Source organism: Streptomyces sp. NPDC127038, assembly GCF_042725875.1.
Classification (GTDB): domain Bacteria; phylum Actinomycetota; class Actinomycetes; order Streptomycetales; family Streptomycetaceae; genus Streptomyces.
Genome location: NZ_JBHXDQ010000004.1, coordinates 1 through 45,226, shown reverse-complemented (window position 1 = coordinate 45,226; position 45,226 = coordinate 1). Strand labels below are relative to the sequence as shown.

At 72.8% G+C, this 45,226-nt stretch carries 39 protein-coding genes; 18 read left to right on the top strand and 21 right to left on the bottom strand.

All coding sequences use genetic code 11. The features are described from left to right. Positions 1–109 precede the first annotated feature (109 nt). Positions 110–1,612 carry an MFS transporter gene (locus ACFWI4_RS04250; protein WP_387190817.1) on the bottom strand — a complete coding sequence of 501 codons (1,503 nt, stop codon included), beginning with the start codon at positions 1,610–1,612 and terminating at the stop codon, positions 110–112. A 231-nt stretch (positions 1,613–1,843) separates the two neighbouring features. Here ACFWI4_RS04250 and ACFWI4_RS04245 point away from each other — a divergent pair, with 231 nt between their 5' ends. Beyond that, complete coding sequence (locus ACFWI4_RS04245; protein WP_387190815.1) at positions 1,844–2,380, top strand: SRPBCC family protein; 537 nt, start codon at positions 1,844–1,846, stop codon at positions 2,378–2,380. A gap of 3 nt (positions 2,381–2,383) precedes the next feature. Here ACFWI4_RS04245 and ACFWI4_RS04240 read toward each other — a convergent pair whose 3' ends face one another. The 4 genes from ACFWI4_RS04240 to ACFWI4_RS04225 all read right to left on the bottom strand — a co-directional run bounded on the left by ACFWI4_RS04240 (position 2,384) and on the right by ACFWI4_RS04225 (position 8,554). Further along, complete coding sequence (locus ACFWI4_RS04240; RefSeq protein WP_387190813.1) at positions 2,384–5,212, bottom strand: NHLP bacteriocin export ABC transporter permease/ATPase subunit; 2,829 nt, start codon at positions 5,210–5,212, stop codon at positions 2,384–2,386. A gap of 1 nt (position 5,213) precedes the next feature. Beyond that, positions 5,214–7,439, bottom strand: coding sequence for an NHLP family bacteriocin export ABC transporter peptidase/permease/ATPase subunit (locus ACFWI4_RS04235; RefSeq protein WP_387190811.1), 2,226 nt, complete (start codon positions 7,437–7,439; stop codon positions 5,214–5,216). Further along, the gene (locus ACFWI4_RS04230; RefSeq protein ID WP_387190809.1) at positions 7,436–8,245 is read right to left on the bottom strand and encodes an HlyD family efflux transporter periplasmic adaptor subunit; all 810 of its coding nucleotides are present in this window, start codon (positions 8,243–8,245) and stop codon (positions 7,436–7,438) included. Before ACFWI4_RS04230 ends, ACFWI4_RS04235 begins: the two co-directional genes overlap by 4 nt. Before the next feature lie 93 nt (positions 8,246–8,338). Next, positions 8,339–8,554, bottom strand: a complete 216-nt coding sequence (locus ACFWI4_RS04225) for a type A2 lantipeptide (RefSeq protein ID WP_151467086.1) — start codon at positions 8,552–8,554, stop codon at positions 8,339–8,341. Between the two features lie 664 nt (positions 8,555–9,218). On the opposite strand from ACFWI4_RS04225, the gene ACFWI4_RS04220 reads away from it, so the two are divergent. Then, entirely contained in the window at positions 9,219–10,610 is a 1,392-nt protein-coding gene (locus ACFWI4_RS04220; protein WP_387190806.1) for a S1 family peptidase, read from the top strand. Positions 10,611–10,715: 105 nt separating this feature from the next. Here ACFWI4_RS04220 and ACFWI4_RS04215 read toward each other — a convergent pair whose 3' ends face one another. Continuing rightward, on the bottom strand, positions 10,716–12,884 hold the full coding sequence (locus tag ACFWI4_RS04215; protein ID WP_387190804.1) for a SpoIIE family protein phosphatase: 2,169 nt from the start codon (positions 12,882–12,884) through the stop codon (positions 10,716–10,718). A gap of 337 nt (positions 12,885–13,221) precedes the next feature. Between ACFWI4_RS04215 and ACFWI4_RS04210 the strand changes: the two genes are divergently transcribed. Both ACFWI4_RS04210 and ACFWI4_RS04205 read left to right on the top strand, forming a co-directional pair. After that, positions 13,222–15,657, top strand: a complete 2,436-nt coding sequence (locus ACFWI4_RS04210; RefSeq protein WP_387190802.1) for a SpoIIE family protein phosphatase — start codon at positions 13,222–13,224, stop codon at positions 15,655–15,657. 12 nt (positions 15,658–15,669) lie between these two features. After that, entirely contained in the window at positions 15,670–16,179 is a 510-nt protein-coding gene (locus ACFWI4_RS04205; RefSeq protein WP_387190800.1) for a metallophosphoesterase family protein, read from the top strand. A gap of 43 nt (positions 16,180–16,222) precedes the next feature. On the opposite strand, the gene ACFWI4_RS04200 is transcribed toward ACFWI4_RS04205, so the two are convergent. After that, positions 16,223–17,569 (bottom strand): XdhC family protein, encoded by a 1,347-nt coding sequence (locus ACFWI4_RS04200; RefSeq protein WP_387190798.1) that lies wholly within the window; start codon positions 17,567–17,569, stop codon positions 16,223–16,225. 197 nt (positions 17,570–17,766) lie between these two features. On the opposite strand from ACFWI4_RS04200, the gene ACFWI4_RS04195 reads away from it, so the two are divergent. Continuing rightward, positions 17,767–19,635, top strand: a complete 1,869-nt coding sequence (locus ACFWI4_RS04195) for a cellulase family glycosylhydrolase (RefSeq protein WP_387190796.1) — start codon at positions 17,767–17,769, stop codon at positions 19,633–19,635. A gap of 7 nt (positions 19,636–19,642) precedes the next feature. On the opposite strand, the gene ACFWI4_RS04190 is transcribed toward ACFWI4_RS04195, so the two are convergent. After that, positions 19,643–20,902, bottom strand: a complete 1,260-nt coding sequence (locus ACFWI4_RS04190) for a YncE family protein (RefSeq protein ID WP_385407799.1) — start codon at positions 20,900–20,902, stop codon at positions 19,643–19,645. A 219-nt stretch (positions 20,903–21,121) separates the two neighbouring features. Here ACFWI4_RS04190 and ACFWI4_RS04185 point away from each other — a divergent pair, with 219 nt between their 5' ends. Then, positions 21,122–21,793: a TetR/AcrR family transcriptional regulator gene (locus ACFWI4_RS04185; protein WP_387190794.1), complete on the top strand. Its 672-nt coding sequence runs from the start codon at positions 21,122–21,124 to the stop codon at positions 21,791–21,793. 160 nt (positions 21,794–21,953) lie between these two features. Here the strand turns inward: ACFWI4_RS04185 and ACFWI4_RS04180 are convergent, their stop codons facing one another. Further along, complete coding sequence (locus tag ACFWI4_RS04180; protein ID WP_387191181.1) at positions 21,954–23,198, bottom strand: glycosyltransferase; 1,245 nt, start codon at positions 23,196–23,198, stop codon at positions 21,954–21,956. Positions 23,199–23,388: 190 nt separating this feature from the next. Between ACFWI4_RS04180 and ACFWI4_RS04175 the strand changes: the two genes are divergently transcribed. Beyond that, on the top strand, positions 23,389–24,381 hold the full coding sequence (locus ACFWI4_RS04175) for a polyprenyl synthetase family protein (protein ID WP_387190791.1): 993 nt from the start codon (positions 23,389–23,391) through the stop codon (positions 24,379–24,381). Between the two features lie 382 nt (positions 24,382–24,763). Here the strand turns inward: ACFWI4_RS04175 and ACFWI4_RS04170 are convergent, their stop codons facing one another. Further along, entirely contained in the window at positions 24,764–25,129 is a 366-nt protein-coding gene (locus ACFWI4_RS04170; protein WP_387190789.1) for a nuclear transport factor 2 family protein, read from the bottom strand. Between the two features lie 188 nt (positions 25,130–25,317). Here ACFWI4_RS04170 and ACFWI4_RS04165 point away from each other — a divergent pair, with 188 nt between their 5' ends. Next, positions 25,318–25,614 carry a hypothetical protein gene (locus ACFWI4_RS04165; protein WP_385407788.1) on the top strand — a complete coding sequence of 99 codons (297 nt, stop codon included), beginning with the start codon at positions 25,318–25,320 and terminating at the stop codon, positions 25,612–25,614. A gap of 39 nt (positions 25,615–25,653) precedes the next feature. Here ACFWI4_RS04165 and ACFWI4_RS04160 read toward each other — a convergent pair whose 3' ends face one another. The 3 genes from ACFWI4_RS04160 to ACFWI4_RS04150 all read right to left on the bottom strand — a co-directional run bounded on the left by ACFWI4_RS04160 (position 25,654) and on the right by ACFWI4_RS04150 (position 29,136). Then, positions 25,654–26,538 carry a helix-turn-helix transcriptional regulator gene (locus ACFWI4_RS04160; protein WP_387190786.1) on the bottom strand — a complete coding sequence of 295 codons (885 nt, stop codon included), beginning with the start codon at positions 26,536–26,538 and terminating at the stop codon, positions 25,654–25,656. A gap of 182 nt (positions 26,539–26,720) precedes the next feature. After that, positions 26,721–28,475, bottom strand: coding sequence for an ABC transporter ATP-binding protein (locus ACFWI4_RS04155; protein WP_387190783.1), 1,755 nt, complete (start codon positions 28,473–28,475; stop codon positions 26,721–26,723). Between the two features lie 88 nt (positions 28,476–28,563). Further along, entirely contained in the window at positions 28,564–29,136 is a 573-nt protein-coding gene (locus ACFWI4_RS04150) for a rhodanese-like domain-containing protein (protein WP_387190781.1), read from the bottom strand. An 81-nt stretch (positions 29,137–29,217) separates the two neighbouring features. Here ACFWI4_RS04150 and ACFWI4_RS04145 point away from each other — a divergent pair, with 81 nt between their 5' ends. Beyond that, entirely contained in the window at positions 29,218–29,505 is a 288-nt protein-coding gene (locus ACFWI4_RS04145; RefSeq protein ID WP_387191179.1) for a metal-sensitive transcriptional regulator, read from the top strand. 3 nt (positions 29,506–29,508) lie between these two features. On the opposite strand, the gene ACFWI4_RS04140 is transcribed toward ACFWI4_RS04145, so the two are convergent. Both ACFWI4_RS04140 and ACFWI4_RS04135 read right to left on the bottom strand, forming a co-directional pair. Further along, positions 29,509–30,255: a sulfite exporter TauE/SafE family protein gene (locus ACFWI4_RS04140; protein WP_387190779.1), complete on the bottom strand. Its 747-nt coding sequence runs from the start codon at positions 30,253–30,255 to the stop codon at positions 29,509–29,511. After that, entirely contained in the window at positions 30,252–31,652 is a 1,401-nt protein-coding gene (locus tag ACFWI4_RS04135; RefSeq protein WP_387190776.1) for a rhodanese-like domain-containing protein, read from the bottom strand. Before ACFWI4_RS04135 ends, ACFWI4_RS04140 begins: the two co-directional genes overlap by 4 nt. 223 nt (positions 31,653–31,875) lie before the next feature. On the opposite strand from ACFWI4_RS04135, the gene ACFWI4_RS04130 reads away from it, so the two are divergent. The 5 genes from ACFWI4_RS04130 to ACFWI4_RS04110 all read left to right on the top strand — a co-directional run bounded on the left by ACFWI4_RS04130 (position 31,876) and on the right by ACFWI4_RS04110 (position 35,948). Next, a complete protein-coding gene (locus ACFWI4_RS04130) occupies positions 31,876–32,961 on the top strand; it encodes an S-(hydroxymethyl)mycothiol dehydrogenase (protein WP_387190774.1) in 1,086 nt (361 codons plus the stop codon). After that, a complete protein-coding gene (locus ACFWI4_RS04125; RefSeq protein WP_387190772.1) occupies positions 32,961–33,590 on the top strand; it encodes an MBL fold metallo-hydrolase in 630 nt (209 codons plus the stop codon). The genes ACFWI4_RS04130 and ACFWI4_RS04125 overlap by 1 nt, the downstream gene beginning before the upstream one ends. Before the next feature lie 158 nt (positions 33,591–33,748). Beyond that, entirely contained in the window at positions 33,749–34,675 is a 927-nt protein-coding gene (locus ACFWI4_RS04120; protein ID WP_387190769.1) for an SDR family oxidoreductase, read from the top strand. Between the two features lie 61 nt (positions 34,676–34,736). Beyond that, entirely contained in the window at positions 34,737–35,537 is an 801-nt protein-coding gene (locus ACFWI4_RS04115; RefSeq protein WP_387190767.1) for an SDR family NAD(P)-dependent oxidoreductase, read from the top strand. A gap of 57 nt (positions 35,538–35,594) precedes the next feature. Beyond that, positions 35,595–35,948 (top strand): VOC family protein, encoded by a 354-nt coding sequence (locus ACFWI4_RS04110; protein WP_387190765.1) that lies wholly within the window; start codon positions 35,595–35,597, stop codon positions 35,946–35,948. A 21-nt stretch (positions 35,949–35,969) separates the two neighbouring features. On the opposite strand, the gene ACFWI4_RS04105 is transcribed toward ACFWI4_RS04110, so the two are convergent. Next, positions 35,970–37,373, bottom strand: coding sequence for a pyridoxal phosphate-dependent decarboxylase family protein (locus tag ACFWI4_RS04105; protein WP_387190763.1), 1,404 nt, complete (start codon positions 37,371–37,373; stop codon positions 35,970–35,972). A 149-nt stretch (positions 37,374–37,522) separates the two neighbouring features. On the opposite strand from ACFWI4_RS04105, the gene ACFWI4_RS04100 reads away from it, so the two are divergent. Next, positions 37,523–38,218, top strand: a complete 696-nt coding sequence (locus ACFWI4_RS04100; RefSeq protein ID WP_387190761.1) for a L,D-transpeptidase family protein — start codon at positions 37,523–37,525, stop codon at positions 38,216–38,218. Positions 38,219–38,293: 75 nt separating this feature from the next. Next, on the top strand, positions 38,294–38,485 hold the full coding sequence (locus ACFWI4_RS04095) for a hypothetical protein (RefSeq protein ID WP_365488181.1): 192 nt from the start codon (positions 38,294–38,296) through the stop codon (positions 38,483–38,485). Positions 38,486–38,668: 183 nt separating this feature from the next. Here ACFWI4_RS04095 and ACFWI4_RS04090 read toward each other — a convergent pair whose 3' ends face one another. After that, positions 38,669–40,057, bottom strand: a complete 1,389-nt coding sequence (locus ACFWI4_RS04090; RefSeq protein ID WP_387190759.1) for a S1 family peptidase — start codon at positions 40,055–40,057, stop codon at positions 38,669–38,671. Positions 40,058–40,241: 184 nt separating this feature from the next. After that, positions 40,242–41,594, bottom strand: coding sequence for an NAD(P)/FAD-dependent oxidoreductase (locus tag ACFWI4_RS04085; RefSeq protein WP_387190756.1), 1,353 nt, complete (start codon positions 41,592–41,594; stop codon positions 40,242–40,244). Positions 41,595–41,852: 258 nt separating this feature from the next. Here ACFWI4_RS04085 and ACFWI4_RS04080 point away from each other — a divergent pair, with 258 nt between their 5' ends. Further along, positions 41,853–42,497 carry an HAD family acid phosphatase gene (locus tag ACFWI4_RS04080; protein ID WP_387190754.1) on the top strand — a complete coding sequence of 215 codons (645 nt, stop codon included), beginning with the start codon at positions 41,853–41,855 and terminating at the stop codon, positions 42,495–42,497. A gap of 64 nt (positions 42,498–42,561) precedes the next feature. After that, positions 42,562–42,945, top strand: coding sequence for a PPOX class F420-dependent oxidoreductase (locus ACFWI4_RS04075; protein WP_387190751.1), 384 nt, complete (start codon positions 42,562–42,564; stop codon positions 42,943–42,945). Positions 42,946–42,954: 9 nt separating this feature from the next. On the opposite strand, the gene ACFWI4_RS04070 is transcribed toward ACFWI4_RS04075, so the two are convergent. The 3 genes from ACFWI4_RS04070 to ACFWI4_RS04060 form a co-directional block, all read right to left on the bottom strand. Beyond that, entirely contained in the window at positions 42,955–43,398 is a 444-nt protein-coding gene (locus tag ACFWI4_RS04070) for a Zn-ribbon domain-containing OB-fold protein (RefSeq protein ID WP_385407749.1), read from the bottom strand. Between the two features lie 162 nt (positions 43,399–43,560). Beyond that, on the bottom strand, positions 43,561–44,229 hold the full coding sequence (locus tag ACFWI4_RS04065; RefSeq protein ID WP_387191177.1) for a TetR family transcriptional regulator: 669 nt from the start codon (positions 44,227–44,229) through the stop codon (positions 43,561–43,563). Positions 44,230–44,717: 488 nt separating this feature from the next. Beyond that, positions 44,718–45,077, bottom strand: a complete 360-nt coding sequence (locus tag ACFWI4_RS04060) for a luciferase family protein (RefSeq protein ID WP_387190747.1) — start codon at positions 45,075–45,077, stop codon at positions 44,718–44,720. Positions 45,078–45,226: the final 149 nt, after the last annotated feature.

The following is a 45,226-nucleotide window of genomic DNA, read 5'->3' as shown; positions in this document are numbered from 1 at the left end:
CCGGGCCCGCCGCGGTCCCGTGGTGTCGTTAGGGGCCGCCTAATCCAGGAGGTCGGCGGCCCCTCGGCCGGTCGGGCGGCGGCCGGGCCGGGTCCGGCCCGGCGCCCGGTCACATGTGGACGACGGGAGCGGCGTCCGGGTCCTGGGCCTGGCGGCCCGGACGGTAGAGCACCAGGGCGATGAGCGCTCCCGCGGCGAAGAAGCCCGCCGACCACCAGAAGGCGGTGGTGTAGCTCTCGATCGTCGACTGCGCCCGGACCAGCGGGTTCGTCGCGTCCTTGCCCGCGAGGTAGCTGGTCGCGGCGCTCGCGGCAAGCGTGTTCAGCAGCGCGGTGCCGATCGAACCGCCCACCTGCTGCATGGTGTTGACGGTCGCGGAGGCGACGCCCGCGTCCTCGGCGGCGATCCCGTTGGTGGCCAGCGACATGGCGGGCGGCATCACCATGCCGAGCCCGGCGCCGATCAGCAGCAGCGGCGGCAGCACGTCGGTGGAGAAGGACGAGCCGACGCCGATGCCGGTCAGCCAGGCCATGCCGAGCGCGGCGACCGCGAAGCCCGCGGGGATGACGGCCTTGGGGCCGATCCGGGGCACCAGGATCGTGGTGGAGACCTGCGCCATGACCATCAGCGTCGCCATCATCGGCAGGAACGCCACACCGGTCTTGGTGGGGCTGAAGCCGAGGTTCAGCTGAAGGTAATAGGTGAGGAAGAGGAAGACGCCGAACATGCCCGCGCCGGTGATCAGGACCGTGAGGAACGAGGCGGCGCGGTCGCGGTCGAGCAGGACGCGCATCGGCAGCAGCGGGTGCGCCGCGCGGGTCTGCCACCAGGCGAAGGCGGCCAGCAGGATGCCGCCCGCGGCGAGGAAGCCCCAGGTCGCCGGCGAACTCCAGTGATGCGTCTCGGCGTTGGAGAAGCCGTAGACCAGCGAGAAGAGACCGCTGGAGACCAGCAGGGTGCCCGGCAGGTCGAGCTTGGAGCCGGCCGCGTCACGGTGACCGCTCAGCAGGACCCAGCCGCCCGCGAAGGCGACGACGGCGAAGACGAGGTTGACGAACAGGGTCCAGCGCCAGTCGAGGGCGTCGGTGAGCAGGCCGCCGAGCAGCAGGCCGACCGCGCCGCCCGCGCCGGCGATGGCGCCGTACACGCTGAACGCCTTGGCGCGCTCCTTGGCGTCGGTGAACGTCGTGTTCAGCAGCGAGAGGGCCGCCGGTGCGAGGAGGGCGCCGAACACCCCCTGGAGGGCGCGCGCGGTGACCAGCATCCCGAACCCGGTCGAGGCGCCGCCCAGGACGGAGGCGCCGGCGAATCCGGCGACACCGACGAGGAAGGCGGGCTTGCGGCCGAAGAGGTCGGCGATGCGCCCGCCGAGTAGCAGCAGGGAGGCGAAGGCGAGGGAGTACGCGGTGACGATCCACTGCCGGTTGCCGTCGGAGAAACCGAGGTCCGCCTGTGCGGAGGGCAGCGCGATGTTCACGATGGTGGCGTCGAGGACCACCATCAGCTGGGCGATGCCGATGATGGAGAGGATCCACCACCGGCCCTTCGACGCGGCCGCGGACGCAGGGTCCGCGGCACCGGCGCCGGTGCCTTTGGTCAGGGTCTGGGACATGGGAGAGGCGCTCCAGGGAAGTCGCTCGTTACGTGCACGTAAACGAAACGGTTTCGTACACATCGACATTCCGACCTTAGGCCCCGTCGAGCGAAACGGCAACGTTTCGCTAGGCGTCGGGGTGTGACGTGCGTCCCACGGGCGTTCCCGGCGTGCGAGGTGAGAGCCTGGAGGCGGCCGAACGGCCCGGCACCCCGACCGGAGGCACCCTCACCGAAGGACCGAACCGCCATGTCCGACGTAGTCACCGCAGGCACCGGAACGTTTCTCACGCTGGACGACGGGCGCCCGGCCGTCCGCTTCGGCCGGGTGTACGGCCACCCCGCCGACCGCGTCTGGCGGTTCGTGACCGACCCCGGCGAACTCGCCGCGTGGTTCCCCTCCCGCGCCGAGATCGACCTCCGCCCCGGCGGGGCCATCAGGTTCAGCGGCGATCCGAACATGCCGGAGTCCACCGGGCGCGTCCTCGCCGTCGACCCGCCCCGCCGCCTCTCCTTCGAGTGGGGCGGAGACGAGCTGCGCTTCGACCTCGACGCCCTCGACGGCGGCGGCACCCGCTTCACGCTCACCGACGTGCTCGCAGCCCGGGACACCGCCGCCCGCAACGGCGCCGGCTGGGAGGTGTGCCTGGCCGCCCTCGACCTGGCGGTCGGCGGCGGCCGCTCCGAGGGCCCGCACTCCGGGGGGATCACGGCCTGGAAGGAGATCTACGACGTCTACGTCGAGGCGGGCTTCCCCTCCGGCGCCCCGGTCCCGGGGACGGACTGACGCTCAGGTCAGCTGCCGCCGCACCAGCTCGTGCAGCCGCCCGCCCGTGTCCGCCAACAGCTCCGCGGGCGGGCCCTGTTGAGCGACCCGGCCGTTCTCCATCACGATGACGCGGTCCGCGTCCAGCACCGTCGACAGGCGGTGCGCGATCACCACGCGGGTGGCGTTCAGCGCCTTGGTGCTCTCGATCACCGTGCGCTGCGTCGCGTTGTCCAGCGCGCTGGTCGCCTCGTCGAAGTAGAGGATGCGCGGCCTTCGTATCAACGCCTGGGCGATCATGAGGCGTTGACGCTGGCCGCCGGAGATCGCGCCGCTGCCCGCGACGAGCGTGTGCAGCCCCATCGGCATCCGCCGGATGTCCTCGGCCAGACCCGCCATCTCGGCCGCCTCCATCGCCTCCTCCGGCGTGTACGCCTCGGTGCCGCAGATGCAGTCGAGGACCGAGCCCGTGAACGGCTGCGCGTGCTGGAGCACCACACCGCACTGCCGCCGTACCGCGGACTGGTCGAGGGCGGCCAGATCCTGCCCGTCGTAGAGCACACTGCCCGACACCGGCCGGTCGAAGCCGATCAGCAGCCGCAGCAGGGTGGACTTGCCGCAGCCGCTCGGGCCCACGATCGCCACGAACTCGCCCGGCCGCACGGCGAACGACACGTCGTCGAGGACCAGGGGACCGTCGTCGGCGTACCGGAACGACAGTCGCCGCGCCTCGATCCCGCCCGACAGCACCCCGGGACGCGTGCTCGCCCCGCGCACCTCGGGCGTCGCGTCGAGCACCGGCCTGATCTCCTCGAACATCGGCAGCGCGGCCGCCGCGGACACGAGCGCCCCGGTGATCTGGGTGACCGACGTCAGCAGCATCGTCACCGACGTGTTGAAGGTGAGGAAGTCCGCCGCGGACAGCGAGCCGCGCGCCGGACCCGCCAGGAGCATGAACATCAGCAGGGAGCACAGCGGCAGATACACCGAACCCAGCACCGTCGTCAGGTTCTTGACCCGGCCGACCTGCCGCTGGAGCTCACGGCTGCGGGCGAACCCGCCCGCCCAGGCCGCGTACGCGTAGTTCTCGGCCGCCGCGACCCGCAGCTTGGGCAGCCCGCGCAGCGTCTGGAACGCCTGGTTGTTCAGCTTGTTGCCCAGCACCACCAGCCGGCGCTGCCCGCGCACCTGCCAAAGGCCGAGTCCGAGGAAGACGGCCGCGACGACGACGAGCATGCCGATCGCGGCCAGCGCCATGGGCGCGCTGTACCAGAACAGCAGACCCAGGTTCATCGCGCCGACCGTGCCCGCCTGCGCGAGGGTGGGGCCGACCCCGGCCAGCAGTCTGCGGATCGCGCTCACCCCCATCGCCGCGCTCGCCAGCTCACCGGTCGAACGGGCCGCGAAGAACGAGGTGGGCAGCCTCAGCAGCCGGTCCCACACCGCCGGCTGGAGGCTCGCCTCGATCCGGCCCTCCATCCGCAGCAGGGTGAGGTTCTGGAGCAGCATGAACGCCGCCGACACAACGCTCGTGACCAGGAGCGCCAGACAGACCTGCACGATCAGCCCGCGCTCGGCCCGCGGCACGTAACTGCCGAGCACCCGGCCGGTGGCGACCGGCACCAGCGCGCCGATCGCCACGGTCACCAGGGAACCGACCGCGAGACTGCGCAGATCCCCGCCGCTGCCCGCGAGACAGAACCGCAGCAGCCCGAGCGGGCCCAGCCTGCGCTCGGGCAGCGGACGGTAGAACATCACGGCCCGCGGTTCGAACTCCGGCGCGTTGGCCTTCTCCACCGGCGTCTCCCGCCCGGACGACGGCTGTACGGCGACATAGCCGCCCCGCCGCCACAGCAGCGCCACCGGCGCGCCGGACACCGCCCGGCTGCCCACCAGCGGACCGATGTCGTCACGCCACCAGCGTCCGTCGAGCCGCACCGCGCGGGTGCGCAGGCGGGAGGCGATCGCGATCCGTTCGACGGGGTCGAGCCGGTCGCTCTCCGTGCCGCCGCCCGCCCGCTCCGCGAGCGTGATCCCAGCCGCGCGGGCGACCAGCTCGCAGGCCGCGTACGTGGCGTCCGTGTCCGCCGCGGTCGGGCGCTTCGACCGTGTCCTGCCGATCGAGGCGAGCAGCGTGCGGTCGGCCTGGGCGCGTACCGCCTCGCCCGCCTCGATGCCCGCCGCCGCACGGTCCTCGTGTCCCGCCTCCAGCTCCTCGATCCAGCGGTCGAGCATGGACAGCAGCCGGTACTGCTGGTCGACCATGCCCTGCCAGACACCGGAGTCCATCAGCAGGTCGGCCGCCGCCTCGGCCCCGTACAGCGAGCCGTACCGCACGCTCCCGGGCGGGACCTGCATCCAGAACACGTCGTCGTCGGTGGGCGCGGCCGCGTTCTCCGTGGCCGTGGGCGCCTGGAAGAGGACGGACAGGCCGCGGCCGACGCCGAGCGCGAGGGCGTGCTCCAGCGGGCTCGACACCGGCGGCACGAACTGCGGGTTGCCGTACGCGTCGTACGACCAGGTCGCCGTGTCGGCCTGCTGGTGGAGTTCGCGCAGTCCGATCCGGCGCAGCTCGCAGTCATGCAACGGCCGCCCCACCAGCGTGTGCTGAGGACCCGTCACCGGACCGAGCAGCAGCGAACCGGCTTCGAGCCGCCCGAGGTGGTGCCAGTGGCCCTGCAGGGCCGCGTCGACCGCGAACAGGTCCATGGCGCCCGCGACCACCAGCCACAGGACCTGCGGGCCCTCCAGATCGAGGCGGCTCAGCCCCGCGCCGCCGACCGGGGTGCCGAGGCCCCCGAGCGCGCCGAGCACCATGTCCTGTCCGTGGACGCCTTCGTCGACCGTGCTCATCTCAACGCTCCCTGACCAGAACGGCGTACGGACCGCCGGCCGCCACCAGTGCCTCGTGCCGCCCGCGTTCCACGACCGCGCCGTGTTCGAGCACGACGATCTCGTCGCTGTCCCGCACCGTGCTGAGCCGGTGGGCGATCACCACGCAGGCGCAGCCGCGCCGGCGCAGGTTGTCCATGACGGTCTGCTCCGTCTCCGCGTCCAGGGCGCTGGTGACCTCGTCGAGCACCAGGATGCTGGGCCGGCGCACCAACGCCCGAGCGATCTCCAGGCGTTGCCGCTGGCCGCCGGAGAAGTTCCGTCCGTCCTGCTCGACCCGGCTGTGGATGCCGCCGGGACGGCGCGCGACGACCTCGTACAGCGCCGCGTCCTGGAGCGCGGCGGTCACCGCCTCGTCGGGGATCGACGGATCCCACAGCGCCACGTTGTCGCGGACCGTCCCCTCGAAGAGGAACACGTCCTGGTCCACGAAGGACACGGACGAGGCGAGCGCTCCGCGCGGGATGTCCTCCAGAAGGCGGCCGTCGATACGGATCGTGCCCTCCCACGGCGCGTACAGGCCCGAGATGAGCCGGGACACCGTCGACTTGCCGCTGCCCGAACCGCCGACGAGGGCCACTTGCTGACCCGGGCCGACCGTCAGCGAGAACCCGGAGAGCAGCGGCTCGTCGAGGGGGCTGTAGCCGAACGTGACGTTCTCCAGCTCGACCTCGCCCCGCAGTCGCCGGGTCGACTCACCCGTGCCTGAGCGGGCGTAGAGCGGATCGGCGCGGAAGTTCTCCACGTCCTTGAGCCGCGCCACGTCGGCCGCGAAGTCCTGGATCCGGCCGGCCACACCGTTGAGCCGGGTGACCGGGGCGGTGAAGCGGGTGACCAGTGCCTGGAAGGCGACCAGCAGTCCCACGGACACCTGTCCCTCGACCGCCCGCAGACCGCCGATCCACAGGATGAGCGCGCTGTTGACCATCGCCAGGGTCGGGGCGACCACGCCCAGCCACGCGCTCGGCACACCGAGGCGCTGCTGCTCCTCCAGCGTGGTGGCGTGCTGGCCGGCCCACTTGCGGAAGTAGCCGTCCTCACCGCCGGTGGCCTTCATCGTCTCGATCAACTGGAGCCCGGTGTAAGCGGTGTTGGTCAGCCGGGCGGTGTCGGCGCGGAGCTTGGCGGTACGGGTGGCGCGCAGCCGGATCACCACGCGCATCGCCACCACGTTGAGCAGCGCGACCCCGATGCCGACGGCCGTCAGCTGGGGGTCGTAGGTGTAGAGCAGCACGGCGTACAGGACGACGACGACCGCGTCCACGCCCGCGGCGGCCAGGTCGCGGGCCAGGGTCTCGGCCACCGCGTCGTTCGACTGGAGCCGCTGCACGAGGTCGGCCGGGCTGCGCTGGGAGAAGAACGTGACCGGCAGCCGCAGCAGATGCCGCAGGAACCGGGCGCTGGAGAGGGTCGAGGAGATGATGCGGCCGCGCAGCAGGTTGGCCTGCTGGAGCCAGGTCAGCAGCGCCGTCAGCAGTACGGAGGCGCCCATCGACGCGAACAGCACGCCGAGCAGCGAGGTCTGACCGCCGATCAGATACTGGTCGATGAACGTGCGGCTCAGCGCGGGCACGGCCGCGCCGACCGCGACCAGCAGCAGGCTCGCCAGCACGGCGACGGGCATGGTGCCTGAAGTGCCTCGCAGCCGGGCCGGCATGGCGCCCAGCACCCCGGGTCTGCGGCCTCCCTTGCGGAACCCCGGGCCGGGCTCCATGACGAGGACGACTCCGGTGAAGCTGGTGTCGAAGTCCTCCATCGGCACGAACCGGCGGCCCTTGCCAGGGTCGTTGATGAACACGCCCCGGCGACCGAAGCGGCGTCCCATGCCGTCGTACACGACGTAGTGGTTGAACTCCCAGAACAGGATCGCGGGCCCTCGCACCTCGGCGAGCGCGGCGGTGTCCATCTGCATGCCCTTGGCGGTCAGGCCGTAACCACGGGCCGCCTTCAGCAGGTTGCTCGCGCGCGAGCCGTCCCGCGAGACACCGCACGCGATGCGCAGTTCCTCCAGCGGGACATGGCGGCCGTGGTGGCCGAGCACCATGGCGAGGGAGGCGGCCCCGCACTCCACGGCCTCCATCTGGAGAACGGTGGGGGTGCGCACGGTCCTGACCCGGGTCCTGGGCACGCTGCGCCGCGCGGGTGCGGCGGCGCGCCGGCGGCCGCGGGTCTGTGTCGCGGGGCTCACGGCAGGAGCCAGTCGACGGGGCGCTGTCCGGCCAGGCGGACCGAGGCCGTGGCCAGGGTCATGGAGTCGGGGGCGTAGGGGGGACCGTCGGCGGACGACCACTTCAGTCCGCTGGGGGTGGCGGAGGACCGGTCGAGCCGGACGAGGACGGCGACCGGTCTGCCGTTCCGGCTGAACTGCTCGCCCAGTTGGGCGTCACCGAGGTAGGCGGCTATCCGCTGCCGGGTCTGCACACCGCGGCCCACCGACTGCACATGGCCGCGCAGCACTCCGTAGCGCTGGGCGGGCACCGACTGGACGGTGAGGTCGACGGCGGCGCCCGCGGGGATGACCGCGGCGCTCGCGGCGGGGACGTAGACGGTCGCGTACAGGGGGTCGTCGGGGTGGGCGACCTTCTCCACGGCGGCCACGTCGGCGCCGGTCGAGATGATCGCGCCGATGGCCGCGGCCAGGGCGGTGACACGGCCCGCGGCGACCGTGCGGACGACGGCCGTCTCCCCTTGCGCCGTACGCACCTTCAGCACGGGCGCGTTCGCGGGGAGCCGTTCGCCCTCGCGCGCGAGGACGGCGGTGACCTGTCCGGCGACCGGGCTCTGGAGGATGTAGCTGCCCTCGGCGTGGGTGAGGACGGCGGGCGCGCCGACGGTGGAGGCGACGGTGCCGGTCACGGCCCAGACGGAGGCGGCGGCCATGGCGAGCACGGTCACCGCCAGGACGAGCCGGCCCTGCGGGCGGGCGAAGCGGACCGGGAGGTCGAGTTCTTCGGGCGACCGCAGTCGGGCGAGGGCCTGCTGGCGGAACTGCACGGGATGCTTGTCACCTGTTCGTGAGGCTCACGGCACCGGAGAGTCCCGGAACCTGTGGGGCGGTTCCGGGACTCTCGGCGGCGTGAAACGCGATCAGAGACCGGCGACCAGGCCGGTGACCGGGGCGGTGTTCAGGCCGGTCACACCCTCGACGGTGCCGATGGCCGTGCCCACGACGCCGGAGACCGGGGCAACGCCGTCCACCAGGCCGGTGACGGTGCCGACGGCGTTCAGCGAGAGGCCACCGGAGACGTTGTCGAGGTCGGCGTCGGAGATCTCGGCGGTCTCGACACGGGGGGTGGAGTTCATGATGGAACTTCCCTTCATATGGATATTCACAAGGGGGGAGAGCGGCCCCCTCTGGGGGACAGACGACGGCCGCCACCGCGAGGCGCGGCTCCCGTTCCCGGGAACGGTGCCGCGACCTGTGCGGTGCCACGGATCAAAGCACGGCCGTGCGCGGCCTCTCCACTCAACCAGGGCTCCCACCTGCGGATTTGTGTTCCCTGAGCGAGGAAGCGTGCAGGGGCGCACACGCATGGGGGGCCACTTCTTCACATGCTGCGCGGCATCGGTTCAGCCGGACCCTTGCCACTTCCGTGCCGAAGGGGGCCGTACGGGCCCATCGGCGTGCGGGGGGCGTGCGACTGTGCAGATCCCCGGTCCGAGGTGACCCCGGTGGGCACGGGCTGTGCAGATTCCCTGAATCCGGGATTCCGCCGCCACTTCTCGACGGAGCGTCGCCGCCCGGTCGCACTGTGTGCCCGTCCGGCCGTCCCCGTGCCCGGCGTTCCCGTTCCGCGTGCGGAATGACCCGGTTGTCCCCGTAATCGAGGTCTTTGGCGAACTCAACTCCCGCGATTTGCAATGGCAGTTGAACACCCCGCGAGGCACACGCGTATCAACGGGCAAGCAGGCGCCCCCCAGTCAGCTGCCGGACGCGGCACCCACCCCGTCCCCAGGAGGTCCAGAGTTGAGTCACAAACGGATACCCAAGCGCAAGGCCGCCATCGCGGTCGGCGGCGTCGCGGCACTCGGAGCGGCGGCTCTGCTGCTGCCCAGCGCCAACGCGTCGCAGACGAACGGGGACGCCGCCACTCCCAGAACCTTCAAGGCGAACGACATCTCGAACGTCGCCTCCATGCTGGCCACCCAGCTGGGCGACACCTTCGCCGGCTCGTACTACGACGCCCAGCAGAAGCAGCTCGTCGTCAACGTCGTCGGTAACGACAGCAACGCGGTCGCCCAGATCGAGAAGGCCGGCGCGGTGGCCCACCAGGTGCAGAACAGCACCGCCGCGCTGGAGGCCGCGGCCAAGACGCTCAAGGCCGACGCGACGGTCCCGGGCACGTCCTGGTCCGTGGACCCCAAGACCAACGAGATCCGCGTGACCGCGGACTCCACGGTCACGGGCGACAAGTGGAACACCGTGCAGTCGACCGTGAAGAACCTCGGTTCGGGCGTGGCGACCCTCGCGAAGTCCGCGGGAACCCTGAAGCCCTTCGTCGACGGCGGCGACGCCATCTTCGGCGGCAACGTGCGCTGTTCGCTCGGCTTCAACGTCACCGCGAGCGACGGCACCCCGGCCTTCCTCACCGCGGGCCACTGCGGCGTCGCCGCGGCCAAGTGGTCGGACTCGCAGACCGGCGCCTCGATCGCCACCGTCGACCAGGCCACCTTCCCCGGCGCCGGTGACTTCTCCCTCGTCAAGTACGACGACCCGGCCACGCAGACCAACAGTGCCGTCAACGTGGGCAACGGGCAGAGCGTCCAGATCAACCAGGCCGTGGAAGCCGCCGTGGGCCAGCAGGTCTTCCGGATGGGCAGCACCACGGGTCTGCACAACGGCAACGTGACCGGTCTCAACGCCACCGTGAACTATCCGGAGGGCACCGTCACGGGCCTCATCCAGACCGATGTGTGCGCCGAGGCGGGCGACAGCGGCGGTTCGCTGTTCACCCAGGACGGCGGCGCGGTCGGCCTGACCTCCGGCGGCAGCGGCGACTGCACCGCCGGCGGCGAGACCTTCTTCCAGCCCGTCACCACCGCGCTGGCCGCGGTCGGCGCGACGCTGGGCGCCGGGGACGCGGGCGCTGCGGGCGCGGGCGGCGCGGCCGACCCGAGCGCCGGCGCGGCGGACCCGGGCGCGGTGGACCCGAGCGCGAGCGCGGCGGACCCGGGCGCGGCCGACCCGGGCGCGGGCGCCGCGGCGGACCCGAGCGCGAGCGCCACCGACGCGGCGGGCGCGGGCACCGGAGCCACCGGGACGAACCACCGGCACAGGAAGCACCACAAGTCCGGCGCGGCCGCCCAGCAGTCGGCCGCCGCATCGGGTGACGGCTCGGGCCTCGTGTCCACGCCGTGAAGCCGGTGAACCCGGCGATCAAGAACCACTGACCGGCCAACGGAACAGGGAATTCCGGCCGACGGTGGACAGGTCCGGCCCTCCGGCGGGAGGGTCGGACCGCCTTCATGCGGTCCCGGTCCCGCGGTCCGGCCGGACGCGGAGCAGCAGCAGCGCGACGTCGTCGGGCCGCTCCCACACCTCCTCGTCGCCCCGCTGGAGCAGGGTGTCGGCCAGCTCGTCCAGCGGCTGCCGCCCGTTCGCGGCCAGCCGCCGCGCGAGACCGGCGAGCGTGACCTCGATGTCCACGCCGGGCGTCTCGATCAGACCGTCCGTGTAGAGGGCGAGCACGGACCCGGGGACGAGCGGCACCTCGGTCGTCGGATAGACGGCGTGCGCGTCGATCCCCAGCAGCGGACCACCGGCCAGGTCGAGCGCCTTCACCTTGCCGTCCGGCCGCAGCAGCAGCGGCGGCGGATGCCCCGCCCGGGCCATCACGGCGACATGGCGCGCCGGATCCAGCCGCAGATACAGACAGCTGGCGAACAGCTCGGTGCCCAGGTCGATGAGCAGCCGGTTGGTGCTGCCCATCACCTCCGCCGGCGCCTGGCCGACCGCCGTGTACGCGCGGACCGCGGTTCGGATCTGCCCCATCAGCCCCGCCGCCGTCACGTTGTGCCCCTGCACGTCCCCGATCACCGCCGCCGCCCGGCCGTCGGAGGACACCAGGTCGTAGAAGTCCCCGCCGATCTCCATGCCCTGGGTCGCCGGCAGATAGCGTGCCGCCGCCTCGATCGAGGCCAGCGGCGGCAGCGAGGCCGGCAGCAGCGCCGCCTGGAGGCCCTGCGCGAGCTGGAGCTTGGCGTCGTAGAGCAGGGCGCGCTCCAGGGCCTGGGCGATCAGCCCGCTCAGACTGGTCAGCACCGCCCGCTCGTCGGCCGCGAAATGGTGGGACCGTGCGTACCCGAGGACGCACGTGCCCACCGGACGGCCGGAGGCGACCAGCGGCAGATACGCCCACGCCCCCATGCCGTCCGGTGTCGCGTTCCGCGACGGGTACAGCCGCTCCAGCTGCTCGCGCGAGTCGAAGAACGCGGGCACACCCGTGTTCAGGGCCTGGGTGCCCGGGGTCGGCTCGCTCAACGGCAGCCCGTTGAAGCGCTCCACGACATGCGCGTCGGGATAGCCGCGGTGCCCCAGCACGTGCATGCGCCCCGCCCGGCTGGCGAGCACCACCAGGGACTGGCTCCCGACGGCGGGCGAGATCTCGTCCGCCACCAGCTGCACCACGTCCTGCACGCCCGCCGCCTCCGTCAGCGCGCTCGCCAGGCTCAGCACATGGGAGATCGTCACCAGGCGGGGGCTGCCGTCGCGCGACTGCGGTCCCGCCCGGGTCATCTCGGACACCGGCCTGGCCCGCGAGATCCGCACGCTCAGCCCGTTCGTGCTCGGGTACAGCCGGAACGACAGCCAGTCGCCCGGCGGGCGCAGCGCCACGAAGCTGGTCACGTGCTGGCTGATCAGCGCCGCCCGGTAGCGGTCCTCGTAGACGGGGTCGTTCAGCCACGGCACCGCCGCCCACAGCTGGGTGCCCAGGAGGTGGCTCACCGGCACGCCGAGCAGCTCGGCCGTCGCCGCGTTGGCGAAGACCACCCGCCCGTGCAGATCCAGCGAGCACAGCCCGTACGGCAGTCGCCCCACCATCCGCGTGGCCTCCACCGTGCCGAGCGTGCCGCCGGGCTCCGACGCGGACGGCGTGAGCAGATCGGGCTCGGGGTGCAGCGGGCGGTTCTCCGCGGCGGCCCGCTCCAGGCGCAGCGCGAGCCGGTCGCAGGCCGCGGTGAGCCGTTCGCGTTCCCGGTCGGACAGGTCCGGCGGGTGCGAGCCGGGCCAGGTGACGTAGGCGGCGCCGTACACGGTGGCCGCCGTGGCCACCGGAAGCGCCGCCAGGGCGAAGGGATAGGGGAGCACCACCGCGATCCGGGGATACCTGCGGGCCATCTCGTGCTCGCCGCCCACCCAGACCAGCCGCCGCTCCCGTACCGCCTCGGCGACCGGGATCGGCGCGTTGAGCCCCACCCGTTCCCACGGAGCGGCGAAGGCGCGCGGCAGGCCTGCGGAGACCGCCATCTCCAGTACGGGCTCGCGGGCGGCCAGCAGATAGACGGCTCCCGAGTGCGCGTCCACGTCGTCCAGCATCGAGGCCAGCGTCAGCGACAGCAGCGGACGTCCCACGGGTGCCGGCCGGCCCGCCGGCGCCTGCGCGGCCTCCTGCCCGTCGGACACGGCGACCACCTCCTCGCGGGGCCGTCCACGACCTCCGCACCTCCAGGGGACAAGGCTCCTCCCTGGAGGCCGATCGCGCACGGCGAACCGGGCCGCTCCGGCGGGCCCGCGGACCCGCGCGGCGGCGGGCCGGCACCCGAGCCGTCACCCCCGCAGAGAGAGCGCCGCGAGAACCGTCGTGAGACCCGCCGTGGGAGCGCCGTGAGAACACGGTCCGGAACCCTCGCGTCACAACGGATTCGATTTCGTTCGATCGGCCGCCCCGCACGGGCTGCACCCCAGGCCCGACGCGTTCGGAACGGTCACAGGGGCTGCGCCCGAGCCTGGGAAGCGCTGTAATGACGGCGTGGTCAGTGAGGGTGCTGCGGAACGCGGATCGAGATCGTCGCGTGCCGAACTTGCCCTGAAGACACTCACCGCGGATCTCGACCCGCGCGAACGGCTGCACCGCCTGCTGGAACAGGCACTCGTCTTCACCGGTGCGACCGTCGCCGCCGTGTACTCACCGAGCCCGAGCGGCGGTGAACTGCACCTGGCCGAGTCCGCGGGGGTGCCCAGGACGCTGTACGGGCTCCGCGACAGCTACCCCCTGCCCGGCGGCTCCCCGGCGGCCGAGGCCCTGCGCACCGGACAGCCCTGCTGGCTCGGACCCGAGGAGCTCGCCCACTGCGCCGACGCCCGGCGGCTGTCCTCCCAGGACTTCACCCTGGCCGTGCTGCCCCTGCGGGAAGGGAACGGCTGCCTGGTCGCCGTCAGTGAGAGCCCCGACGGATTCGGCGCCGAGGACCGCGTCTGCCTCGGGATGCTCGCCGAGGCCGTCGTCTGCCCGCCCGCGCCCCCGCCCGACGACACCGCGGCACTGCCCGCCAGCTCGTTCAGCCTCGCCATGGACACCGGACACGTCGAGGTCGACCACGAGGTGCTCGAACTCTTCGGACTGTCCCCCACCGCCTTCGACGGCAAGGTCGAGACCCTGCTGTCCATGGCCGTCCCGGAGGACCTCCCGGCCCTGATGTCCGCCGTGGAACCGGACCACATGTCCGTCGGGGACCGCGAACTGGAGTTCCGCATCCTCCAGCCGTCCGGCGGACACCTGTGGCTCCGGCTGCGCGCCCGTCTGCTGCCCGCCGCCGAGGGCCGCCCCGCGCGGCTCGTGGGAACCGTCTTCGACGCCTCCAAGCTGCGCTCCGGGGTCAGCGACGTGGGCCGCGTCCAGCGGCTCGCCGCCTCCCTCGCCACCGCCGGCACCGTCCGCGACGTCGGCCAGGCCGTCGTCGCCGCCCTGCGCAAACCCCTCCAGGCCGACCGGATCGCCGTCGCCGAGCTGGAGGGCGACCGCCTCGTCGTCACTCTCCTGGACCCGCCGCAGCCGGAGTTCTGGCCGGAACTGTGGCGCAGCGAATGGCGCTCGGAGTGGCCCGACGCCCCCGTCCGGTCCATGCCCACGCTGGCGGCCGCCCTGAGCGAGGGCAGGCCCGCCATCTGGCCCGCGGGCGCTGACCTGGAACCCGCGCTCTCCGAGGTCGGCCCCGGTGGCCTCGCCGTCCTGCCGCTGCCGGCGGGCGGCCGTATGGCGGGCGCCTGTCTGATCGGCTGGGACACCCCGCACGAGTTCGCCCCCGAGGAGCGGGCCCTGCTCACCGCCTCGGCCGGCCTCGCCGGACAGGCCCTGGTGCGTGCCCACGCCTTCGACGCCGAGCACGAACTGATCGGCATGCTCCAGCGGACCCTGCTCCCGCGCAGACTGCCCCGGCTGCCCGGAGCGGTCGCCGTCGCCCGCTATCTGCCCACCACGTCCGGCCTGGACGTCGGCGGCGACTGGTACGACGTGATCCCGCTGCCCGACAACCACGTGGCCCTCGTCATCGGCGACGTCCAGGGGCACAACGCCTCGGCAGCCACCGTCATGGGCCAGATGCGCACCGCCCTGCGCGCCTACGCCGTCGAGGGCCACCCGCCCGACGTGGTCGTCTCGCACGCCAACCGGCTCCTGCTCGATCTGGAGACCGACCTCTTCGCCACCTGCTGCTATGTCGACATCGACATGGAGGAGGGGGCCGCCTGGTATGTGCGCGCCGGACACATCCCGCCCGTGCTGCGCCACCCCGACGGCCGAACCGAGGTCCCCGAGTCGGAGACCGGGCCGCCCCTCGGCGTCATCCGGCAGACCGAATTCCCCATGAGCCCGCTGCGGCTCCAGCCCGGCACCATCGTCGCGCTGACCACCGACGGCCTGGTCGAGTCCGTCGAGCTCGACATCGAGGACGGCCTGCGACGCCTCGCCGAGGGCCTGGCAGGATCCGACCCCGCCGAGCTCGGGCTCGTCGCCGACGAACTGCTCACCAGCGCCAACCGCAGCGACGACGTGGCCCTGCTTCTGATGCGCTACGACGGCATGGAGGTCCTGCCGCTGCGCGAGAGCTGGACCGTCTGGCGGGTCCCCGAGGCCGTCCGCCACGCCCGCCGCTACACCCGGCGCGCCCTGCGCAGCTGGGGCGTCACCGAGTACACGGACGCCGCCCTGCTGATCGTCTCCGAACTCGTCACCAACGCCCTGGTGCACACCGACGGCCAGGTCAGGCTCGACCTCACCCTCGTCAACCACCGCCTGCGCATCGCGGTCGCCGACAACTCGCCCCGCACGCCGATCAAGCCCACCAGCATCGGCTGGGAGGCCACCGGCGGCCGTGGCGTACTGCTCGTCGAGGCGATGTCGGCGACCTGGGGCACGGTGCCGGTGAGCGGCGGGAAGCAGGTCTGGAGCGAGATCGCGCTCGACTGACGAGGTGAAGCGTTGCGTCTGCTGATCATGTCCGACACCCATCTGCCCGCCCGGGCCAGGGAACTCCCCGCCCCGCTGCTGGCCGAGCTGCCCTCGGCCGACGTCGTCGTCCACGCGGGGGACTGGGTGGACACCGCCACCCTCGACCTCCTGGAGGCCCGCTCCCGACGGCTCCTCGGCGTGTACGGCAACAACGACGGCCCCGGTCTGCGGGCCCGGCTCCCCGAGACCGCCCGCGCCGAACTCGGCGGGCTGCGCTTCGGCGTCGTCCACGAGACCGGCGGCGCGCAGGGCCGTGAACAGCGCTGCGCCCGGCGCTTCCCCGACCTCGACGTCCTGGTCTTCGGACACAGCCACATCCCCTGGGACAGCACGGCGCCCGGCGGTCTGCGGCTGCTCAACCCCGGCTCGCCGACGGACCGCCGCCGCGAGCCGTACTGCACGTACATGACGGCGACGGTGACCGGGGACGGCGGGCTCGCCGAGGTGACCTTGCACCGGCTGCCCCCGCGCACGGGCTGACCCGGCGGTCCTGCCGCCGGCCCAAGGGCTCGTGTCCGGCGGGTCACCGGGGATGGATCGCCCCGCCGCGCGAGGTCAGGGGCACTCCGCTGCCGCCCCGCCGCACCGCGACGATCTCCGCCGCGACGGACACGGCCACCTCCTCGGGCGTACGGGCTCCGAGGTCGAGGCCGACGGGGGAGCGCAGCCGGGACAGCGCGCTCCGCGGCACGCCGGCCGCGCGCAGCCGCTCCAGACGGTCCTCGTGGGTACGGCGGCTGCCCATCGCCCCGATGTACGCCGCCGGGCGGCGCAGCGCCTCCACCAGCAGGGGCACGTCGAACTTGGGGTCGTGGGTCAGGACGCAGACCACCGTGTGCTCGTCGGTCGTCGTGCCGCTCAGATAGCGGTGCGGCCAGTCGACCACGACCTCCACGTCCTCGGGGAACCGTCTCGGAGTGGCGAAGGCGGGGCGGGCGTCGCACACCGTGACCCGGTAGCCGAGGAAGCCGCCGACGCGGGCCACGGCGGCCGCGTGGTCGATCGCGCCGAAGACCAGCATGCGGGGCGGCGGCGCGAAGGAGTGCAGGAACACGGTGACGCCGTCCGCCCCGTAGTGACGGATCCCCGTGAAGCCCCGCCCGGCCCCGCCGCGCACGTCCGCCACGACGTCCCGGTCCAGCCCGCCCACCCCGAGCGAACCGACCGAACCGGGCCACGCGTCGCCCGGACCCCCGGGGCCGACAGGGCGGGGAGGACCGGGCACGGCGTCGCCCGCTTCCGCGTCTCCCGCCGGTCCTGCCGGTCCTCCGTGTCCTGCCGGTCCTGCCGGTCCTCCGTGTCCTGCCGGTCCTGCTGGTCCTCCGTGCCCTGCCGGTCCTGCTGGTCCTGCTGGTCCTGCCGGTCCCGCCGGGCGCGGCGAGCCCGGAGGCGTGTCGCCCGGGTCGGGCGGAGGGTGTACCCGGTCGTTCCCGGGGCCCGGAGCCGGCAGCACGGCCAGCGTCGCTCCCCGTGGCGCCGGGCCGTCGAGCACCGTCGCCAGGGTCACCGGGAGGTCCGCCGCCACCGACCCGGCCACCGCCGGGAACACCGGGTCGTCGGCCGCCGACACCCGGCGGACCAGCACCGTGATCTCTCCTCCGCAGGTCAGCCCCGCGGCGAAGGCGCCGTCGTCGTCCCCGAACGTCTCCAGACGGGCCCCGCCCGAGACGATCACCTCGCGGGCCAGTTCGAGGACCGCTCCCTCGACGCAGCCGCCCGACACACTGCCCACGACCTCGTCGTCCGGACCCACCGCCATGGCCGCGCCCGGGTCGCGGGGCGCGCTGCCGCCGACCGCCACCACCGTGGCCAGCCCGAAGGGCGATCCGGCCGCGTACCACCGGGACAGCGCGGGGAGGATGTCGCGCATCGTCCGCTCCTCTCGCCGCGGGTCCCGCCACCCGGTGACCCGGCCGTCCTGGAGGGCCGGATCCCGGTCACCTCCAAGGATCCGCCCCGCGCGGAGATTCCGTCGGGCGCACCCGTGGGCGAGGGCGGTGAAACGAGAAACTTACTCATGAGTCAGAGGTGTTGACGCCTCCCGGTACCGGCAGGACTGTTGTGTACATGACGAAGTTGCGTGCGCGTCTGCTCGGCGTCCTCGTACTCCTCACCGGTTTCCTCACGGCGGCCGGCACCCGGCCCGCCGCCGCGGACGGACTCCCCGACTCCCTCTGGTTCGACCAGCCCGCGGCCGCCGCCCTCACGGTCGCGAACGGCCGGCTCACCGACGGCCTCGGCCGTGAGGTCGTCCTGCGCGGCTACAACGTCTCCGGCGAGACCAAGCTGGAGGAGAACGGCGGACTGCCCTTCGCCACGGTCGCCGACGCGGCGAAGTCCGCGACGGCGCTCCGCGCCCTGGGCGGCGGCAACTCCGTGCGCTTCCTGCTCTCCTGGGCCCACGCCGAGCCGGTCCGCGGCCAGGTCGACACCGCCTATCTCGCCGCGGTCACCGACCAGATGCGGGCGTTCCTCGACGCGGGGATCCGTGTCCTCCCCGACTTCCACCAGGACCTCTACTCCCGGTACCTGTTCAACACGGGCAGCTGGTACTCCGGCGACGGTGCCCCCAAGTGGGCCGTGACCGCGGGCGGTTACCCCCAGGAGTCGTGCGGCATCTGCCTCTTCTGGGGCCAGAACATCACCCAGAACAACGCCGTGAAGGCCGCGCAGTACGACTTCTGGCACAACTCCTACGGGCTCCAGGACGCCTTCCTGGTTACGGCCGGGACCGCCATGACCTACCTCGCCCAGCACCTCACCACCGCCGAGTTCGCGGGCCTCGCCGGCTTCGACCCGTACAACGAGCCCTACGCGGGCAGTTACGACACGGGCCAGACCAGCCGCACCTGGGAACGCGACCTGCTCTGGCCCTTCTACGGGAGGTTCCGGGCCCGGATGGACGCGGCCGGCTGGCAGGACAAGCCCGCCTTCGTGGAGCCCAACCTCTTCTGGAACGCGAACATCAGCTCCCAGAAGCAGGAGGGCGGACTGCTCGACGCGGGCACGCTCGGCCCGCGCTACGTCCTCAACACCCACTTCTACGACCAGAAGGCCATCTCGGGCGTCCTCATGTGGGGCAAGGCGGGAGACGGCCAGTACTCCGGCGACTTCGGCGCGGTGCGGGACCGGGCCGCCGCGGCCGGGACGGCGGCCGTCGTCTCCGAGTTCGGCCACCCGCTCTCCGGCACGGTCTCGGACAAGGCGCCCACCGTCGACAAGGCCATGTACCAGGCCCTCGACTCCCGTCTCTCCGGCGCCGCTTGGTGGTCCTCGGCGGCCTCGTCCGGACCGGTCCTCTCGGGCACCCAGTGGCAGTGGGACCTCTACAGCGGCCGCCACCACGAGCTGATGAACGACAACCCGGGGAAAGTCCTGACCTCGGGCGACGCCTGGAACGACGAGGACATGTCCGCCGTGCGCCTCGACGACTCGGGCACGCCCGTGCTGCGCCAGGACGCCAGGCTCCTCGACCGCCTCTATCCCTCGGCCACCGCGGGCTCCACCCTCGCCTTCACCTACGAGGACCGCTCCCGCGACGGCTCCACCACGCTGACCTGGAACCCGGTCCCCTCGACCCTGCCGCAGGTCTCCCAGCTGGTGGGTACGGGGCAGTACGGGCTGCTCGTCTGGCGCTCCGACGGCGGCACCGCCCCGACGGACCTCCATCTCCCGGCCTCCTTCCCGACGGCGGCCACGACGGTGGTGTCCGACCTCGGGGCGACGGTCTCCCCGCCCGCCTACACCCCGGCCACGCCCGTCGCCGTGGCTCCCGAGCCGGGCGGCACCGGAAGCCGCCGCCTCCTGCTCACCGCGTCCGGCCCGGGAACCGTGCACTTCGCGCTGGTCACGAACGGGGCGAGCGCCCCGTCCGCCGCCCTGCTGAGCGGGGCCCGGACGGAACTCGCCGCCTGGGCCGCCGCGCGCTTCGGCTGAGAGGACGTCAGCCGCCGCTGGTGCCGGTCCAGTTCGCCTCCACATGGCCGAGCCGGACCCGCTGGGGGTGGTCGCCGACCGGCACCGACACCGTCTTCAGTCCCGTCTCGAAGTCGATCGCGGTGACCTGGTCGGCGCCGCTCTCGGAGACGACGCAGTCCTTGCCGTCCCCGCTCACGGTGGCCCAGTACGGCTTGGAGGCGGGGACCAGCGGTCCCTCCTGGAGGGTCGCGCGGTCGACGACCGTGGCGTAGTCGTCCATCGTCCCGGCGACACACAGCTTGGTGCCCGAGGGGTTCATCGAAATGCCGTGGTGGCGCGAGTCGTTGACCCAGGTCGTGCGGTCGCTGCTGGTGGCGGGGTTCTTCGGGAGGGTCTTGACCCGGGTGATCCTGTCTGTGGCCACGTCGTACTCCAGGAATCCGTTGAAGAACGACACCTGGAAGTACAGCTTGGACTCGTCGGGGGAGAAGACGGCCGGACGGACGGCGTCGGAGAAGTCCCTGAGACCGATCGCGTCGAGGCGCTGGCGCATGTCGATCACCTTGACCTGCTTGAAGGTGGCCGCGTCGACGACCGTGATCTTCCGGTCGCCCTTCGTCCAGTCCAGCCAGGGGTCGTCGAGGGCGGTGGTGACGTCGCCGATGGCCATGTTCCAGATGTACTTGCCGTCGCGGGTGAAGATGTTCTCGTGCGGCTTGTCGCCGGTGGCGAACGACCCGAGCTGCGCGCCGGTCGCGATGTCGAGCACGTGGACGGTGTTCGCGGTGGACGCCGACACCGCGACCCGGGTGCCGTCGGGCGACACGGCCATGTGGTCGGAACGGTAACCCGCCACGGGGAAACGCCAGTTGATCCGGCCGGTGGCGAGGTCGATCGAGACGACGTCGGCGAAGCTCGGGCGCGAGACCACCACCGACCTGCCGTCCGGGGTGGAGTACATGTCGTCGACGAACTGGTCGTGTCCCTCGCCGACACCGTTGCGGATGCCCATGAAGTACGCCCACTTGATCGGATCGGCGTTGATCGCGGCGAGCCGCTCGGCCTTGTCCGGGATGACGTCGATCCGGCCGACCTTCGCGAAGTCGCCGGAGGACCTGATGACGTCCGCGGTGCCGTCCCAGTTGTTGCCGACGAACATCACCTCCCGCAGATCGGTGGCCGGGGCCCGCTCGCCGACGGCGGAGGCGGCGGTCGCCGTCCCGCCGAGGGTGAGCGTGAGGGCGGCGGCGAGCGTGCACACGTGTCTGGCTCCGAGGACGGACATGGGGGGTCCTTGTCGTAGAGGCGATTGATGGCGAGCGAGCGCGTCGATGTCGAGGTGGTGATGTCAAAGGCATGACAAGTAGAAATCTGAACACGCCCGCTTTCAAAGTGCACTTACTGGAAAGTAAGGACTCGGGGAGCCTCTTCACAAGAGGCGGTGCACGAGAAAATCGCCGGACGGGCGAACACCGGTTCGCGCCGGCGTCGAGCGGAGGTGCGCGTGGCGGGCAGACTCAGACAGCCCACCGGGCGGTACGGCGGCAGGACGGCCGAGGAACGGCAGGCGGAGCGCCGCCGCCGCTTCCTCGACGCCGGGCTCCAGCTGTTCGGCGCCGGACCCGGGTACCGCTCGACGACGGTCGCGGCCCTCAGCGAGACGGCGGGACTGTCCACGCGCCAGTTCTACGAGGCCTTCCGCGGCCTGGAGGACGTACTGGCGGCCCTCCACCTCCAGGTGAACGACTGGGCGGAGCAGGCCGCTCTGGACGCGCTCGCCGGGGCCCGCGACCTCCCGCTCGCCGAGCGGGCCACCGCCCTCTTCCGCGCCTACGCCGCGAACGTGACGAGTGATCCGCGCCGTATCCGCATCACCTTCGTCGAGATCATCGGCGTGAGCCCCCGACTCGAGGAGCAGCGGCTCGCGCGACGGGCCCGCTGGGTGGAGTTCATCTGCGCCGAGGCGGCGGCCGCCGTCGCCCGCGGGGAGGCGGAGCCGCGCGACCACCGGCTGGCCGCCACCGCCTTCATCGGCAGCGTGAACGGCCTGCTCCACGACTGGAACGCCGGGTGGGTGGACGCGACCCTGGACGAGGTGGTGGAGGAACTGGTCCGCCAGCTCCTCGCCATTCTGCGCCCGGTCGGCCGGGGCACCGACGGGACCACGGGCCCGTAGGCCCGCGGGACCGGGACCGGGACCGGGACCGGGAGCCTGCGAGCCCGGCAGAAGGTCGGTCCCACCGGAACGGGTCGCCTTCGCCGGAGCCGGGTCCCCGGGGGCGGCCCGGGTGCCGGAGCCCGGTGCTCGGGGGCTCCCGGGTGTGGGCGCCGGGTTGTCAGGGGCGCCCCCGGTGCCCGAGCCGGGCCAGTGCCCCGGCGACGGGCGTCACGCCGTCCTCCGCGCGCAGGCGGTCCGCCAGCCCTCCGGCGGCGCGCCGGAACGAGGGATCCGTGGTCGCCCGGACCAGGGCCGGCGCCAGCCGTTCGGCCCGCAGACCCCGGAGGGACAGGCTGCCGGGCGCGACCCCGAGCGCCACGAGCCGCGCCGCCCAGAAGCCCTCGTCGAACTGGACCGGCACGGGCACGGCGGGGACCCCGGCCCGCAGCCCCGCCGCCGTCGTACCGGCCCCGGCGTGGTGCACGACCGCCGCCATCCGGGGGAACAGGACGGAGTGCGGCACCTCGCCGACCGTGAACATGTCGTCGCCGGTCGCGCGCAGCTCGCCCCAGCCCCGCTGGATCACCCCGCGCAGCCCCGCCGAGCGCAGGGCCCGCACGATCTCGCCGCTCAGCCGGCCGGGATCGGGCACGGTGGCGCTGCCCAGACCCACGTAGACCGGGGCCGGGCCCGCGTCCAGGAAGTCCGCCAGCGCCGGGGGGAGCCGGGCGTCCGCACCGTCGTACGGCCACCAGTAGCCGCGGACGTCGAGTCCCTTCCGCCAGTCCCGCGGCCGGGGCACCACCAGGGGGCTGAACCCGTGGTGCACCGGCCAGGCGCTCCGCTCCCGGGCGCGACGGGCCGCGGCCGGACCCAGGCGCGGCAGGCCGAACTGCCCGCGCAGGTCCCGCACCGTCCGGGCGAAGACCCGCTCGACGGCCAGGTTCACCCCGTACCCGGCGGCCCGGTTGACGGCGGGACCCCAGGAGCGGACGCCGGCCACGGGAGGCGTGAACTCCCTCGTCGGGGCGAGCGGCTGGAGGTGGACCCCCATGCTGGGCAGCCCCAGCACCTCGGCGACGCAGTGGCCGAGCGGGCCCAGCGAACCGGACACCAGCAGGACGTCGCTGGACCGGGCCGCCGTGATCATGTCGCCGGCCAGCCGTCCCGCGAGCGAGCGGGCCAGTTCCGCGAGCCGGAGGATCTTGCCGGCGCCGGTGGAGCTCCGGTGCAGCCGCCGCCCGCGCCCGGACTCCAGTTCGGCGCGCGGATCGACGGGCAGCGCGTGGAAGCCCACTCCCGAGCCCGCCACCAGGTCCGCGAAGCAGCCGTGGGTCACCAGGGTGACCTCGTACCCCGCCCGCACCAGACCGTGGCCGAGACCGGTGAACGGCGCCACGTCGCCCCGCGAACCCGCGGTCATGATCGCTACTCGCACGTGGGTCAGTATGGCGGCGGTCCCCGCCCGTCGACCCCGCGCTTCACCGGGGGAACGGGTTCCCCAAGAAACCGGCCATGGCGCAAAGTTGCTCTGGCTCGCCATCATGGCGAATGATCGAATCGGTGCTCGAACAAGTGAGTGGTGGGGGTGGGCTGTGCGAGCGAACTCGTACATGGATCTGCATCGGGAGATGTCCGCGGACATCGAGGCCGAGCGGAAACACGCGCTCGACCTGCTGGGCCCGTCGGCCGCGTCCGTCCGGGCCGCCGTCGCCGAACTCCTGGAACACCGGACCTTCGCCTACCCCCACTCCGTGCTGCCGCTGATCGTCCACGCCGTGGAGACCGGGGCGCCCGGACCGGCCGTTCCCCTGGCCGTCGTCCACGAGCTGTGGTGGACCTCCGCGTGCTTCCTCGACGACCTCGCCGACGGCCAGGCCGTCCTCGCCGCCGGCGGTCTGCGCGAGAGCGAGGCCCTGCTGGCCACGGTCATCGGCGGAATACCCCTTCCCCTGCTCGTCGTTCAGTCGCCGCGGATCCCCGGGGAGGCGCACGGCCCGCTGTCGGCCGAGATCGTGCGGTGCTGGATCGGCGCCACCGAGGGCCAGTTGAGGGATCTCCGCGCGGACGTGGACACCGCCACCCGCGAGGCCGTGGTCACGGCCTACCTCGGGAAGTCCGGAGCTCCGTACAGCATGGTCACCGCCATGGCCGCGCGGCTGGCCGGCCTCGGGGACGAAAGGGTCGAGCTCTGGCGGGAGTTCGGCAACGTCTTCGGCGTCCTGTGGCAGCTGTTCAACGACCAGCAGGACATCCTGACCGGCCGCAACGAGGACCTCGCGAACGGCACGGTGACCTATCTGCTGGCGTGCGCGGTGGAGAGCGCCGGCCGCGAGGCCGCGGGTCACGTCCTCGAACTGCACGCTGCCGCACGCCGTTCGCCCGACGCGGCGGCGGCGCTCACCGACCTCCTCCTCGCACCGGACGCGCTGCGCCGCTACGAGGAGGGCATCACCGTCTTCCGCGACCGGGCGCACGGCCTGCTCCACGAACTCGGGGGCGACGCGGGCTATTCGGCGCTGCTGCACGATCTCGTGGACCGGGCCTCGCCGATGCTGCTGCGGGCGCCGGAACCCGTCTCCGGAGCCGTTCCGACCCAGCTCTGAAGGCGGTTCGGCCCAACGCGGGGCCGGCTCCCCGGTTCGGACGCCGGTTCGGAGGTTCAGGAGGCCGGCTCCGCGGTCCCGGAGCCCGGCTCGGGCGGTCCTTGACGCCGGCCCTGCGGTCCCGCGAGCCGGTCCCGCGAGCCGGACCGCGCGGGTCACCGTGGCCGGATCCGCAGCCTTCGCGTGGTACGGGAAGCCGGCGGGCGGGGACGCGAACGGGCGGTCCGCAGCAGCGAGTCCAGCAGGGAGGCGGACACCCGCAGCCCCGCCGCGGACACCGTCCGTCGCCGGGACCGGGCCGGACGCGACCGGCCCATCGCGGCGCCGGCCGAGAAGGTCCAGGTCACACGCGATGTGACCTGGACCTTCGGCCAGTTCCTCCCTACTCGTCCCATGCCTGTACCAGTGTCTGCTCGACGATCTTGCCGTCGCGCAAGGACATCATCGACGTGCTCATCACCCGCACCCCGTCCGCGTACACGCACGTCTCGGTGTAGGCGACGTGGTCGCCCTGGACGACGCACTGGTCCATCGTGTGCGTCATGTCCCGGCTGTAGACGTCCTCGAGCATCTCGGCGATCTCGGCACGGCCGTGCTTGACCATCGGATGGCTCGGCTGGGTGTTGCGGTCCACGATGCGCAGTTCCGCGTCGTCCGCGTAGAGCGACAGCAGATCTGCCGCACTGTGTCCTTCAATGCCCCGGCGCAGCGCCTCGGTGTCGAAGGCGGGGGTTGTCGCCGTGCCCATGGGTGACCTCCTCAGGGCGTGTCCTCCTCAGGAAGGCGTGGGCCGGTCACGAGCCGACCGCGAAACGCCTCGGTATCGAGCCTCCTCCGCCTCGCGGCCCACGGCAAACGCAGCCGCACTGTGAGCCTCTCGGGTGAGCGGGGGCGGCGGACCGTGTCCGCCGCGGGGCGCGCGGCGTTGCTGATTGCATGATCTCAACACGACGTATCGTCGCCGCCGTTGGTCTCGCCGTCGGTGTCACGGGGCTCGCCGCGCCGATGGCGACGGCCGCGGGCTCCGAGGCCCACGACGCCGGGAAGCTGAACCCCGTCACCACGCTCGACTCGCTGGCCACGAGCGAGCTCCCCGCCGCCGCGCAGGCCCAGCTCCCGCGGCCCTCCACCCAGCTCGCCGGCCTGAACCGGCTGAACGACCTGAACCAGCTGCACCAGGTGACCGACCTGGCCGCCCCGGTGACCGGCCTGCTCCCGGGCATCCAGGGCTAGCGGGCCCCGAAGGGCGAAAGCCGAAAGCCGAGAACCGGATCAGTCCACCCGTCCGCGGACCGCCGTGCGGAACGCGATGGGTGGCTGCCCGGCCCGCTGGTGGAAGTACTTGGCGAAGTTCGTGGCGCTGGAGAACCCCAGCCCGTCGGCGATACGGGCGGCGGCCAGGTCGGTGTGGGCGAGCAGCCGCTTGGCCTCCAGGATCACCCGGCGGTCGATGAACTCCTTGGCGCCGATCCCCGCCGCTTCGAGGGCGGCCCGGGAAAGGGTGCGGGCCGAGTAGCCGAGGGTGAGGGCGTAGTCGTCCACCCGGCGGGTGTGCGCGAAGTCCCGCTCGACGGTCGCCCGGAACCGAAGAAAGGTTTCGCTGGGCGGGGTGGTCCGGGAGTCGGACCCGTCCGGATGCGCCAGACGCAGGACCAGCGCCTCCAGCAGATGACGCAGTACCGCTCCGTGCGCGTCGAGGGGCAGCCGCCCCGGTGACCGGAACTCGTGCTCCAGATGCGCGGCGGCCACCCGCAGCGAGGCGGCGGCCTCGCCTCCCGGCGTGCGCAGCACCCGGGCGTGCGGATCGTCGAGCCGGGCCGCACGGACGGTGGCCGCTCCCGGGAAGTCCCGCTCGAAGGCGATCAGCGTCCCCTCGGCCCGGGCGAGGTCGCCCCACTGCACCACCTGCCCCGGGCGCGTCCACAGCCAGGAGTCCCGTCCGACGTCGTGGCCGGTGAAGTCCACCGTCTGGCACAGCGTGCCGGAGGCCAGCGTCAGTATCTGGTGGAAGGCGGGGCGCTGCGGCGCGCCGAGATCGGTGCCTCGGGCGCGCAGCGCTGCCAGCGAGATCACTTCCAGGCCGGCGGGGGTTCCGGCGGGGGCCGGGAAGATGATCCCGGGGACGGCCTGCCCGGCCGCGTGTCGGTTGTTGACCATGATCAGTCGCCTGTGGATCGGGTGGGGCGTGACTCGCCGCCCGGGACGGGGCCGACCGTGCGCGGACGGCCGTCCCCGTGGCGGAAAGAAGGCATCACCCTAGAGGAGAGCAGGGCCCTCGCCAAGGAACCGCGGGTTTCCGTGACGTGGCACGCCGCCCGGCCGCGACCACGCCGCCCCGGTCATCCCGCGGTCGCGAGGAACTGGGTGGCGGCCAGTTCGGCGTACAGCGCGTCCGCTGAGACGAGTTCGCGGTGGGTGCCGACCGCTCGGACACGGCCCGCGTCCATCACGACGATGCGGTCGGCCGAGGTGACGGTGGACAGGCGGTGCGCGACCACCAGCACCGTGGTCGTACGGGCCACATCGGCCACCGTGTCACGCAGCGCGGCCTCGTTGACGGCGTCGAGCTGCGAGGTGGCCTCGTCGAGGAGCAGTAGCCGGGGGCGGCGCAGCAGGGCCCGCGCGATGGCGACGCGCTGGCGTTCGCCGCCGGACAGCTTGGTGCCGCGATGGCCGACGAGCGTGTCCAGGCCGCCGGGCAGCCGCTCCACGAGGCCGTCGAGGCGGGTGGTCCTCAGCACCCGGGCCAGCTCGCCCTCGCCGGCGTCCGGGTTGCCGAGCAGCAGGTTGTCGCGCAGGGAGCCCGAGAGCACCGGCGCGTCCTGTTCCACGTAGCCGATGGAGGACCGGAGCCTGGGCAGCTCCCAGTCGCCGAGCGCGAGGCCGTCCACGCTGATGACGCCCGCCTCGGGCTCGTAGAACCGTTCGATGAGCGAGAACACGGTGGTCTTGCCCGCGCCGGACGGGCCGACGAACGCGGTCAGGCCGCGGGCGGGGACGCTGAACGTCACACCGCGGTGGATGTAGGGCAGGTCGTCGGCGTAGCGGAAGCGGACGTCCTCGAAGGCGAGCGCCGCCGGTTCCGCGCCGGGCGCCGGCAGCGGCGCGGGCAGGGCGGCGGGCTCGGCGGGCAGTCGCAGGGCCTCCTGGATACGGGCGAGCGCGGCGGCGCCGGTCTGGTACTGCGTGACCGCGCCGACCACCTGCTGGATCGGGGACATCAGATAGAACACGTACAGCAGGAAGGCGACCAGGGTGCCGACGTGGATGGCGCCGGTGGCGACCCGGGCGCCGCCCACCGCGAGGACCGTGATGAAGGCGGTCTGCATCGCCAGTCCGGCCGTGTTGCCCGCGGCGGCCGACCACTTGGCCGCCCGTACGCTCTGCCGCCAGGACTCCTCGGCGGCCTCGTGGACGCTCAGCTCCTCACGGTGCTCGGCACCCGACGCCTTGATCGTCCGCAGCGCGCCGAGGGTCCGCTCCAGCGAGGCCCCCATCGCCCCGACGGCGTCCTGGGCGCGCCTGCTCGCCCGGTTGATGCGGGGCAGGATCAGACCGAGGACCGTGCCCGCGCACAGCACCACGCCCAGCGTGACACCGAGCAGCACCAGGTCGACCAGGCCCATCATCACCACCGTCGCGACGAGGGTGAGGCCGCCGGTGCCGAGGCCGACCAGGGAATCGGTCGTGACCTCGCGCAGCAGGGTGGTGTCGGAGGTGATGCGCGCCATCAGGTCGCCCGGCTCGCTGCGGTCCACGGCGGGTATGCGCAGCCGCAGCAGATACGAGGAGAGCGTGCGCCGCGCGCCCAGCACCACCGACTCCGCGGTGCGCCGCAGCACGTACGAACCCAGCGCCCCCAGGGCCGCGTTGGTCACCACGAGGACCGCCATGCCGAGCAGGGCGTGTCCGATCGACTTGTCGTGCGAGAGGTCGTCGATGAGCCCGCGCGCCACCAGCGGCAGCATCAGCCCGGTGGCACCGGTCGTCAGCGCCAGCAGCGCGCCCGCGAACAGGGCCCGGCGGTGCGGTCGTACGTACCCGAGCAGCAGGCGCCACGCGGGCACCTCGGGCACGGTCTCGGTCAGGCTCACGGTGCTCCTTGCGGGAGTTGGGGCGGGGCGTTCAGGCTACGTCGGTGACGCGCCCGGACCCGCCCCTACCGCCGCGACGGTACGGGGCTCAGGCGACGCGTTCCTCCAGGGCCGCCAGGGTGGCGTCGAGGTCGGCCGCGCGGGGCCGGTTGTGCGGGAGCCTGCCGAGCAGCGCGGCCATGCCGCAGGTGTCGGTGAGCGCGGAGAACACCAGCCCGCCCGCGACCCCGGCGGACAGCAACCGCCAGGCGGGGTGCAGGCGTCCGAGGCCGAGTCCGGCGAGGACGAGGCTGCCGGCGGTGAGGCGCACCTGGCGTTCCATGGCCCAGCCGGACCGGGTGCCGGCGGCCGGGCGGTGCAGTTCGAGTCCGCGCTCCGCCCAGGCACCGGTGCCGCCGGTGAGCGTGGCGGCCCGCACCCCGTGCTCGGCCAGCAGGGCGCAGCCGTTCGCGGAGCGGGCGCCGGAGCGGCAGACCAGGAGCAGGTCGGCACGGGAGTCCGCGAGGACGGGCAGCGCGCGGCGGAGCCGGTCCAGCGGAATGTTCAGGGCGCCGGGCAGATGGCCGGAGGCGTACTCGCCGGGGGTGCGGACGTCGATGACGGTCAGCTCGCCGAGGCGGCCGTGGGCCTGGTCGGCGTCGAGGGAGAGGGGGGTGTTCATGCGGAGTGTCATCCTTGCTCTTCTGGGGTGCCCCGCGAGGCGGAGTACGATACCCCTAGGGGTATGGACGGAGGAGTGTTCGTGGAACTGGAACTCGCGGGTGCCGAGCTGAAGTCCGTGCTGAACCGGCTGCGCCGGGCGCAGGGGCAGATCTCCGGAGTGATCCGGATGATCGAGGAGGGACGTGACTGCGAGGAGGTGGTCACCCAGCTCGCCGCCGCCTCCCGCGCCCTGGACCGGGCCGGTTTCGCGATCATCGCCACCGGGCTCCAGCAGTGTCTGACCGATGTCGAGAACGGCGCGAAGAACGGTGAGACCAGCGAGCAGATGCGGGCCCGGCTGGAGAAGCTCTTCCTGTCGCTGGCCTGATCCTCACAGCACGACGTCCAGGAGCATCAGCGCCGCCACGGCCAGCAGCGCCCAGGCGAAGATCCGCTGAAGCGTGCCGCCCGAGACCCGGGCGGCCAGCCGCTTGCCGTCCCAGGCGCCGAGGACGGCGGCCCCGGCGAACGGCGCCACCACCGCCCAGTCCAGGCTCTGCGCCGTTCCCGCGCGGGCCAGCAGCGCGGCGAGCGAGTTCGCCGTGATCACCAGCAGGCTGGTGCCGACCGCGGCCCGCATCCGCAGACCGACGACGTTCACCAGGGCCGGTACGGCGAGGAAGCCGCCGCCCACGCCCAGCACGCCGGTCACCGCGCCGAGACCCGCGCCCGTTCCGGTGATCCGGCCGGTCCCGGCGGGGGAGGTCCTCGCCCCTGAGCGCGCCGGACGGAGCATCCGGACCGCCGCGAGGCCCGCGATCAGCGAGAACGCGCCGGTCAGCACGGCGGGAGGCAGCGCTCCCGACACCGCGCCGCCCAGGGCCGCCGGGAGGAGCCCGGCCGCCGCGAACAGCGCACCGGCGCGCCAGCGGACCGCGCCCTGCCGGGCGTGCCCGGTCAGCGCGGTCGCCGAGGTGAGGGTGACGATGACCAGACTCGCGGTGGTGGCCGCCGCGGGCGTGAATCCGAGCAGATAGATCAGGGCGGGCACGGTCAGGACGCTGCCGCCGCCGCCCAGCGCCCCGAGCGCGAGCCCGGTCACGGCCCCGGCGGCCAGGGCGAGAACCAGAACGCTCACGCCGTGGCGTCCTGGGAGACGGGAACCGTCGCCGGGGGCTGTGCCATGGGCAGGCCGGAGGCGGTCGCGGCGGCGAAGGAGTCGTCGACGGCCACGACGTCCCGGCCCGCCGCGTCCAGCAGCGAGGCGGCTATCGCCGCGCGCATGCCCCCGGCGCAGTGCACCCAGACGGTCCCGGAGGGTATCTCCCCGAGCCGGTCGCGCACCTGGTGGAGAGGAATGTGGAGCGAACCCGCGACATGGCCCCCGGCCCGCTCGGAGTCGCGCCGGACGTCCAGGACCACGGTACGGCCAGGGGAGTCGTACGCCTCGGCCAGCTCGGCGAAGGAGGCCCGGCGGAAGGCGCGCGGCCGTTCCCCCTCGCGCAGCCAGCCCGCGGGCGAGCCGATCGCGGCGGCGGCCGGACGGTCCACGCCGACCTGCGCCAACGCGCGCTGTGCCCGGGTGAGTTGTTCGGGGGACTCGGCGAGCAGGGTGACGGGCCTGCCCCAGGGGAGCAGCCAGGCCAGATGGACGGCGAACTGTCCCTCCGCCTCGAAGTTCACGGCCCCGGCGACATGGCCCGCCGCGAAGGCGAGCCGGCTGCGCAGGTCCACGACCCACTCACCGGCCGCCAGCCGTGCGGCGATCTCCGTGGCGTCCGCGAGCGCGGGCGGGGTCAGATCGACGGGCGCCGGGCCCTCGGCGTTGGCGGGGCCCATGTGGGCGTAGTACGCGGGGACGTCGTCGAGTCCGGCGAGCAGGTCCGCGACGAACGTGTCGACGTCCTTGACCAGGGCGTCGTTGCCGGTGCGCTCGCGCCCGATCGTGGTCGCGTCGCCCTCGGCGGTCCCGGCGGAGCAGAAGCTGCCGAAGCCGTGGGTGGGCAGGACGGCGGTGTCGTCGGGCAGTTCCGCGGCGAGCCGGTGCGCCGAGGCGTGCTGCGCCCGGGCCAGCTCCCCGGTCAGCCGCGGCTCCACCAGATCGGGCCGGCCCACTGTGCCGATGAGCAGTGAGCCGCCGGTGAAGGCCGCGACGGCCCGTCCGTCCTCCTGGAGGGCGTACGAGGTGTGGTGCGGGGTGTGTCCCGGCGTGGCCAGCGCCCGCAGCGTCAGCCCGGCGTCCACCTCCACGGTGTCCCCGTCGGCGACGGGCACCCGGTCGAACGCGACCCGGGCGCCGGCCGGGACCAGATAGGCGGCCCCGGTGAGGCGGGCCAGCTCCAGGCCGCCGCTCACGTAGTCGTTGTGCAGGTGCGTCTCGACGACGTAGGCGATCCGCACGCCCCGCCGGGCCGCCGCCGTGATCACCCGCTCGGCGTCCCTGGGCGGATCGACGGCGACGGCGGTACGGGGGCCTCCGGCCAGATAGCTCCGGTTGCCCAGGCCCGCCACCTCGATGGTGTCGACGAAGAACACGGCTGCACTCCTCTCCCGCGGGAAGCCCGGAGGCTTCCCGGCACGGTCGTTGATTACCCCCGGGGGTATATCCACCGTAGCAGAGGTACCCCCGGGGGTATCTGAGAGGAACGTCGGGGCCGTGATCGGGACCAGGACCGTCGCGGGCCGGATGGCCTTCTACCGGCCGGTCACACCGTAGGGTCGGTCGACGGAAGGTCCACCTAGGGAAGGGCTTACTCACATGCCGCAGGAAGTACGGGGCGTGATCGCGCCGGGCAAGAACGAGCCGGTGCGCGTCGAGACCATCGTCGTGCCCGATCCGGGGCCCGGCGAGACCGTGGTGAAGATCCAGGCCTGCGGGGTCTGCCACACGGACCTGCACTACAAGCAGGGCGGCATCAACGACGACTTCCCGTTCCTGCTCGGCCACGAGGCGGCCGGAATCGTGGAGTCGGTCGGCGCCGGAGTCACGGACGTGGTCCCCGGCGACTTCGTGATCCTCAACTGGCGCGCGGTGTGCGGACAGTGCCGCGCGTGTCTGCGCGGACGCCCCTGGTACTGCTTCGACACCCACAACGCGAAGCAGAAGATGACGTTGAAGGACGGCACCGAACTCTCACCCGCCCTCGGCATCGGTGCCTTCGCCGAGAAGACGCTGGTCGCGGCCGGACAGTGCACCAAGGTCGACCCGGCCGTCTCCCCGGCCGTCGCCGGACTGCTCGGCTGCGGAGTGATGGCCGGCATCGGCGCCGCCATCAACACGGGCAACGTCGGCCGGGGCGACACCGTCGCCGTCATCGGCTGCGGCGGAGTCGGCGACGCGGCCATCGCGGGCTCCCGCCTCGCCGGCGCGGCGAAGATCATCGCCGTCGACATCGACGACCGCAAGCTCACGACCGCCGAGAAGCTCGGCGCGACGCACACCGTCAACTCCCGGACCACCGACCCCGTCGAGGCGATCCGCGAACTCACCGGCGGCTTCGGCGCCGACGTCGTCATCGAGGCGGTGGGCTGCCCCGAGACGTACCGGCAGGCCTTCTACGCCCGCGACCTCGCCGGCACGGTCGTCCTCGTCGGCGTGCCCACCCCCGACATGAAGCTCGAACTCCCGCTGATCGACGTCTTCGGCCGCGGCGGCGCGCTCAAGTCCTCCTGGTACGGGGACTGCCTGCCCTCCCGCGACTTCCCCATGCTGATCGACCTCCACCTCCAAGGGCGCCTGGACCTGGGCGCGTTCGTGAGCGAGACGATCGCCCTGGACGACATCGAGGCGGCCTTCGAGCGGATGCACCAGGGCGACGTACTGCGCTCGGTGGTGGAGTTCTGATGGCCGCGCGCGTCGAACACCTCGTCACCTCGGGCACGTTCGAGCTCGACGGCGGCACCTGGGAGGTCGACAACAACGTGTGGATCGTGGGCGACGACCACGAGGTCGTCGTGATCGACGCCGCACACGACGCCGACGCCATCGCCGAGGCGGTGGGCGACCGCCGGCTGCGCGGGATCGTCTGCACCCACGCCCACAACGACCACATCGACGCCGCTCCCGCGCTGGCGGACCGGACCGGAGCCACCATCTGGCTCCACCCCGACGACCTGCCGCTGTGGAAGCTCACCCACCCGGACCGGATGCCCGACGCCTGGCTCCAGGACGGTCAGGTGATCGAGGCCGCCGGAACCGATCTGACCGTGCTGCACACCCCGGGCCACGCCCCGGGCGCGGTCTGCCTCTACGACCCGGGCCTCGGCACCCTCTTCTCCGGCGACACCCTCTTCCAGGGCGGCCCCGGGGCGACCGGCCGGTCCTACTCCCACTTCCCGACGATCATCGAATCCATCCGCGACCGGCTGCTCACCCTCCCGGCCGACACGGTCGTCCGTACCGGACACGGCGCGACGACCACGATCGGAGCGGAGGCACCCCACCTGGAGGCCTGGATCGAACGCGGCCACTGACCCGCCGCCGCCACCACCTCGCCGCCGCGACGGGCGCGCCCCGCCGACACGGCGAGAACACCGCACGGATACCTGACAGAAGATGTCCGGCTTCCAGGAGAGGCTCGTAGCCACACACGGGTGAGCACCCGTGGAGGCCACGCTCACGGAGGTCGGACATGTCAGGGCCGTCGGAAGGCACGCTGCGGGACACCGTCGCGCTGGTCGCGGGCGCGACCCGCGGCGCGGGCCGCGGGATCGCTGTGGAACTCGGCGCGGCCGGTGCCACCGTCTACGTCACCGGCCGCACCACCCGGGAACGGCGCTCGGAGTACGACCGCCCGGAGACCATCGAGGACACCGCCGACCTGGTCACCGCGGCGGGCGGACGGGGCGTCGCCGTCCCCACCGACCACCTCGTCCCGGCCGAGGTGGAGTCCCTCGTCGCCCGGATCGCCGACGAACAGGGCCGCCTCGACGTCCTGGTCAACGACATCTGGGGCGCCGAGAACCTCTTCGAGTGGGACACACCCCTGTGGGAGCACGACCTCGACAACGGCCGCCGTATGCTCCGGCTCGCCGTCGAGACCCACGCGATCACCAGCCACCACGCGCTGCCCCTGCTGCTGCGCCGACCGGGCGGCCTGGTCGTCGAGATGACCGACGGCACCGCGGACTACAACCGTGACACCTACCGCGTCTCCTTCTTCTACGACCTCGCCAAGTCCTCCGTGCTGCGCATGGCGTTCGCCCTCGGACACGAACTGGGCCCGCGCGGAGCCACCGCCGTGGCCCTCACCCCCGGCTGGATGCGCTCGGAGATCATGCTCGACGCCTTCGGCGTGACCGAGGAGAACTGGCACGACGCCGAGGAGCGCGAGCCGCACTTCGCCATCTCCGAGACACCGTTCTACGTGGGCCGCGCGGTCGCCGCGCTGGCCGCCGACCCCGGACGCGCACGCTGGAACGGACAGTCCCTCTCCAGCGGGCAGCTCGCCCGGGTCTACGGATTCACCGACCGGGACGGCAGCCGCCCGGACGCCTGGCGCTATCTGGTCGAGGTACAGGACAAGGGGAAGCCCGCGGACACCACGGGATACCGCTGACGAGCGGCCCGTGCGGACCGGCCCCTGTCGCCGCGCCGATCATGGAGGTAACTTCCCAGCCATGACAGCGACGAGGCGCTTCGAGGGGTACGGGGTCCTGATCACCGGCGCGGCCCGCGGCATCGGGGCGGCGACCGCCCGCCGCCTGGCCGCGGAGGGCGCGCGGGTCCTCGTCACCGACGTGGACCCGGCCGCGGCCGAACGGACCGCCGCCGCGCTGCGCGAACTCGGCCCGCGGGCCGAGGCGTTCGGCTGCGACGTGGGGCGAAGGGACGAGGTCGAGGCCGCCGTCGCGCACGCGGTGGAGACCTTCGGCTCGCTCGACGTCCTGGTCAACAACGCCTACCGGTGCACCCCCGACACCCCGCTCTTCGAGGACGGGAGCGACGAGGACTGGGCCGCCGACCTCGACATCACCCTGACCGGCGCCTACCGCTGCGCCCGCGCCGCGCTCCCGCACCTGGCCGCCTCCGGCCGCGGGGCCGTCGTCACCATCGGCTCCGTCAACGGCATCCAGGACTTCGGCAACCACGCGTACAGCGCGGCCAAGGCGGGGCTGATGTCGCTCACCCGCACCCTGGCCGGCCACGCCGCCGGCCGGGGTGTCCGCGTCAACCTGGTGGCGCCGGGAACGGTCCGCACCACGGCCTGGGACGGACGCGACGACGCCCTCACCGCCGCGGCCCGGCTCTATCCGCTCGGCCGGGTCGGGGAACCCGAGGACATCGCGGCCGCTGTCGCCTTCCTCGCCTCCCGCGACGCGTCCTGGATCACGGGGACGACCCTGCGCGTCGACGGCGGTCTGCTGGCCGTCAACAACGGCTTCCGGGAGGCGGTCGGGGGCGGCGGCGACATGGACTGAGGCGGGCGACAGGTGTGGTGCCGGTGCGCGGGGTGCCCCGCCTGACAGGATGGCCCCATGGAACGTGTGCTTGGAATCGGCGGCTACTTCCTCAAGGCCGCGGACCCCGCCGCGCTGAGCGCGTGGTACCGCGACAGTCTCGGCCTGGACCTCGACGACAACGGTCTGTGGCAGCCCGAGGCCGGGCCGACGGTGTTCGCCGCCTTCGAGTCCGGGACCGGCTACTTCGGCTCCCCGGCACAGCGGACCATGCTCAACTTCCGGGTCCGCGACCTGGACGCGATGCTCGCGCAGCTGCGCGCCCGGGGCGCGGACGTGGCGGCGGAGACCCAGGAGATGGACGGGGTCGGCCGGTTCGGCTGGGTCACCGACCCGGAGGGCAACCGGATCGAGCTGTGGCAGCCCGCCTGACGCCGGGACCGGGACCCGCCGTCACAGGCGCGGCTCCGCGGCGCTGTGGCGTTCGACGGCCGCGAACACCCGGTCCGTGTCCGCCTCGGTCGTCCGCCAGTTGCTGAACGCGGCACGCAGCCCGTGGGTCCCGTCGTAGCACGTCGGTGTCACGAAGGCCTCGCCCGAGGCGGCGACGGCGTCCGCCAGCGCGCGCACCCGGCGCTCCGTCGGATCCTCGGCGAGGGTGAAGCACACGACGTTCAGCCGCACCGGTGCGAGCAGGCGCAGCGCGGGGGCACGGGCGATCCGCTCGCCCAGCCGCCGGGCCAGGGCCACGTTCCGCTCGACGATCTCGCGATGCCCCTCGCGCCCGTAGGCCGCGAGCGAGAACCAGGCCGGGAGCGCCCGAAGCCGGCGCGAGTTCTCCGGGGTCAGGTGCAGGAAGTCGGGGTCGCCGCCGGGCGGTCCGAGATAGGGCGAGTCGTTGTGGAAGACCCGCACCTGGAGGTCCCGGCGGCGGGTGAACTGGACGGCCGCGTCGTAGGGGACGTTGAGCCACTTGTGCAGGTCGACACAGACGGAGTCGGCCTCGTCCAGCCCGGCCACCAGCGACGAGAATTCGGGTGACAGCGCGGCGAACGCGCCGAACGCCGCGTCGACGTGCAGCCAGAAGTCATGGCGCTCCCGGAGCGCGGCGACGGCCCGCAGATCGTCGAAGTCGACGGTGTTCACGGTCCCGGCGTTCGCCACGACGACGGCCGGACGCCCGCCCAGCGCGGTGAGCGCGGCGTCGAGGCGCTCGACGTCCACGGCCTCGCGGTTGCCGGGCAGCACCGGCACCCGACGCAGACTGCCGCGGCCCAGACCGAGCACGGACAGGGCCTTGGCGACGCTCGAATGCGGGCTGGCCGACAGCACGTCCACCGGGCCGAGCGCGGCGGCCCCCTCGTCCGCGACCGTGACCCCCAGACGTTCGCCGAGCCACTCCCGCGCGATGGCCAGCCCGACCGTGTTCGACACCGTCGCGCCGCTCACGAACGCCCCGTGGTGCTCCTCGCCGAGCCCGAACAACTCGCGCAGCCAGCCCAGCGTCTCGTGCTCCAGCGCGCTCGCGGAGGATCCGGCGGCGCCCGAGACGTTCTGGTCGTAGGCGCCGGTCAGCCAGTCCCCGGTGAGCGAGGCGGGTGTCGCGCCGCCGGTGACGAATCCTAGGTAGCGCGGGCCCGCGGAGCCGGAGAACCCCGGCGCCCAGCGCCCGGCGAATCGGGCCAGGGCGCCCTCGGCGCCCGCGCCGGCGGCCGGCAGCGGATCGGGGGCGGGCGCCTTGCCGGGCCAGGCGCCCGGACGGTCGTCGAGTCCGGCCACCTCCCGGACGGCGAAGTCCCGTGCGGCCTGGAGCAGTTCGGGGAGACGGTCGAGGTCGTCGGAGAGCGCGGGGTGCATGACGGCAGCCTAGAAGGAACGCCCGGAACGGAGTCCGCGCGGCGCGGAATGTCACTGTTTCGCCGCTGTCCGGCTTGCCGTACAACGCAATACCCTCAAGGACGGTCTAACAGGCAGACAAGCCGATGAACACAACAGGAAGGTCCGCCATGGGGGACATACGCGGAAGAGGAGCTGTCGCGCTCGGACTCGCCGGACTGGTGGCACCGCTCACCATCGCCCTGGGTGCGACGCCCGCGCAGGCCGCGAGCTGCACGACGGCCGCCGGCCCGTACCAGAAGCAGGTCGAGAAGTTCCTCGGGCGGCCCGTCGACGGCCGGCAGTCCACCGCCGACTGCAAGGCGATCCAGGCCTTCCAGAACAAGCACGGCATCACCCCGAACATCGGGTACGCGGGTCCCGTCACCTGGGGCGTGATGGACCTCATGAACAAGCAGAAGGCCGTGGGGAACAACCCCAACCGGGACGGCAGGTGCCCGGTGAACAAGGGCCGCATCGCCTGCGTGAACCTCACGCTCCAGCTCAGCTGGATCCAGGACGGCAGCCACCTCGTCTACGGCCCGGTCCCGGTCCGCACCGGCAGGAACGGCTACGAGACCCGCACCGGCCTGAAGAAGATCTACTGGCGTGACATCGACCACGTGTCGACGCTCTACAACGTGTCCATGCCGTACAGCCAGTTCTTCGACGGCGGGCAGGCCTTCCACTCCGTGGGCCTCAGCATGTGGAACCCGCCGGGCTCGCACGGCTGCGTCAACATGACCCCGGCCACGGCCAAGAAGTACTGGTCGCTGCTCAGGAACGGCGACGACGTCTACGTATACGGACGCAAGCCCGGCACCTGAGCGAGTGACGAGCTTCACGGTCCGTTATGTCGTACGGTGCGCCTTTACTCACACCGTCTTCACGTCAAGAGCCGTATGCTTCACGGCATGTGCACCACTCTTGACAACGACACTCAGCGATCCGCTGCCGAAGTCAACGAGGAGATCCGGGCTCTGTGGTTCCGGGCAGGTGGCTCGCTGAACATGGACGAGCGGCGCGAATACCAGCGCCTCGTCCTGGAGTGGGCGAAGGCAGCCCCGTCGTCCTCGGCGACCCGCGCCGCCTGACCCTCCACGTCCGGCAGGGCTCCCCGCTCCGGGGAAGCGCCCGCCTCGGACCTTCGGCACCGGCATCCCGGCGCCCCCCGGAGCCGGCCTCGGTTCGACCGAGGCCGGCTCCGGAACCGACACCGCACCACCCGGCCCCGGCTCCGTGAACCCGCCCGGCCGGCCCCGGCTCCCTGAACCCGCTCAGCCCCAGCTCTGTGAATACTGCCGCCGGTAGGCGTTGCGGTCCTGCTCGGTGCGGATGAACCGGGTCGCCACGAACGCGATGATGCTTCCCCCGATGACGAGCAGACCGGGCCCGACATTGTTCGGGTCCGTGAGCTCGGAGAGGAACGTCTGGGCCACGCCCTCCCCGCCCACCGTCTCCACCGCGCCCGGAGCCGCCGCACCCGGCGCTCCTCCCTGCGAGGCCATGGCCGACGCCGAGGTGGCGGGGGTCTGCTGGGCGGCGCCGCCCGCCGAGCCCTGCGCAGGCTGACCCGCGAGCGTCACTCCCAGCGCCGTCAGCGCCTTGGTCACGGGCTGGAAGAACGTCGTACCACCGCTCTTGCAGTCACCGTTGCCGCCCGAGGTCACCCCCAGCGCGATGCCCTCGGAGAACAACGGGCCGCCGCTGTCGCCCGGTTCGGCGCACACCGTGGTCTGCACGAGCCCGGTGACCGTTCCCTCCGGGTAGTTGACCGTCGCGTTGAGCGCCGTCACCTGGCCGTCGTGCAGCCCGCTCGTGCTGCCGCTGCGGAACACCCGCTGCCCCACGGTCGGATCGGCGACACCGGTGATCCGTACGCCGTTGCCGCCGCCGATGGCGACGACGTTGGTCCCGGCCCCGACCTGCTGCGGGTTGTCGTACTGGATCAGCGAGAAGTCGTTGCCGGGGAACGCCGTGGTGACCGTGCGGCCCACCTGCTGGCGGCCCGTGTTGTCGGAGAACCAGACCGATCCCGCGGGGCCGCAGTGCCCGGCCGTCAGGATGAACTGGCCTTGTCCGTTGGTCACGTTGAACCCGGCCGAACAGCGCCCGCCGGTCGAGAAGATCGCCTGCGCCCCGTTCACCCGCGTGGTGAACGTGCCCTGCGTCCGCTCCATCCGCACCGAGTCGCCGATGCCGTGGGCCAGCTTCGTCATGCGCTTCCAGTCGGTGGCGGAGACCGTGCTGTCGGCCTCCACCACCACCTCGTTCTTCTTGTAGTCCACCGCCCACGCCGTCCCGGGAACCCGGGGGGCCGAACCGAGCTCGTGGGCGGCGGACTTGAGGTCCTCCATGCTGTGGGTCACGACCTTCGGGCGGGCCCCGGCCCGCTTCACGGCGTCCGCCGCGTCCGCGTCGGTCACCGCGACGACCGGACGGCCGTCGGCGGCTATCCAGTTGCCGGCCGTCCGCGCGGCACCCAGCCGGGACACGAGACCGGCCCCCGTGTCCGCCGCCTGCTGAGCCGAACTCGCTGTGGTACGCGCGGCGTCGGACGGTTCGCTCGCCATGGCGCGCGTCACCATGAACCCCCCGCAGAGCAGCCCGCCGACGGCCGCGAGACGCGCCCCCCGTCGGACGATCCGTCGTCGTGCGTGCCTCATGCATGGGCTCCCGAAGCCGTACGGGGCGGCTTCCACGCCGCCGAAGGCCCCGGTCGAGGGCCCTCCCCTCATACGTGTGCTCCGGCCCGCGCGTTCACCGCCCCGCCGAGCTCTCGCGGAGTGGCCGGATCACGTCGGAAACGCGTGCGGCGAACCCGCCCGAAAGGGGTCCGGCGGACAGGCCCTAGGTGAGGGCGCGGGTCCTGGCGGCCACCTCGTCCCGCGTCAGATACACGTCCGTACGCTCGAAGTCCCGCAGGGTTCCCTTGCGGTCCGCGAGGAAGCCGGTGCGGACGAAGTCGTCGCCCGCGACGGCGTTCAGCAGCCAGTTGGCCCCCGTACGGAACCGGGCGGCGCCCGTGCGCAGCGCGTACAGGTGGTATCCGCGGGCCACGAGCTGCGCGGGCACGCCCTTGAGGCCGATGCCGAGCGGCTTGGACACCGCGTCGTGGCCGCCGAGGTCGACGACCAGACCGAGGTCCTTGTGCCGGTACGGAAGGGTGGGCTCCCCGCGCAGCTTCGCCGTCAGGACCTTCGCCGCGTGCCGGCCCTGCCGGGCCGCGTGCTGGGCGGTCGGCGGGCAGGGCGAGCCGTCGCCCTTGGCCAGGTCGGGCACCGCGGCCGCGTCGCCCAGCGCGAACACCCCGTCGAGCCCCGGCACCCTGAAGTCGGGCTCGGTGACGAGCCGTCCGCGTACGGTCTCCGCGCCCAGAGAGTCGACGAGCGGGCTCGCCGCGACACCCGCGGTCCACACCAGCGTCCGCGACGGCAGCACCCGACCGTCGGTGAGGGTGATCTCGTCCTTGGTGACGGAGGCGACGGACGTGCCCAGGGAGATCTGGACCCCGCGGTCGCTGAGCGTCCGCAACGCGTCGGCGCCCAGCTTGTCCCCGAGCTCGGGCAGCAGTTTCGGGGCCACGTCGATCAGGTGCCACTTGATCAGGCGGGGGTCGATCCGCGGGTGGTAGCGCCGGGCCGCCGCCGAGGTCAGGCGCTGGAGGCAGGCCGCCGTCTCGGTGCCCGCGTAGCCGCCGCCGACCACCACGAACTGGAGCCGCGAGACCTGTTCGTCGTGGTCCGGCGTGGCCGCCGCCAGGTCGAGTTGGGCGATCACGTGGTCACGCAGGTACGCGGCCTGGGCGAGCGTCTTCATACCGCGCGCCTCCTCCGCCAGACCGGGGATGTCGAAGGTACGGGTCACGCTCCCCGGAGTCAGCACCAGATAGTCGTAGCGCAGATCGACGAGGTCTCCGGTGATCTTGCGGACGACGCACACCTTGGCCTGCGGGTCGACACCGATCACACCGCCCGGCACCAGCGCGGTGCGGTTCAGGATCCGGCGCAGCGAGGGCGCCACGGACTGGGGCGTGACCACGCCCGCCGCGACGTGCGGCAGCAGGGGCAGATAGAGCTGGTAGTCGGTGGGGCTGATCAGGGTGACCCTGGCCTCGCCCGGGGTGAGGGTCCGCTCCAGGCTTCTGGCGGCCTCGACCCCGGCGAATCCGGCGCCGACGATGACGATGTTCGGTCCTTGCATCAGAGCAGCCTCTCTCCGCTGGTGCCAGCCGCGAGCCCAGGCTCACACGGGTCGCGGTGGTGTGCCACTGCACCGCGCGTACCCCGAAGCCGCGCGACCACTATCTCTACCGATCGGTAACTACCTCTTCCCCCTCCGTACACACGCTGCCAGGATCATTTCTGCCGCGGCGACGGTGCCGGACACCGTCGCCGTCGTGATGTGTGGGCTCGACCAACTCATGCGATCCGACGGACAGATGTGAAAAGGGGACAGGGCATGACGGGACACGGTGTGGTGCGGCGGATAGGTGCGGTATCGGCGGTCGTGGCACTCGGGATCGGGGGGACGGTCACCGCGGCCGGTTCCGCCGCCGCGGCCCCGGCCCCGGCGGTCGCCTCCGCCTCCGCGACGGCCGCGGCCGCCGGCGTCGACTACGCCACCTGGCAGAACGACGTCCAGGCCGTCATCGACCAGGCGGTGCCGTACGTGGAGCAGCGCACCGCGAACGCCGGCGGCCAGAAGCTCGCGGTCGTCTTCGACATCGACAACACCACGCTGGAGACCGACTTCCACCCCTGGTACGAGCTGCCGACCCCGGCGGTCAAGGCCTCGCTGGCACTCGCCCGCTACGCGCACTCCCGGGGCGTCGCCGTCTTCTTCGTGACCGCCCGTCCGGGCATCATCGCCAGTGAGACCAAGTGGAACCTGAAGACGGTCGGCTATCCGGTGGACGGGCTCTACGTACGTGACCTGCCGGACCTCTTCGACGAGGTGAGCGCGTACAAGACCGGCAAGCGCGCGGAGATCGAGTCCCGCGGCTACACGATCATCGCGAACGTCGGCAACAACACCACCGACCTGACCGGCGGCCACGCGGAGCGCACCTTCAAGCTGCCGGACTACGACGGCCAGCTGTCCTGACCCGGACGGACCGGACGGACCGGGCGCGTCGGGGGCGGTTGACCGGCGCGCCTACACTTCGGCCATGGACGAGGCCACGCTGGACACGCTGGGATCGGGCAAGTACCTGCTGATCACCAGTTATCGCAAGAACGGTACGGGGGTCGCCACCCCCGTGTGGGTGGTGCGGGACGGCGCGGCGCTGGGCGCCTGGACCGTGGCGGACAGCTGGAAGGTCAAGCGGATCCGCAACCGTGCCGACGTCCTGGTCGGTCCCTGCGACGTGCGCGGCAGGCCGACGGGGGATCCGGTCCCGGCCACGGCGGAGATCGTCGACGCGGCGGAGACGGCCCGCTACCGGAAGCTCCTCGCCCGCAAGTACGGGGTGATGGGCCGTCTCACCCTGCTCGGCAGCCGTGTGCGCCGCGGGGAGAACGGCACGGTCGGCATCCGCATCACCCTGAGCTAGCGGCGCCGCTCAGCCCCAGCCGCCGCCGTACGGGCCGTCGACGAGCTGGAACACCGGCTGCCTGCGCACCGGGTCCTGGGCCGTCGAGAGCTGGACCCGGTCGCCGCTGTGGATGGCGGCGGGCGAACCCATGACCCGGCCCCGGACCGTGAAGCCCTCCGCCATCTCGATGAGGGAGACGTTGCGGGCCGCCGGGGTGTTGCGGTGGATGACCGTGGAGTGGCGTACGACGCCCGTCCCCGCGCTGGCCTCCGTGCGCAGGTCGCTGCCCGCGCACACGGGACACAGAAGGCGGTTGTACATGGCGGTGGCGCACCAGTGGCACCGCTGGAAGAGCAGGACGTCCCCGGCGCGTTCCGCCGAAGCGGTGTCGAGGCGTTCCGCGGAACCCCTGTCGAGCACGTCCGCCGAGGCGTCAAGGCCCGGGTGGAGGGCGATTCCTGGGTGGTACACGATGTCATCTCCCTGCGCTCGGCCGGAATCTGATGTGCGCGGAGTGCCGTGCACGACCACAGGTTATGGCACTGAGTGTCACCCGTAAAGGCACTCCGTACCCTCAAATCAAGAAGCGTGCCGGTGCCCGGCCCGCGCTCGGTCCCGCACCCCGTCCCGTGCTCAGTCCCGAGCGAACGCCGACTCGATCTCCTGGACCACCCGCCACATGGGCGCTCCGCGCCGTGAGACGACGACCACGACGTCCTCGCCCTCCCCGCGCGCCGGCTCGGCGGGCAGGGAGCCGAAGGTCTCCTGCACGTATCCGAGTGCCCGGTCGACGGCCGCCTCCGCGTCCCCCGTCCCGTCCGAACGCAGCCAGGAGCGCAGGGCGTTGTTGTGCGCGGCGACCACGGCCGCGGCCACGACGTCGGCGCGCAACGTGTCCCCGCGGGCGCCGGTGGAGCGGCCGCGCAGATAGTCGGCGAGGGCGCGTTCGTAGCGCCAGACGACCGACAGTTCGTAGGCGCGCAGACCGGGCACCTTCTTGGTGAGGCGGTAGCGCTGGACGGAGAACGTGGGGTTCTCCGCGTACATGCGCAGCACGAGCCGGGCGGCGTCGCACACGCGCTGCACCGGGTCCTGGGCGTCGGCCTCCTCGGCCAGGAAGGCCGTCATGTCGGCCAGGCAGCGCTCGTGGTCGGGGAAGACCACGTCCTCCTTGGACGGGAAGTAGCGGAAGAACGAACGCCGGCCCACCCCGGCGAGCGCCACGATGTCGTCGACGGTGGTCTCCTCGTAGCCGCGCTCCAGGAACAGCTGGAAGGCGGCTCCCACCAGGGCGTCCCGCATCGGCGGTTTGACGGTGGTCGCGTCGGCGGGTTCCCGGCGCCCCGGTGCCTCGTTCATGGTCGGAAACTAGCATCGAAGCCGAGATGGTGGCACTCGGTGCACATCTGGCAGGGAACTGAGTTCCCTGCCCGTCTTTCGTCGGGCACACCCCGTCCGCGCCCGGAGGCGGGCCGCCCGGGGCGCCGGCCCGCACCTCGGAGCGCCGCGTTCCCCTGTGGCTGGTATGTGCACCCTCATGAACTGCCGTTGCAGGGAGCCAAGTTGACAGTCCATCAGTGGTGATCGACGATGTGGCCGGGGCCGTCCTCGGGGCCGGTGTGCCGTCACCGTCGCCGCCCGCCGCGGGCGCGTGACGCACTCCGCCCCCGGCGCACCGCTGTCATCACCCCCCGGATGACACGGTGAGAAGAGCCTCGGCACTCGTTCCCGCACGGGTGCCGAGGCTCGATGTGTTCCCGACGGCGTCCGCGGGCGGCCGCCCGGCGCGGTCAGCGGTCGTTGCAGGTCGGGGAGAAGATGTCGTCGCCCGCCATGTGTCCGTTGCGGTGGGCCTGAAGGGCGACGCTCACCAGTGTCAGCAGAAGGTCGATGTCCGAGTCGACTTCGAGATGGAGCGTGACCCAGCGGGAGCCGGGGACCATGCGGACGGCCGTCGACGTCCTCAGGTGGTCCTCGAAGCGCCGGATGGCCCGGTCGGTGAGGTGCAGGTCGACGTCGTGATCGGAGTGGAAGTGGACGATCTCGCACTGCGCCGCGCACAGTGCGCGTCCCGTGCCGCAGCTCGGCGGGGACTCCGCGAGGTCCGGCCAGCTGGCCAGTCGCGTCATGGCTCTGGAGGCCAAGGTCATGCGCCCATCATGACGAGCACGCTTGCCGGCCACCAGAACTTGGCGGAGACGTAATCCGTCCGCCGCCTGGGAATGTCAGGTTTTCGGCTGGTAATCGAGGGTGCCGCGCCTTCCCGCGGTACGACGCGGTGCGGCCCCGGACCCGACGG

Excerpts from the sequence above, each read along its gene's own strand:
- ACFWI4_RS04250 (WP_387190817.1), bottom strand. The coding sequence starts at position 1,612 with ATGTCCCAGACCCTGACCAAAGGCACCGGCGCCGGTGCCGCGGACCCT.
- ACFWI4_RS04245 (WP_387190815.1), top strand. The coding sequence starts at position 1,844 with ATGTCCGACGTAGTCACCGCAGGCACCGGAACGTTTCTCACGCTGGAC.
- ACFWI4_RS04240 (WP_387190813.1), bottom strand. The coding sequence starts at position 5,212 with ATGAGCACGGTCGACGAAGGCGTCCACGGACAGGACATGGTGCTCGGC.
- ACFWI4_RS04225 (WP_151467086.1), bottom strand. The coding sequence starts at position 8,554 with ATGAACTCCACCCCCCGTGTCGAGACCGCCGAGATCTCCGACGCCGAC.
- ACFWI4_RS04200 (WP_387190798.1), bottom strand. The coding sequence starts at position 17,569 with ATGCGCGACATCCTCCCCGCGCTGTCCCGGTGGTACGCGGCCGGATCG.
- ACFWI4_RS04195 (WP_387190796.1), top strand. The coding sequence starts at position 17,767 with ATGACGAAGTTGCGTGCGCGTCTGCTCGGCGTCCTCGTACTCCTCACC.
- ACFWI4_RS04190 (WP_385407799.1), bottom strand. The coding sequence starts at position 20,902 with ATGTCCGTCCTCGGAGCCAGACACGTGTGCACGCTCGCCGCCGCCCTC.
- ACFWI4_RS04180 (WP_387191181.1), bottom strand. The coding sequence starts at position 23,198 with ATGACCGCGGGTTCGCGGGGCGACGTGGCGCCGTTCACCGGTCTCGGC.
- ACFWI4_RS04175 (WP_387190791.1), top strand. The coding sequence starts at position 23,389 with ATGGATCTGCATCGGGAGATGTCCGCGGACATCGAGGCCGAGCGGAAA.
- ACFWI4_RS04170 (WP_387190789.1), bottom strand. The coding sequence starts at position 25,129 with ATGGGCACGGCGACAACCCCCGCCTTCGACACCGAGGCGCTGCGCCGG.
- ACFWI4_RS04165 (WP_385407788.1), top strand. The coding sequence starts at position 25,318 with ATGATCTCAACACGACGTATCGTCGCCGCCGTTGGTCTCGCCGTCGGT.
- ACFWI4_RS04160 (WP_387190786.1), bottom strand. The coding sequence starts at position 26,538 with ATGGTCAACAACCGACACGCGGCCGGGCAGGCCGTCCCCGGGATCATC.
- ACFWI4_RS04150 (WP_387190781.1), bottom strand. The coding sequence starts at position 29,136 with ATGAACACCCCCCTCTCCCTCGACGCCGACCAGGCCCACGGCCGCCTC.
- ACFWI4_RS04130 (WP_387190774.1), top strand. The coding sequence starts at position 31,876 with ATGCCGCAGGAAGTACGGGGCGTGATCGCGCCGGGCAAGAACGAGCCG.
- ACFWI4_RS04125 (WP_387190772.1), top strand. The coding sequence starts at position 32,961 with ATGGCCGCGCGCGTCGAACACCTCGTCACCTCGGGCACGTTCGAGCTC.
- ACFWI4_RS04120 (WP_387190769.1), top strand. The coding sequence starts at position 33,749 with ATGTCAGGGCCGTCGGAAGGCACGCTGCGGGACACCGTCGCGCTGGTC.
- ACFWI4_RS04115 (WP_387190767.1), top strand. The coding sequence starts at position 34,737 with ATGACAGCGACGAGGCGCTTCGAGGGGTACGGGGTCCTGATCACCGGC.
- ACFWI4_RS04110 (WP_387190765.1), top strand. The coding sequence starts at position 35,595 with ATGGAACGTGTGCTTGGAATCGGCGGCTACTTCCTCAAGGCCGCGGAC.
- ACFWI4_RS04105 (WP_387190763.1), bottom strand. The coding sequence starts at position 37,373 with ATGCACCCCGCGCTCTCCGACGACCTCGACCGTCTCCCCGAACTGCTC.
- ACFWI4_RS04100 (WP_387190761.1), top strand. The coding sequence starts at position 37,523 with ATGGGGGACATACGCGGAAGAGGAGCTGTCGCGCTCGGACTCGCCGGA.
- ACFWI4_RS04095 (WP_365488181.1), top strand. The coding sequence starts at position 38,294 with ATGCTTCACGGCATGTGCACCACTCTTGACAACGACACTCAGCGATCC.
- ACFWI4_RS04090 (WP_387190759.1), bottom strand. The coding sequence starts at position 40,057 with ATGAGGCACGCACGACGACGGATCGTCCGACGGGGGGCGCGTCTCGCG.
- ACFWI4_RS04085 (WP_387190756.1), bottom strand. The coding sequence starts at position 41,594 with ATGCAAGGACCGAACATCGTCATCGTCGGCGCCGGATTCGCCGGGGTC.
- ACFWI4_RS04080 (WP_387190754.1), top strand. The coding sequence starts at position 41,853 with ATGACGGGACACGGTGTGGTGCGGCGGATAGGTGCGGTATCGGCGGTC.
- ACFWI4_RS04075 (WP_387190751.1), top strand. The coding sequence starts at position 42,562 with ATGGACGAGGCCACGCTGGACACGCTGGGATCGGGCAAGTACCTGCTG.
- ACFWI4_RS04065 (WP_387191177.1), bottom strand. The coding sequence starts at position 44,229 with ATGCGGGACGCCCTGGTGGGAGCCGCCTTCCAGCTGTTCCTGGAGCGC.
- ACFWI4_RS04060 (WP_387190747.1), bottom strand. The coding sequence starts at position 45,077 with ATGACCTTGGCCTCCAGAGCCATGACGCGACTGGCCAGCTGGCCGGAC.